Source organism: Cellulosimicrobium funkei (assembly GCF_004519295.1).
Taxonomy (GTDB): Bacteria; Actinomycetota; Actinomycetes; order Actinomycetales; family Cellulomonadaceae; genus Cellulosimicrobium; species Cellulosimicrobium funkei.
Map to the genome: position 1 here is coordinate 54593 of NZ_SOZH01000004.1, position 56420 is coordinate 111012.

General features: G+C 75.2%; 55 protein-coding genes (2 of these 55 running past the window's edge). 27 read left to right on the forward strand and 28 right to left on the reverse strand.

The features are described 5' to 3' along the window. On the reverse strand, positions 1-10 hold the beginning of the coding sequence (locus E1O70_RS06175) for an ArsR/SmtB family transcription factor (RefSeq protein WP_061268390.1). The gene continues 356 nt to the left of window position 1, outside the view; 10 of the gene's 366 nt are visible here — the first part of the coding sequence; the start codon lies at positions 8-10; the stop codon falls past the left edge of the window. 83 nt (positions 11-93) lie between these two features. On the opposite strand from E1O70_RS06175, the gene E1O70_RS06180 reads away from it, so the two are divergent. Continuing rightward, positions 94-1512, forward strand: a complete 1419-nt coding sequence (locus E1O70_RS06180; RefSeq protein ID WP_061268389.1) for an FAD-dependent oxidoreductase — start codon at positions 94-96, stop codon at positions 1510-1512. A gap of 50 nt (positions 1513-1562) precedes the next feature. Here the strand turns inward: E1O70_RS06180 and E1O70_RS06185 are convergent, their stop codons facing one another. Genes E1O70_RS06185 through arsB form a run of 3 tightly spaced genes read right to left on the reverse strand, consistent with a single transcriptional unit; the run spans position 1563 to position 4137 of the window. Further along, the gene (locus E1O70_RS06185) at positions 1563-2000 is read right to left on the reverse strand and encodes an arsenate reductase ArsC (protein ID WP_061268388.1); all 438 of its coding nucleotides are present in this window, start codon (positions 1998-2000) and stop codon (positions 1563-1565) included. A 17-nt stretch (positions 2001-2017) separates the two neighbouring features. Beyond that, the gene (locus tag E1O70_RS06190) at positions 2018-3034 is read right to left on the reverse strand and encodes a metalloregulator ArsR/SmtB family transcription factor (RefSeq protein ID WP_061268387.1); all 1017 of its coding nucleotides are present in this window, start codon (positions 3032-3034) and stop codon (positions 2018-2020) included. Next, the gene (gene arsB / locus E1O70_RS06195; RefSeq protein ID WP_061268386.1) at positions 3031-4137 is read right to left on the reverse strand and encodes an ACR3 family arsenite efflux transporter; all 1107 of its coding nucleotides are present in this window, start codon (positions 4135-4137) and stop codon (positions 3031-3033) included. The genes E1O70_RS06190 and arsB overlap by 4 nt, the downstream gene beginning before the upstream one ends. A gap of 138 nt (positions 4138-4275) precedes the next feature. Between arsB and E1O70_RS06200 the strand changes: the two genes are divergently transcribed. Then, positions 4276-4512, forward strand: coding sequence for a GNAT family protein (locus tag E1O70_RS06200; protein ID WP_240696623.1), 237 nt, complete (start codon positions 4276-4278; stop codon positions 4510-4512). Between the two features lie 68 nt (positions 4513-4580). Beyond that, positions 4581-4958, forward strand: coding sequence for a VOC family protein (locus E1O70_RS06205; protein ID WP_061268384.1), 378 nt, complete (start codon positions 4581-4583; stop codon positions 4956-4958). 4 nt (positions 4959-4962) lie between these two features. Here E1O70_RS06205 and E1O70_RS06210 read toward each other — a convergent pair whose 3' ends face one another. The 3 genes from E1O70_RS06210 to E1O70_RS06220 all read right to left on the reverse strand — a co-directional run bounded on the left by E1O70_RS06210 (position 4963) and on the right by E1O70_RS06220 (position 8500). Beyond that, the gene (locus E1O70_RS06210; RefSeq protein WP_061268383.1) at positions 4963-5631 is read right to left on the reverse strand and encodes a response regulator transcription factor; all 669 of its coding nucleotides are present in this window, start codon (positions 5629-5631) and stop codon (positions 4963-4965) included. Continuing rightward, complete coding sequence (locus E1O70_RS06215; RefSeq protein ID WP_240696624.1) at positions 5628-7634, reverse strand: sensor histidine kinase; 2007 nt, start codon at positions 7632-7634, stop codon at positions 5628-5630. The genes E1O70_RS06210 and E1O70_RS06215 overlap by 4 nt, the downstream gene beginning before the upstream one ends. A 170-nt stretch (positions 7635-7804) precedes the next feature. Continuing rightward, positions 7805-8500, reverse strand: a complete 696-nt coding sequence (locus E1O70_RS06220) for a hypothetical protein (protein ID WP_061268382.1) — start codon at positions 8498-8500, stop codon at positions 7805-7807. A gap of 195 nt (positions 8501-8695) precedes the next feature. Here E1O70_RS06220 and E1O70_RS06225 point away from each other — a divergent pair, with 195 nt between their 5' ends. Then, entirely contained in the window at positions 8696-9115 is a 420-nt protein-coding gene (locus E1O70_RS06225; protein ID WP_061268381.1) for a phage holin family protein, read from the forward strand. 15 nt (positions 9116-9130) lie between these two features. Here E1O70_RS06225 and E1O70_RS06230 read toward each other — a convergent pair whose 3' ends face one another. Further along, a complete protein-coding gene (locus tag E1O70_RS06230; RefSeq protein WP_205688618.1) occupies positions 9131-10462 on the reverse strand; it encodes an ion channel protein in 1332 nt (443 codons plus the stop codon). A 179-nt stretch (positions 10463-10641) separates the two neighbouring features. On the opposite strand from E1O70_RS06230, the gene E1O70_RS06235 reads away from it, so the two are divergent. Further along, positions 10642-11139, forward strand: coding sequence for a DUF1269 domain-containing protein (locus E1O70_RS06235; protein ID WP_061268380.1), 498 nt, complete (start codon positions 10642-10644; stop codon positions 11137-11139). A 128-nt stretch (positions 11140-11267) separates the two neighbouring features. On the opposite strand, the gene E1O70_RS06240 is transcribed toward E1O70_RS06235, so the two are convergent. Then, the gene (locus E1O70_RS06240) at positions 11268-12557 is read right to left on the reverse strand and encodes an AI-2E family transporter (RefSeq protein ID WP_240696625.1); all 1290 of its coding nucleotides are present in this window, start codon (positions 12555-12557) and stop codon (positions 11268-11270) included. A gap of 136 nt (positions 12558-12693) precedes the next feature. On the opposite strand from E1O70_RS06240, the gene E1O70_RS06245 reads away from it, so the two are divergent. The 4 genes from E1O70_RS06245 to E1O70_RS06260 all read left to right on the forward strand — a co-directional run bounded on the left by E1O70_RS06245 (position 12694) and on the right by E1O70_RS06260 (position 14483). Then, on the forward strand, positions 12694-13101 hold the full coding sequence (locus E1O70_RS06245; RefSeq protein ID WP_061268379.1) for a DUF7144 family membrane protein: 408 nt from the start codon (positions 12694-12696) through the stop codon (positions 13099-13101). Between the two features lie 53 nt (positions 13102-13154). Further along, a complete protein-coding gene (locus tag E1O70_RS06250) occupies positions 13155-13586 on the forward strand; it encodes a DUF6325 family protein (protein ID WP_061268378.1) in 432 nt (143 codons plus the stop codon). A 61-nt stretch (positions 13587-13647) separates the two neighbouring features. Continuing rightward, positions 13648-13983: an SHOCT domain-containing protein gene (locus E1O70_RS06255; RefSeq protein WP_061268377.1), complete on the forward strand. Its 336-nt coding sequence runs from the start codon at positions 13648-13650 to the stop codon at positions 13981-13983. Positions 13984-14000: 17 nt separating this feature from the next. Beyond that, entirely contained in the window at positions 14001-14483 is a 483-nt protein-coding gene (locus E1O70_RS06260; RefSeq protein WP_021479816.1) for a DUF1269 domain-containing protein, read from the forward strand. 11 nt (positions 14484-14494) lie between these two features. Here E1O70_RS06260 and E1O70_RS06265 read toward each other — a convergent pair whose 3' ends face one another. From E1O70_RS06265 to E1O70_RS19860, 5 genes are all read right to left on the reverse strand, one after another. Then, complete coding sequence (locus E1O70_RS06265; protein ID WP_082774617.1) at positions 14495-15586, reverse strand: sigma-70 family RNA polymerase sigma factor; 1092 nt, start codon at positions 15584-15586, stop codon at positions 14495-14497. A 142-nt stretch (positions 15587-15728) separates the two neighbouring features. Then, complete coding sequence (locus E1O70_RS06270; protein ID WP_082774616.1) at positions 15729-17978, reverse strand: SpoIIE family protein phosphatase; 2250 nt, start codon at positions 17976-17978, stop codon at positions 15729-15731. A gap of 135 nt (positions 17979-18113) precedes the next feature. Then, the gene (locus tag E1O70_RS06275; RefSeq protein ID WP_061268376.1) at positions 18114-18905 is read right to left on the reverse strand and encodes a 2,3-bisphosphoglycerate-dependent phosphoglycerate mutase; all 792 of its coding nucleotides are present in this window, start codon (positions 18903-18905) and stop codon (positions 18114-18116) included. A gap of 3 nt (positions 18906-18908) precedes the next feature. Continuing rightward, on the reverse strand, positions 18909-21863 hold the full coding sequence (locus E1O70_RS20560; protein WP_061268418.1) for a helix-turn-helix transcriptional regulator: 2955 nt from the start codon (positions 21861-21863) through the stop codon (positions 18909-18911). A 122-nt stretch (positions 21864-21985) separates the two neighbouring features. After that, entirely contained in the window at positions 21986-22129 is a 144-nt protein-coding gene (locus E1O70_RS19860; protein ID WP_157464311.1) for a hypothetical protein, read from the reverse strand. 282 nt (positions 22130-22411) lie between these two features. On the opposite strand from E1O70_RS19860, the gene E1O70_RS06285 reads away from it, so the two are divergent. The 4 genes from E1O70_RS06285 to E1O70_RS06300 all read left to right on the forward strand — a co-directional run bounded on the left by E1O70_RS06285 (position 22412) and on the right by E1O70_RS06300 (position 28628). Then, positions 22412-23359, forward strand: coding sequence for a DUF1214 domain-containing protein (locus E1O70_RS06285; protein ID WP_034656204.1), 948 nt, complete (start codon positions 22412-22414; stop codon positions 23357-23359). Positions 23360-23507: 148 nt separating this feature from the next. Beyond that, positions 23508-24200, forward strand: coding sequence for a hypothetical protein (locus tag E1O70_RS06290; RefSeq protein ID WP_240696626.1), 693 nt, complete (start codon positions 23508-23510; stop codon positions 24198-24200). 47 nt (positions 24201-24247) lie between these two features. Next, positions 24248-24607 carry a UBP-type zinc finger domain-containing protein gene (locus tag E1O70_RS06295; RefSeq protein WP_061268416.1) on the forward strand — a complete coding sequence of 120 codons (360 nt, stop codon included), beginning with the start codon at positions 24248-24250 and terminating at the stop codon, positions 24605-24607. A 421-nt stretch (positions 24608-25028) separates the two neighbouring features. Next, positions 25029-28628 carry a LamG-like jellyroll fold domain-containing protein gene (locus E1O70_RS06300; RefSeq protein ID WP_128957652.1) on the forward strand — a complete coding sequence of 1200 codons (3600 nt, stop codon included), beginning with the start codon at positions 25029-25031 and terminating at the stop codon, positions 28626-28628. Between the two features lie 137 nt (positions 28629-28765). On the opposite strand, the gene E1O70_RS06305 is transcribed toward E1O70_RS06300, so the two are convergent. Next, positions 28766-30538, reverse strand: coding sequence for a SpoIIE family protein phosphatase (locus E1O70_RS06305; RefSeq protein WP_061268375.1), 1773 nt, complete (start codon positions 30536-30538; stop codon positions 28766-28768). A 197-nt stretch (positions 30539-30735) separates the two neighbouring features. Here E1O70_RS06305 and E1O70_RS06310 point away from each other — a divergent pair, with 197 nt between their 5' ends. The 4 genes from E1O70_RS06310 to E1O70_RS06325 all read left to right on the forward strand — a co-directional run bounded on the left by E1O70_RS06310 (position 30736) and on the right by E1O70_RS06325 (position 33764). Next, positions 30736-31083, forward strand: a complete 348-nt coding sequence (locus tag E1O70_RS06310; RefSeq protein ID WP_061268374.1) for an S-adenosylmethionine decarboxylase family protein — start codon at positions 30736-30738, stop codon at positions 31081-31083. Then, positions 31080-31835: a DUF4178 domain-containing protein gene (locus E1O70_RS06315; protein WP_061268373.1), complete on the forward strand. Its 756-nt coding sequence runs from the start codon at positions 31080-31082 to the stop codon at positions 31833-31835. Before E1O70_RS06310 ends, E1O70_RS06315 begins: the two co-directional genes overlap by 4 nt. A 79-nt stretch (positions 31836-31914) precedes the next feature. Beyond that, the gene (locus tag E1O70_RS06320; RefSeq protein WP_034656213.1) at positions 31915-32145 is read left to right on the forward strand and encodes a DUF350 domain-containing protein; all 231 of its coding nucleotides are present in this window, start codon (positions 31915-31917) and stop codon (positions 32143-32145) included. A gap of 2 nt (positions 32146-32147) precedes the next feature. Continuing rightward, entirely contained in the window at positions 32148-33764 is a 1617-nt protein-coding gene (locus E1O70_RS06325; RefSeq protein ID WP_082774615.1) for a polyamine aminopropyltransferase, read from the forward strand. Positions 33765-33792: 28 nt separating this feature from the next. Here the strand turns inward: E1O70_RS06325 and E1O70_RS06330 are convergent, their stop codons facing one another. The 3 genes from E1O70_RS06330 to E1O70_RS06340 are packed head-to-tail and all read right to left on the reverse strand — an operon-like array spanning position 33793 to position 37715. Beyond that, on the reverse strand, positions 33793-36411 hold the full coding sequence (locus E1O70_RS06330) for a helix-turn-helix transcriptional regulator (RefSeq protein WP_061268372.1): 2619 nt from the start codon (positions 36409-36411) through the stop codon (positions 33793-33795). A gap of 7 nt (positions 36412-36418) precedes the next feature. Continuing rightward, positions 36419-36646, reverse strand: coding sequence for a hypothetical protein (locus tag E1O70_RS06335; RefSeq protein WP_043652196.1), 228 nt, complete (start codon positions 36644-36646; stop codon positions 36419-36421). A 49-nt stretch (positions 36647-36695) separates the two neighbouring features. After that, positions 36696-37715 (reverse strand): LLM class flavin-dependent oxidoreductase, encoded by a 1020-nt coding sequence (locus tag E1O70_RS06340; protein WP_061268371.1) that lies wholly within the window; start codon positions 37713-37715, stop codon positions 36696-36698. 101 nt (positions 37716-37816) lie between these two features. On the opposite strand from E1O70_RS06340, the gene E1O70_RS06345 reads away from it, so the two are divergent. From E1O70_RS06345 to E1O70_RS06375, 7 genes are all read left to right on the forward strand, one after another. Continuing rightward, positions 37817-38968, forward strand: coding sequence for a serine hydrolase domain-containing protein (locus tag E1O70_RS06345; RefSeq protein WP_061268370.1), 1152 nt, complete (start codon positions 37817-37819; stop codon positions 38966-38968). A gap of 104 nt (positions 38969-39072) precedes the next feature. Further along, a complete protein-coding gene (locus E1O70_RS06350; protein WP_082774614.1) occupies positions 39073-39807 on the forward strand; it encodes a DedA family protein in 735 nt (244 codons plus the stop codon). 187 nt (positions 39808-39994) lie between these two features. Beyond that, complete coding sequence (locus E1O70_RS06355; protein WP_061268369.1) at positions 39995-40828, forward strand: hypothetical protein; 834 nt, start codon at positions 39995-39997, stop codon at positions 40826-40828. An 80-nt stretch (positions 40829-40908) separates the two neighbouring features. Next, a complete protein-coding gene (locus tag E1O70_RS06360) occupies positions 40909-42111 on the forward strand; it encodes a MalY/PatB family protein (protein ID WP_043652185.1) in 1203 nt (400 codons plus the stop codon). 87 nt (positions 42112-42198) lie between these two features. Beyond that, a complete protein-coding gene (locus E1O70_RS06365) occupies positions 42199-42489 on the forward strand; it encodes a DUF1905 domain-containing protein (RefSeq protein WP_061268368.1) in 291 nt (96 codons plus the stop codon). Between the two features lie 150 nt (positions 42490-42639). Beyond that, complete coding sequence (locus E1O70_RS06370) at positions 42640-44136, forward strand: hypothetical protein (RefSeq protein ID WP_061268367.1); 1497 nt, start codon at positions 42640-42642, stop codon at positions 44134-44136. After that, positions 44133-44849, forward strand: coding sequence for a hypothetical protein (locus E1O70_RS06375; RefSeq protein WP_061268366.1), 717 nt, complete (start codon positions 44133-44135; stop codon positions 44847-44849). The genes E1O70_RS06370 and E1O70_RS06375 overlap by 4 nt, the downstream gene beginning before the upstream one ends. Before the next feature lie 19 nt (positions 44850-44868). Here E1O70_RS06375 and E1O70_RS06380 read toward each other — a convergent pair whose 3' ends face one another. Genes E1O70_RS06380 through E1O70_RS20380 form a run of 3 tightly spaced genes read right to left on the reverse strand, consistent with a single transcriptional unit; the run spans position 44869 to position 46530 of the window. Next, positions 44869-45444: a hypothetical protein gene (locus E1O70_RS06380; RefSeq protein WP_061268365.1), complete on the reverse strand. Its 576-nt coding sequence runs from the start codon at positions 45442-45444 to the stop codon at positions 44869-44871. Further along, positions 45441-45953 carry a signal peptidase I gene (locus E1O70_RS06385; RefSeq protein WP_061268364.1) on the reverse strand — a complete coding sequence of 171 codons (513 nt, stop codon included), beginning with the start codon at positions 45951-45953 and terminating at the stop codon, positions 45441-45443. Before E1O70_RS06385 ends, E1O70_RS06380 begins: the two co-directional genes overlap by 4 nt. 34 nt (positions 45954-45987) lie before the next feature. Then, positions 45988-46530: a hypothetical protein gene (locus tag E1O70_RS20380; protein ID WP_021483509.1), complete on the reverse strand. Its 543-nt coding sequence runs from the start codon at positions 46528-46530 to the stop codon at positions 45988-45990. A gap of 285 nt (positions 46531-46815) precedes the next feature. On the opposite strand from E1O70_RS20380, the gene E1O70_RS06395 reads away from it, so the two are divergent. Both E1O70_RS06395 and E1O70_RS06400 read left to right on the forward strand, forming a co-directional pair. Further along, positions 46816-48795, forward strand: a complete 1980-nt coding sequence (locus E1O70_RS06395) for a penicillin-binding transpeptidase domain-containing protein (protein WP_082774613.1) — start codon at positions 46816-46818, stop codon at positions 48793-48795. Between the two features lie 493 nt (positions 48796-49288). After that, positions 49289-50764, forward strand: coding sequence for a dicarboxylate/amino acid:cation symporter (locus tag E1O70_RS06400; RefSeq protein WP_061268413.1), 1476 nt, complete (start codon positions 49289-49291; stop codon positions 50762-50764). Between the two features lie 83 nt (positions 50765-50847). Here the strand turns inward: E1O70_RS06400 and E1O70_RS06405 are convergent, their stop codons facing one another. From E1O70_RS06405 to E1O70_RS06430, 6 genes are all read right to left on the reverse strand, one after another. After that, on the reverse strand, positions 50848-51156 hold the full coding sequence (locus tag E1O70_RS06405; RefSeq protein WP_061268363.1) for an SHOCT domain-containing protein: 309 nt from the start codon (positions 51154-51156) through the stop codon (positions 50848-50850). Positions 51157-51307: 151 nt separating this feature from the next. Continuing rightward, positions 51308-51973: a response regulator gene (locus tag E1O70_RS06410; RefSeq protein WP_061268362.1), complete on the reverse strand. Its 666-nt coding sequence runs from the start codon at positions 51971-51973 to the stop codon at positions 51308-51310. Next, entirely contained in the window at positions 51970-53214 is a 1245-nt protein-coding gene (locus tag E1O70_RS06415; protein WP_061268361.1) for a sensor histidine kinase, read from the reverse strand. Before E1O70_RS06415 ends, E1O70_RS06410 begins: the two co-directional genes overlap by 4 nt. A 122-nt stretch (positions 53215-53336) precedes the next feature. Then, positions 53337-53816, reverse strand: a complete 480-nt coding sequence (locus E1O70_RS06420; protein ID WP_061268360.1) for an SRPBCC family protein — start codon at positions 53814-53816, stop codon at positions 53337-53339. Positions 53817-53970: 154 nt separating this feature from the next. Beyond that, positions 53971-54435: a hypothetical protein gene (locus E1O70_RS06425; RefSeq protein WP_034655328.1), complete on the reverse strand. Its 465-nt coding sequence runs from the start codon at positions 54433-54435 to the stop codon at positions 53971-53973. Between the two features lie 127 nt (positions 54436-54562). Further along, positions 54563-55492 (reverse strand): quinone oxidoreductase family protein, encoded by a 930-nt coding sequence (locus E1O70_RS06430; RefSeq protein ID WP_061268359.1) that lies wholly within the window; start codon positions 55490-55492, stop codon positions 54563-54565. Positions 55493-55669: 177 nt separating this feature from the next. Here E1O70_RS06430 and E1O70_RS06435 point away from each other — a divergent pair, with 177 nt between their 5' ends. Then, complete coding sequence (locus E1O70_RS06435; RefSeq protein WP_061268358.1) at positions 55670-56053, forward strand: TraR/DksA family transcriptional regulator; 384 nt, start codon at positions 55670-55672, stop codon at positions 56051-56053. 99 nt (positions 56054-56152) lie between these two features. Here E1O70_RS06435 and E1O70_RS06440 read toward each other — a convergent pair whose 3' ends face one another. Beyond that, positions 56153-56420, reverse strand: the 3' end of a protein-coding gene (locus tag E1O70_RS06440; protein WP_061269402.1) for a glucose 1-dehydrogenase. The gene runs 497 nt beyond the window's last position; only the last 268 of its 765 coding nucleotides appear in the window; its start codon lies off the right edge, out of view — the gene reads right to left on this strand; it ends in the stop codon at positions 56153-56155.

The following is a 56420-nucleotide window of genomic DNA, read 5'->3' on the forward strand; positions in this document are numbered from 1 at the left end:
CCGTCGTCATGCGGCCATCCTGTCACACATTGACACTCATCGATGGGTGGTCCACGATGCTCGCATCGATAACCTTCAATACGAGGAGTGCTCATGGTCGAGGTGGGGCGGGACGAGCTCCCGGTCGTGGTGATCGGTGCAGGTCCGGTGGGTCTGGCCGCGGCGGCGCACCTGCTGGAGCGCGGGCTGGAGACGATCGTGCTCGAGGCGGGCGACGGGCCGGGTGCGGCCGTGGCGTCGTGGGGGCACGTGCGGTTGTTCTCGCCGTGGCGCTACGACGTCGACGCCGCCGCGCGGCGCCTGCTGGAGGCGACGGGGTGGGTGGAGCCGGATCCGGACGCGCTGCCCACCGGCGGGGAGCTCGTGGGGCGCTACCTGGCTCCGCTGGCCGCGACGCCGCAGATCGCGCCCCGACTGCGTACCGGCACGCGAGTGGTGTCGGTCGCCCGCGACGGTGCGGACAAGACACGCTCCCTCGGCCGGGAGCGGCGCGGGTACCGGGTGCGGACGGTGGACGCCGGCGGCACGGTGACCGACGTGCTGGCCCGCGCGGTGATCGACGCGTCGGGGACGTTCTCGACGTCGAACCCGCTGGGGGTCTCGGGTCTTCCGGCCGTTGGCGAGCAGGAGTCGGCGGCGTTCGTCACCGGACCTCTCCCGGACGTGCTCGGCACCCGGCGCGACCGGTTCGCGGGCAGGGACACCCTCGTCGTCGGGATGGGCCACTCCGCGGCGAACACGCTCCTGAACCTCGTCGAGCTCTCCGAGTCCGAGCCGGGCACCACGATCACGTGGGCGATCCGCGGTGGTTCCGCGCGTCGCCTCTTCGGCGGTGGAGCCGACGACGCGCTCCCCGCGCGAGGCATGCTCGGCACGCGCCTGCGGGCCGCCGTGGAGGCTGGGCGGCTGACGCTGCTCACGCGCGTCTCGATCGAACGCCTCGTCCCCGGTGCCGGAACCGTCCAGGTGCTGGGGACCGTGCGCGACGGGGCGCTGAGCCTCGAGGTGCACCAGATCGTCGACGCGACCGGCTTCCGGCCGGACCTGGACATGCTGCGCGAGGTGCGCCTCGACCTGGACCCGGTCGTGGAGGCACCTGCGGCGCTCGCTCCGCTCATCGACCCGAACCAGCACTCCTGCGGCACCGTGCCGCCGCACGGCGAGCAGGTGCTGTCCCACCCGGACGACGGGTTCTACCTCGCAGGCATGAAGTCCTACGGGCGTGCGCCGACGTTCCTGCTCGCCACGGGCTACGAGCAGGTGCGCTCGATCGCGGCGGCGCTGGCAGGGGACCGGGCTGCGGCCGACGCGGTCGAGCTGGCCCTTCCCGCGACCGGGGTCTGCTCGACCGACCTCGCTCTGGAGGCGGACGGCGCGGGGGCGAGCGGGTCGTGCTGCGGCACCGCGCCGGCGGCGCCGCAGCCGGTCACCCTCGGGGTCGGGGCACCGGCCGGGGTCGGGTTCGCGACCGGCGTCGTGCACGGCCGCTCGGGCGACGCGGACCACGGCTGAGCGCCCGGCCGCGCGTCGGGTCCGGGTGGGACCGGCGCGCGGCCGGCTCCTCAGCCGCGCGGGAGAGCGACCGGGGCGACGCCGAGCTCGTCGAGGAGCGTCAGTACGCGGGTGCGGATCTCGTCGCGGATCGGGCGCACGGACTCGATGCCCTGTCCGGCTGGGTCTTCCAGGGCCCAGTCCTCGTACCGCTTGCCCGGGAAGATCGGGCAGGCGTCCCCGCAGCCCATGGTGATCACGACATCGGACGCCTGCACCGCCTCGGTGGTCAGGACCTTGGGCTGCTCGGCGCGGAGGTCGATGCCCTCCTCGAGCATGGCCTCGACGGCGACGGGGTTGATCTGGTCGGCCGGGGCGGACCCGGCAGAGCGGACCTCCACGGCCCCGCCGGACAGGGCGCGCAGGTACCCGGCGGCCATCTGGGACCGGCCGGCGTTGTGCACGCAGACGAACAGGGCGGACGGCTTCGCGGTGGCGTTCTCGGTCATGGTGATGTCTCCCGGGGTCAGGCTGGGGGCAGGTCGAGGTCGGGCAGGAGGTCGGCGAGCAGGGCGCGCACGCGAGTGTCGAGCTCGTCGCGGATCGCGGCGACCCCGGCCGGGGAGGCCAGGGCCGGGTCGCCCACGAGCCAGTCCTCGTACCGCGTGCCGGGCAAGACCGGGCACACGTCTCCGCAGCCCATCGTGACGACGACGTCCGCAGCGCGGACGGCGTCGTCGGTCAACGGCTTGGGGAACGCGTCGTCGGCGGTGATGTCGAGCGCGGTCAGGCTCTCGCGCACGCCCTCGTGTATGTCGGACGCGGGCGCCGACCCCGCGGACCGGACGACGACCCGGTCGCCGGCGTAGCGGCGCAGCAGGGCGGCGGCGAGCTGGGAGCGTCCGGCGTTGGCGACGCAGACGAACAGCACCTGCGGTCGCGCGTCCGCGGGGCGGGTCAGGTCGCTCAGCCGCTGCCGGGCGAACCGTTCCGTGAGCGGCACCAGGTGGGCCGAGACCTTCGCCGAGCGGGCCAGGTCGGTGTACGACTCGCGGACCACGCGCTGCACGACGTCGAACCGCACGTCGGCGAAGGTCCCGGCCAGGTCCTCGGCCAGGTGGTCGAGGGCGGCGTCGACGGCGTCGAGCCCGGCGAGGACGGTCGCGCCGTGCCTGGCGCCGAGCGCCGCCGGGGCGAAGGAGTCCAGCAGCGTCGTGACCGCGGTCGTGTACCCCGGCGCGACGCGGTACCAGACCCAGGTGCCGCGTCGCTCGGACGTCAGCACCCCGACGTCGCGCAGCACCTTCAGGTGGTGCGAGACGGTCGGCTGCGAGACGTCCGTGAGGGAGGCGAGGTCGCACACGCACGCCTCACCGGCCGTGGAGGTCGCGATGAAGGAGAGCATGCGCAGCCGCAGCGGCTCGGCGAGGGCCTTGAGCGTCGTGGCGACGGCGCCCGCGACCTCGGTCCCGATCGCGTGCGCCTCGACCTGCGGCGTGCAGTCGGCGTCCGTGACGGTCATCCGCAGGGGAGCGGTGGTCATGACCTCACCTCTTCCAGCTCTCGTGCTCGGGTCGGGTCGGCGTAGGGGTCGATGGCGAACCAGCGGCGTGCGAGCCACAAGGAGACGTAGACGAGACCGACTAGGACGGGGACCTCGATGAGCGGACCGACGACCCCGGCCAGGGCCTGGCCGGAGGTCGCATCGAACGTGGCGATGGCGACGGCGATCGCGAGCTCGAAGTTGTTGCCCGCCGCGGTGAACGCGAGCGTCGTGGAGCGCGCGTAGCCGAGCGCGAGCGTCTTGCCGGCGACGATGCCGATGCCCCACATGGCCGCGAAGTACACCAGGAGCGGCAGGGCGATGCGGGCGACGTCGAGCGGGTGGGAGGTGACGGCCTCGCCCTGGAGGGCGAACAGCAGCACGACCGTGAACAGCAGCCCGTACAACGCCCAGGCTCCGATCGCCGGCAGGAACCGGTCCTCGTACCAGGCGCGGCCCCGGGCGCGTTCCCCGACCAGGCGCGAGGCGAACCCGGCGACCAGCGGGACGCCGAGGAACACGAGCACGTTGAGCGCGATCTGCCCCACCGACACGTCCAGGCCCTGGGTGTCCAGGCCCAGCCACGCGGGCAGCACCGTGAGGTAGAAGTAGCCGAGCAACGAGAAGGCGACGACCTGGAACACGGAGTTGATGGCGACGAGCACCGCCGCGGCCTCCCGGTCCCCGCACGCCAGGTCGTTCCAGATCACGACCATGGCGATGCACCGGGCCAGGCCGACGACGATCAGCCCGGTGCGGTACTCGGGCAGGTCCGGCAGGAAGGACCACGCCAGGGCGAACATCAGCGCAGGCCCGACCAGCCAGTTCAGGACCAGCGAGGATGCCAGGAGCCGCGTGTCGCCGGTGACCGCACCCACCCGGTCGTAGCGGACCTTGGCCAGCACCGGGTACATCATCACGAGCAGGCCGAGGGCGATCGGCACGGAGATCCCGCCGACCTCCAGCGCGGCGAGCACGTCGGACAGGGCAGGGACGAACCGGCCCAGGACGAGCCCGGCGACCATCGCGAGCCCGATCCACAGCGGCAGCCACCGGTCGAGCGCCGACAGTCGTGGACCCGGTGCGGTGCTGGGCGTGCTCACGGGAGGTCCGGCCCGTCGGTGGCGACGACCCAGGGCCGCGTGGATCGTATCGACATGCTTCTATATTGACAGGTCTCGATGCAGTCGCCAAGTGCGGGTGCCCCTCCTGTGCGGGAGCGTGTCGGGCACCGGGTCGAGATGCTGTTCGTGGACCCCGCGCTGCACGGGCGCGGGATCGGCCGCGCGCTGCTCGACGCGGTCGGGCGCGGTCACCCGGTCGTCGAGCTCGACGTCAACGGAGCAGAACCCGGGCGCGCGGGCCTTCTACCGGGCGCTCGGGTTCGAGGTGACCGGTCGGTCGGAGACGGACGACCAGGGCCGCCCGTTCCTGCTGCTGCACCTCCGCCGCGAGGCCTGATGCCCCGCGATCGATGAGCCGGTGGCCTGCGGCCGGTCGACCCTGAGGAGAGCGGGCGCCCGCCCGCGCGACCTCAGGAGGAGACATGCTCGACACGGCGTTCAGCGGGTTCTCGGTCGACGACGTCGACGCGGCGCGGCGGTTCTACGCGGACGACCTCGGCCTCACCGTCAGCGGGGACGACATGCTCTGGCTCGAGATCGGCGGCGGTGCGCGCGTGCTCGTCTACCCGAAGGGCGAGGCACACGCCCCGGCGTCGTTCACGGTGCTGAACTTCCCGGTCGCCGACGTGCCGGGCACGGTCGCCGCGCTCCGCGAGCGCGGCGTGGCGTTCGAGCGCTACGCGGGCACGCCCGTCGAGACGGACGACGACTTCGTCTTCCGCGGGGGCGGCCCGCTCATCGCGTGGTTCACCGACCCGGCGGGGAACGTGCTGTCGGTCATCCAGGACGACGACGCCTGACGCGTCAGCCGCCGCCCAGCCCTTCCTCGCGCGCCCGCACGATCGCGGCGGCGCGGTCGCGGACGGCGAGCTTGGCGAGCACGTTCGCGACGTGGTTGCGCACCGTCTTGGGGCTCAGCACGAGCCGCCGGGAGATCGACGCGTTGTCGAGACCGGCCGCGACGAGGTCGAGCACCTCGCGCTCGCGGTCGGTGAGCTGGGGGAACGGCGCGCGCACGGCGGAGCGCCCGCCCACGACGTACGCCATCGCCCGGTCGGCGACGGACGGGGAGAGGATCATCGCGCCGTCGGCCACCGCGCGGACGGCGCGCTCGACCTCCGCGGGGCTCGCGGACTTCACGAGGAACCCGCGCGCCCCCGCGCGCACGGCCGCGACGACGGCGTCCTCGTCCTCGTGCATCGTCACGACGAGCACGCGCGCGGCCGGGTCCGCACGCACGAGGTCGCGCGTCACGTCCACGCCCGACCCGTCGCCGAGGTCGAGGTCCAGGAGCACGACGTCGGCCCGCGCCCCAGTGCTCGCATCCTCGCCGGGGCCGAGGCCGAGCAATGCGCGCGCCTCCGTGGCCGACGCCGCGCTCCCGACGACGCGCACGCCGTCGAACGAGTCGAGCAGGGCGGCCATGCCGAGCCGGAACACCGGGTGGTCGTCGACGACCGCGACCCGGATCACGACGCCGCCCCGCGCGCGAGCGCCCCGGCCGGGACCAGCGGGAGCGTGGCGCGCACGCGCGTGCCCGGGCGCTCGCCGTCGGGCCGCACCGCGGCGACCTCGAGCCGGCCGCCGAGCTCGTCGGCCCGCTCGCGCAGCGACCGGGAGCCGACGCCGGCCACCGCGTCCGGCGCGACGCCCCGGCCGTCGTCCTCGCACGTGACGACGAGCGCGCCGTCCCCGAGCCGGACCGTCAGGCGGCACTCCGGCGCCCCGGAGTGCCGGGCGGCGTTGACGACGCTCTCGCTCGCGATCGCGTACGCGGCCGCGGCGACGCGCGGGTCGAGGCCCCCGCACGGGTCGCAGCGCACGTCCACGACGAACCCGCCGAGCGCCTGCCGCCCCGCGAGCTCGCCGAGCGCGACCTCGAGACCGTGCTCGTCGAGAGACGGCGGCAGGAGGCTGCGGGACAGCGCGCGCACGTCCTCGACGCGCTGCGCCACCTCCACCCCCAGGGCGTCCAGCACCGCGGCCGCGGCCTCGGGGTCGGTCCGCAGCGTGTTCCGCGCGCCCTGGAGCCCCAGGCGCAGGCCCACGAGCCACGGCCCGACGCCGTCGTGCAGCTCCCGGCGGATCACGCGCCGCTCGGCGAGGCGCGCGCGGGTCGTGGCGTCGCGCGCCTCCTCGAGCTCGCGCGCGCCCCGCGCGAGTGCGAGACCGGCGCCGAGCACGGGCAGGAGCTGCTCGAGCGCGTCGCGCGTCCGGGCGTCGAGCCGCTCGCCGGCCCGCGCGACGACGTGGACCCTGCCGAGCGCCCGCCCGCCGTGCTCCACGGGGAGCGTGACGGCGTCGCCGGACGGGTGGCCGTCGGGGCCCGCCCAGGGCGCCGGGCCCGCGGGGCTGGCGGACGCCGTCGGGCCGGGTGCGGACCGCTCGATCGTCACGCTCTCCAGGCGCAGCGCCTCGCGCACGCCGACGGCGAGGCTCACGACGAGGTCGTCGGCCGTCGACGCGGACGACAGGTGGCGGCCGACGCTCAGGGCCGCCCGGCCCGGATCGTTGCCCTCCCCGTAGACGAGCGTGCGCACGCGGTGCCGCAGCCACGTGTGCAGGGGCTGCACCGCGAGCGCGACCCCGACCGCCGCGACGACCTGCGCGGCGGGACCGTCGACGACGGTCGTCGCGAGGACGACGACCACGGCGTAGACGACGGCGAGGCCCACGGCCAGCATCGCGGCCACGGTCGCGCGCGAGAGGACGAGGTCGATGCCCCACAAACGGTTGCGCAGCACGCACACGAGGATCGCGGCGGGGAACAGCGCCTGGCACGCGAGGTGCGTGAGGGGGAGCGCGAGGAGCACGTCCGGGTCGGCCCACGTGCCGAGCAGCGGGAGGAACGACAGCGCCATGAGCGCCGTCCCGAGCGCGAGGAGGCCCAGCCCGCGCCGCTCCTCGACCGGCCCGCGGAACCGACGCCACGCCGTCGCGCCCGCGGTGACGAGCCCCATGACGACGACGCCGACGATCGCAGGGCGCGGGTCGTCGGAGGGAGCGAGGAAGAAGAAGGTGATGGACGCGACGCCGCCCGCGACCCCGCACCACGCGCCCGCGCCGAGCCGCCCGCCGCGCACGAACCAGGGCACGAGGACGAAGAGCCCGACCGTGCCCGGCACCCACGCCCACCCGTAGGCGTCGGCGAGCGGCGTGAGCGGGGGCAGGCCGGGGTGGGTCGACGCGTAGCTGCGCCACCCGCCGCCCAGGGCCGCGATCCCGCCGCCGATCGCGGCGAGGGCCACGAGCCAACCCACGACGTGCGGCCGCCGCACCAGGATCACCGCCGCAACCGTGCCGTAGACGAGCGCGACCGTCGCGTCCACGACGACGAACAGCAGGTCGCCCAGCAGGAGCGGCACGCCGGACGTGAGCTGGAGCGCGAGCGCGGACACGCCGAGCACCCAGGCGAGGACGCCGATCGTCCAGCCCGTGCGGGGCATCCCGGCGCGGCCGGGCCCGGGCTCGGCCACGGGCCCACGGTAGGGCCGCGGCACGCGCGGCGAGAAGGGCCCGGGCGGGAGATCACCCGGCCGTGGACGACGGCGAGATCGGCGGTCCCGTGTGGGGTCGGCGGTCCAGACCGCCGATCCCGACCGGACCCGCCGATCTCGTCGCGCGTCGCCGATCTCGCGCGTCGCGCTCAGCGCCGGTCCCCGAGGGCGAAGCCGAGCGCGGTGACGAGCAGCCAGATCGGTCCGACGAACCCCGCCATGTACTGCAGCGGCGACACGCCCGTGAGGAGCGCGAGCCCGCCGAGCACGAACCCGACGACGCCGAGCCAGCGCGGCGCGGCCGCGTGCCGCAGCGCCGCGACGCCGAGCGCGACGCCCGCGACGCCCGCTCCGACCCACAGCCACGGGATCGTCGCGACCCAGTCGCTGTAGAACGCGCCCGACTCCGGGACGATGAGCGCCGTGTCGCCGAGGCCGAACAGGAACTGCGTGTCGAGGCCCGAGCCCAGCAGCCCGGCGACGGAGACGAGCACGAGCCCCCAGCCCGCGACCGTCGGGAGGATCGACCCGGCGGGCGCCTGCCCGTCGAGCCGTCGCTTGAGCCCGGCGGCGAAGACGAGCACGAGCAGCGCGCACGCGATCGTCGCGGTGTGGAACACGATCTGCGTGCCCGTGCGGCCGGAGAGGTCGGCGACGATCGCCTCCGCGTCGCCCGCGGTCTCCTCCCAGTTGATGCCGAGCGCCATCGAGGACTGGATCGAGACCAGGCCGAGGACACCGGCGACGACCCCGGTCCAGGCCCACGCGCGGGGCGTCGTGCCGCGGGCGCGGCGGGGCGTGCCGTCGGCGACCGCCGACGGCGTGGTGAGCGAGCTGTCCTGCATGGGACGACCTTCCGTTCGAGGCCGCCTCCCGCGGCCGGGGCCCGTCACGCGGTGCGACGGCCCCCGCAGCGTCGGCCGGGCGGCGTCCCGGGTCCCAGGGGCAGGTGTCCCGACCTCCCGGGCAGGTCGCACGGGGCGGGCTCCCGCGCCGCACCAGCGGTTGCGGAACCTCCCGCGCGGCGGGACGGTTGCGGCATGATCCGGTTCCTGCTGAGCTTCGCGATCAACGTGGTCCTCGCCGCCGTGGGCCTCCTCGTCGCCGCGAACGTCTTCGACGGCGTCACGGTGCACGCCTCCGGGTTCACGGTCGCCGTCCTCGTGTTCGCGGTGGCCCAGGGGGTGCTCGCGCCCTTCGTGTTCAACGTCGCGCGCAAGTACGCGTCCGCGGTGCTCGGCGGCATCGGCCTCGTGTCGACGTTCCTCGCGCTGTGGATCGCGACGCTCGTGGGCGACGGCCTGGAGATCTCCGGGGCCTCCACGTGGATCGGGGTGACGGTCGTCGTCTGGCTGATCAGCGCGCTCGGCGGCTGGCTCCTCGGGTGGCTCGTCCTCACCCGCTGGTGGGACCGCCGCCAGGAGGACAAGCGGATCCGCGAGGCGACGACCCGCGGCTGACGACGCCGACGGCGCTCACCGCGCCCTGCGGTCGCCGTCCCCGGTCGTCGTCAGGTCGGCCACCGGGGCGAGCACGGGGAACTCCGGGGTGCCCGGGGGGACGTCCACGCGCAGGGGGCGCATCGAGCGGGCGACGAGCCACAGCGGCAGGACGGCCACGCAGAGCACCGGGAGCAGGTGGACGTCGCCGACCGTCACGGCCGCCATGAAGAGGGCGAGCCAGCCGTCGCGCGCCACGACGAGGACGGCGCCGAGGACAGCGGCGGAAACGGCGATCGCGGGCGGCACGGCGGGGACGAGGGACGACGCCGAGAGGCCCAGGGCGACGCCGATGAAGACCGCGGGGAAGATGCGGCCGCCGCGGAACCCGGCGGCCGCCGCGACGACGAGCGCCGCGACCTTGACGACCGCCATGAGCAGGATCGTGGACCAGGCGTACGTGTCGGCCTGCTGCGCGAGCTCCTTCATCTCGTCGAGGCCCTTGAACAGCGTGAGCGGCCCGCCGAGGAGCCCGAGCAGACCGAGGACGAGGCCGCCCGCACCGAGCGCCAGCACCGGGCTGCGGAGGCGGTGGAACAGCGTGTGCACGACGGGCAGGGCGGCCACGGCGAGCGCCGTCACGAGGGCCGCGGCGGCGCCGATCAGCACGCTGCTCGCGACGTCGCCGAGGGCCGGTCCGGGATAGTCGGGCAGGTCGACGGAGAACGTCGGGGCCCCGACCGCCGTCATGGTGACGGCACCCGCGCCGGCCGCGGCCAGGGGCGCGAACAGCCGGTCGAACAGGGGACCGCTCTGCCCGCCGCGCTCCGCGAAGCTCTCCGTGAGGACGAGCGCCGCCGCGACGGGGGTGGCGAACATCGCGCCGATGGTCCCGGCCATCGCGAGCGCCACGGCGCCCGGGACGGGGACGCCGAACCGGGGGCGGCAGAGGAACCACGCGGCGAGGGCGACGTTGAGGGCGATGATCGGGTTCTCGGGACCGAGGCTCACGCCGCCGGCGAGGCCGAGGACGAGGGCGAGCGCGAGGCCGGGCAGGGCGCGCAGGGGGAGCGGCTCGGAGACCAGCTCGGTCGTCGCGGGGTCGACGCCCGCGTGCCCCGGTGCCCACCGGACCGTGGCGCCCACGAGCAGCCCGGTGACGGTCAGCACGAGGACGGTCCACCACGTCCGCGTGCTCGCGACCCCCCACGCCTCCGGCAGCCGGTCCCACACGAGGTGCTGGATCCACGTCGCGAGCTCGGAGAGGGCGAGGAGCGTCAGGGCGCTGACGATCCCGACGACGAGGGCCGGCACCACGGAGCGCAGGAGGCGACCCGACGTCGTCCCGGTAGCCGGCGCGTCGGACACACGGGAAGAGAACCACGGGGGCGACCGCACCGCATCCGGAGCCGCGGCACCTCCACCTCGCCGCTGCGCGGGTCCTCGACGCTCGCCGCGCGCGACCCGGGAGGCGGGGATACGTTCGACGCGTCACGGGGCGCGACGGCGCGTCCCCGCCGAACGAACGATCCGGAACGAGGTCTGACGTGGCAACGCTCACCGTGTGGAAGTTCGACACCCCCGAGGGTGCCCAGCGCGCCGAGGACGCGCTCCTCGCCCTCCAGAAGCAGGAGCTCATCCAGGTCCAGGACGCGGCCACCGTGTCCTGGGAGGAGGGCAAGAAGAAGCCGAAGACCCGCCAGGGGAACAACACGACGGCGATCGGGGCGCTCGGCGGCACGTTCTGGGGCCTGCTGTTCGGGCTCCTGTTCTTCGTCCCGCTCCTGGGCGCGGCGATCGGCGCGGCGTCCGGCGCGATCGCCGGCGCGCTGACGGACGTCGGCATCGACGACGACTTCATCGACTCCGTGCGCAGCAAGGTCACGCCGGGCACGTCCGCGCTGTTCGTCCTCACATCGGGCGCCGTCGTCGACCGCGTGCACGAGGCGCTCCAGGCCGAGGGCATCCACGGCGAGCTCATCCAGACGAACCTCTCCGCCGACGAGGAGGCCAAGCTCCGCGCGGCCTTCGACGAGAACGCCTGAGCGGTCCAGGACCCGCGGCGAGGCCGCACGGGTGAGGTGCCCGACGGCGGTGCGTGACGCCGTCGGGCACCTCGCCCGCCGTCCGGTTCGCCGCTCGGACCGCCATCGGTCCGGTGCGACGCCGGCCGCTAGTCGATGCCCTCGGCGCGCCGCTCGTCGACCGTGCGCTCGGCCTCGAGGTTCGCCTCGCGGTTGCGGCGTCGGCGGCGGGCGGTGCGCCCGTCGTCGTCCTTGGTCTTCCCGTCGCCCTTGCCGTCCCCCTTGCCCCGGCCCGGGCCGTGGCCCTCGGCGTCCGGGTCGTGGAGCATGTGCGACTCGATGAGCTCGTGCCGCTGGAGGTAGGTGTTCCCGACGGCCTGGATCGTCGCGGCGATGGGCAGGGCGAGGAACGCGCCCAGCGCGCCGAACACCGCACCGAACGCGAGCACGACGACGAAGCTCACCGCCGGGTTCATCTCCAGCGCCCGGGCGGAGACCTTGGGCGAGAAGTACAGGTTCTCGAGCTGCTGGTACCCGATGATGAACGCGAGCACGCCCAGGGCCTGCGGCAGCCCCTGCGACGTGAGCGCGACGGCGACGGGCAGCGCGCCGCCGATGTACGTGCCGATCGTGGGGACGAACTGCGAGACGACGCCCGTGAACACCGCGAGCGGCAGGGCGTACGGCGTCTGGAGGATCAGCAGGAAGACGAACGTGAAGACGCTCGACAGCGCGGCGAGCACGATGCGCGAGTTGATGAAGTCCGACACCTTGACCTGGGTGATCTCCCAGAGGCGCAGCACCTCCTCCTGCCGGTTCGGCGTGAGCCAGCGGCACACGGCCGCCCGGAACCGCGGTCCCGCCGCGAGGAGGTAGTAGGTGACGAGGAGGATCGTCAGGCTCGCGAAGACCCCGCCGACGATCGTGGTCGTCACGACGATCGCGCCGGACGCGACGTCGTCGCCGAAGTCGTTGATGACCTGCTTGAGGAGGTCGTCGGAGTCCGGGATGACGACGTCGAAGCGGTCCGCGACGAAGTCCTGGATGCTCGCGTACAGCGCGGGGATCGACTGGACGAGCTGCACGAGCTGCTGGACGAACAGGTTCCCGAACAGCGCGAGCACGACGAGGATCCCGACGAGCGACCCCAGGAGCGCCACGGCGGCGGCCGCGCCCCGCCGCCAGCCGTGTCGCACGAGCCAGACGACGATCGGCTCGAGCGCGAGCGCGACGAAGAACGCGATGAGGATGTTGACGCCCAGTGCCTTGAGCTGACCGAGGGCGTACCAGGCGAAGATGCCGACGAACACCGCGACGACGGCCATCGCGAGCGCGCGGGGCACCCAGCGCGGCGGGCGCCGCGAGTCGTGCTGGACCGGGCGCGTGCCGGCGTCCGGGACGCCCGACCACGGGTCGTCGGTGGGGGGCGGGGTCGTCATGGCCACGAACCTAGCGGGGCCGCCGGGCAGCGGCCCCGGGACGCGCCGACCCTCCGGATGCCGAACCGGACGGCCGGTGCCACGATCGATCCGCACGCTCGTCCGGTCGGGGCTCCACGGTTCTCAGGAGGATGGCATGGCACGCTCGTCACAGGTGACGGCATGGGTCGGCTGGGTCTGGTTCGCCGGCATCGTGCTCGTCACGATCGGCTTCTTCAACGCCATCAGCGGCCTGGTCGCGGTGTTCTCCCCGAACAGCCTCGTCGGCGTCTCCGACGCGGGCATCGTCGTGCTCGACGTGTCGACCTGGGGGTGGATCCACCTCGTCATCGGGGTGCTGCTGGTCCTCACCGGCTTCGCCCTGCTCTCGGGCAAGGGATGGGCCCGCATGGTCGCCATCGTCCTGGTGGTGATCAACGCGATCGCCCAGTTCACGACGTTGCAGGTGACGCCCTGGTGGTCGCTGATCACCATCGTGCTCGACGTCTTCGTCCTGTGGGCGCTCGTCGTGCACGGCGACGAGGCCGAGCGCGCCGCACGCTGACCGCCGGCCCGGCACCGTCCTCGCCCCACGACCTGCTGACAGGAGCACCGTCCATGGCCACGTCCACCTTCGGCCCGGTCGAGATCGTCGCGGTCGCGTTCCCCACCGAGCGCATCCCCGACGGCATCCGTGCGGCCGTCCTCGAGGTGCTCGCGCAGGGCACCGTCACGCTCCTCGACCTCGCCGTGGTCCGGCGCTCGCGCGACGGCGACGTCGAGGTGCTCGAGGTGACCGACCTCGGCGACGAGCTCGCGATCACCGACGTCGAGCTCACCGCGGCCGGTCTCGCCGCCGAGGAGGACCTCGACCACGTCGCGGCCGGTCTCGCGCCGGGCACGTCCGCGGTCGTGCTCGTCGTCGAGCACACGTGGGCGCGCGCCCTGGTGGCCGCGACCCGCAGCGCCGACGGCGTCGTGCTCCTCAGCGAGCGCGTCCCCGCCGAGGTGGTCAACGAGGTCGCCGACCTCGCGCTCGCCGACGGCTGACCCGCTCGGCCCGGGCGTCCCGGCCCGGGCGCAGACCCGTCCGACAGACAGGAGTGACCACATGCTCGTCCGACGATTCGGGCGCCCCGGGCTCATCGGGACCGCCGCCCGCACCGCCGTCATCGCGGGCACGGCCTCCGCGACCGCGGGAGCCGTGCGGCGCCACCAGGCGAACCGCGCCCAGGAGTCGTGGGAGGCCCAGCGGGCCGCGGCCGCGCAGGACCAGGCGAGGGTCGAGGCGGCCGCGCAGCAGGCCGCGGCGCAGTACGCGCAGCCCGCTCCCGCGTCGGTGCAGGACGACCTCCTCGACCAGCTCGAGCGGCTCGGTCAGCTCCACTCCTCGGGCGTCCTGAACGACGCCGAGTTCGCCGCCGCCAAGGCCAAGCTGCTCGGCTGAGAGAAACGGAGAGAACGATGGCCACCTTCACCGTCTGGAAGTTCGACTCCCCCGAGGGCGCCGACGCGGCGTCCCGGATCCTCCACGACTCGGCGTCCGAGCACGCCGTCAAGATCGTCGACACCGCCGTCGTGTCGTGGCCCGAGGGCGCGGCCAAGCCGACGACGCGCCACGGCCACCAGGACGAGTGGCGCGGCACGGGCTGGGGCGCCTTCTGGGGCCTGCTGCTCGGGTCGCTGTTCTTCGCGCCCGTGCTGGGCGCCGCGGCCGGGGCGGCGATCGGCGCGTCGACGAAGGCGATGGAGGCCGTCGGGATCGACAAGGACCAGCTCGACCGCATCCGCGAGGGCGTGACGCCCGGGACGTCGGCGCTGTTCGTCGTCACCGAGGACGGCGACCTCGACCGCGTCGGCGAGCGGTTCCACGGGGTCCACGGCACGCTCGTCGCGACGAACCTCACCGACGCCGAGCGGAGCACGCTCCTCGAGACGTTCGGCTGACCCGCGACGCGTCAGTCGTCGAGGCGCTCCGGGAGCCCGAACAGCGGAAACCACGAGGCCGTGTCGAGGAACGCGTTGATGGCCGTGACGCGGCCGCCCTCCGTCTCGACGACCTGGAGCGCCCACGGCTCGTGACCGCCGCCGGCCGCGCGGCGGTACTGGCCGAACCCGAACGTGCCGTTCACCACGACCGGGACCATGCGCGAGCCCTCGCACTCGTGACCCGGACCCGTCATCCACGTGACGATGTCCGCCGGGCCGCGCATCCACAGCGGGTACGGCGGCATCGACAGCGTCGCGTCCTCGTGGAGGATCGCGACGAGCGCGTCCATGTCGTAGCGCTCGAACGCGTCGAGGTAGCGCTCGAGCAGGAGCTTCTCCTCGTCGCCGAGACCCGTGTTCGCCGCGACCGGCGCGGCGGACCCCGACTCGTCGCCCAGCCCCGAGCTGTCCCAGTGCGCGCGCGCCGCCAGGGTGGCGCGGGCGCGCTGGAGCGCGCTGTTCACCGACGCGACCGTCGTGTCGAGGAGCTCCGCGACCTCGCTCGCCTGCCAGCGCAGCACCTCGCGCAGCAGCAGCACCGCGCGCTGCCGCGGCGGCAGGAACTGGAGGGCCGCGACGAACGCGAGGCGGATGGTCTCGCGCCCCACCGCGACCTGAGCCGGGTCGCCGTCGTGCGGCAGCACCCGGTCGTCGGGGACGGGCTCGACCCACGTCTCCTCGGGCAGCACCTGGCCCAGGTTCTCCAGCTCCGGGGCCTGCGGTCCGCCCAGGCCCATCGGGCGCTCGCGCCGCTTGCGCGCGCCGAGCGCGTCGAAGCACACGTTCGTCGCGATGCGGTACAGCCACGAGCGCAGGGCCGAGCGGCCCTCGAAGCGGTCGTAGGACCGCCACGCGCGCAGGAACGTCTCCTGCACCGCGTCGTCGGCCTCGAACGACGACCCGAGCATGCGGTAGCAGTAGCCGGTGAGCTCGCGCCGGTGGCCGTCGAGGACGGCGTCGAGGTGCTCGCGGTCGGGCAGCGGGGCAGGGGCGTCAACGGGGGCGGCGGCGGTCGCGGTGGCGTCGCCGCGCAGGGTCGCGGGGGTGGCGAGGTCGGTCATGGTGCTGCCTCTCAGGACTCGGTCGTCTCGACGTGCACGAGGGGTCACGGGATCGCGCGCGGTGCCCGGGGGGAGTGGCCCACCTCACACACGCTACCGCCGCCCTCCGACACCGCACAGGGGCACCGGACGAGCGCCCGGGTCAGCCGTCGAGGTCCAGCTCGAACCACACAGTCTTGGCCGCCCTGCCGTCGGCCGCACCGCCGTCGGCCGCACCGCCGTCGGCCGGGTCGCCGTGGGCTGCACCGCCGTCCGCGGGGCGGCCGTCGGCAGCGCTGTCGTCGGCCGGGTCGTCGTGGAGGTCGACGCCCCAGCGCGACGCGCACCGTTCCAGGAACTGCACTCCCCGGCCGCCCGTCTCCTCCGGCCGCGGCGAGCGCAGCCTCGGCAGCGCGGTCGACCCGTCCTCGACGCCGACCCGCACCACCCGGTGCCCGACCTCGAGCACGGCCCGGACCGGAGGCGTGCCGTGCTGCACCGCGTTCGTGAGGATCTCGCTCGTCAGGAGCATCGCGACGCGGCGCACCGCAGGCGACACGTCGCAGCTCTCGAGCGCGTCGTCGACCCACCGCCGCGCGGGGCCGATCGCCGCCGACGTGTGCTCGACCGGCCGCGTCAGCACCGACGGGCGCCCGGGCGCCGGCGCCCGCGGGACCGTGTGCCGCACGCGCAGGGCGAGGACCGCGACGTCGTCCCGCTGGTCGGCGACAAGGCGGCGGACGAGCGCGTCCGGGAGGGCCGACGTCGCGGTGCCCGCGTGCTCGCCGAGGACGGCCCGCAGGCCGGCGAGGCGCTCGGCGAACGACGTGCCGCGGCGCTCGACGAGGCCGTCGGTGTAGAGGAGCAGCGTGTCGCCCGGCGCGAGGCGCGTGCGGTGGTCGTGCCGCTGCGTGCTCGGCAGCACCCCCAGCATGAGGTCGGGCGCGGACTCGAGCGTGTCGACCGTCCCGTCGGCGCGCAGGACGAGGGGTGCGGGGTGCCCGGCGTTCGACCACGTGAGGTCGAACCCCTGCGGGGTGCGGTCGAGCCGCACGACGACGGCCGTCGCGCTGGAGTGCAGCGCGAGGCCGCGGTTCGCGCGGTCGAGCAGCCGCAGCAGCACGGCGGGCGGCTCGTCCTGGCACCAGGCGAACGTCCGCAGCATCGACCGGAGCTGGCCCATCTGCGCCGCGGCACGCATGTCGTGCCCGGTGACGTCGCCGATCATGAGCACGCACGCGTCGTCGTCGAGCACCACCGCGTCGTACCAGTCGCCGCCGACCTGGTCGGTGCGGGTCGCGGACGCGTAGGTCGCCGCGAGCTCTGCGCCGCGCACCGGCGGCAGCTCGGTGAGCATCGCGGCCTGGAGGGTCGCCGCGACGCGGTGGCGCTCCTCGAGCAGCCGGACGCGCTCGACCGCGTGCGCGACGTACGAGGCGATCGTCGTCTCCGTCTTCACGGCGTCGTCGTCGAACTCGCGGACCGTGTCCCACGCGAGGGCCACGACCCCCAGGAGGCGGTCGTCCGCGAGGACGGGCACGAACGAGCGCGCCTCGACCGTGTCGGGCGCGATGAGCGACGCGGCCTCGGGGAACCGCTCGCCGTACTGCACGTGGTCACGGAAGAACAAGGGCTCGCGCGTCCGTGCCGCGGTCGACGCGGCGCGGTCCGCGTCCACGCGCATGCGGCGGAACGACGCCGGCACCCCCGGCTCCAGGTGGTCCAGCGTCGTGAACTCGAGGCGGGTGCCGCCGCCGTCGAGCAGCGCGAGCCCGGCGTAGCGCGCGCCGATGGCCGCCCCGACGGCGGCCAGCCGCTCGGCGACGTCGCGGACGGACGTCGCGGCGGCGAACGACTCGGACAGCTCCAGGAGCAGGCGCGACCGCTTGTTCGCCGCGAGGGCGATACGCTGCATGCGCCTCGCGCGGGCTCGCGCCAGGCGCAGCCGGAGCTCGGACGTGCACGCGGACGCCAGGTCCGCGAGCGTCGCCAGCTCGTCGTCCGACCAGGTGCGGGGGCGCGGGTCGAACGCGCACAGCGACCCGACCGCACGGCCCTGCGGGTCGAAGATCGGGAAGCCCGCGTAGGCGACGACGCCGATGTCGTCGACGGCCCGCAGCGTGGCCAGGTGCGGGACGGTGCGCGCGTCCTCGACCACGAGCGGGCGCGCCTCGTTCGCCACGAACTGGCAGAACGTGTGGCTGCGCGGGGTCCGGCGCGCCGACTGGTACGGCTCGGGCACGCCGTGCGCGCCGGGCAGCACCGCCTCGTCGTCGAGGACCAGCGTGACGAGCGCCGACGACACCCCGAGCTGCCGGTGCACGAGCCGCGCGAAGCGGTCGAACGACTCGTCCGACGCCGGCTCGGCGAGCCCCGCCTGGACGAGCTCGTGGATCGCCTGGGCGTCGGTCATGGTCCAGTATCACCGGGACGAGCCTGGTCAAACAGCGCAACCCGCCCCACCCGGCGCGGCGTCGGGGGTGAAATCGGACAGAAGGGAACGTCGTCGGACCGTCCCGACGGGCGGTGGGCGAGCCTCGGTCGCCCGTCAGGTGCCCCCGCGGGCCCGGAGGTCCGTGACCGCGTGCTCGGCGCCCTGCGCGTCGAGGTAGGTGCCGCCGCGGACCTCCGGGACGAGCGCGCCGTCGGGCCCGGCCGTGAAGCGGTGCACGAGCGGGTGCCCGGTGGGCACGTCGAGGTCCTGGACCTCCTCGGGCGTGAGGTCGTCGACGAGCACGGACAGGGCGCGCAGCGAGTTGCCGTGCCCGACGACGAGCACCGCCTCCCCGTGCACGAGCCGCGTGCGGGTGGCGGCCCAGAAGGGGCGCAGGCGCTCGACGACGTCCGCGAGGGACTCGGCGTCCGGCCGCAGGGTGGCGCGCGCGGCGTCGGGCAGGCGCAGGAGCGTGTCGTCGACGAGGGCGCGCGCCGGGTCGTCGTCGGCGAGCGGCGGCGGCCGGTGCAGGTACGACCGGCGGTAGCGCCAGTAGGCGGCCTCGCCGTAGTCGCGGCGGACGACGTCGCGCAGCTTGTCGGTGAACGCGCCGTAGTGCCGCTCGACGAGCCGCCACTCGACCGCGAGCGACGGCGGCCCGGGCAGGGCCTCGGCCACGACGGCGGCCGTCGCGGACGCGCGCACGAGCGGCGAGGTCACGACACGCCGCGGGGCGAGCGCGGGCTCGCGCGCGACGGCGTCCGCGAGGAGCCGCGCCGCGCGGCGCGCCTCGGCGACCCCGACGTCGGAGAGCGGCACGTCGAGCAGCCCGGTGAAGCGGTCGCCCGCGTTGAACGTGCTCTGCCCGTGCCGCACGAGCACGAGCGCCCCGGGCGACGGGTCCACGCGTCAGACCTCGAGCAGCCCGCGCTGGTGCGCGAGCGAGACGGCCTCGGCGCGCCCCGACGCCCCGAGCTTGGCGAGGACGTTCGACACGTGCACGCTCACCGTCTTCCCCGAGATGAACAGGCGCTCGCCGATCTGCCGGTTGGTCAGGCCCTGCGCGACGAGCAGCAGGACCTCCTCCTCGCGCTCGGTGAGGACGGCCGTCGTGGACCGGCGGACGCCGGGCAGGTCGAGGCGACCGCGCCGGCCGAGCGCACGGACCGCCTCGGCGAGCGGCGCCGCGCCCATGGCCTCGGCCTCCTCGAGCGCCTGCGCGGCCTCGATCTCGGCGGCGTTGCGGTCGCCCGCACCGAGCAGGGCCTGCGCCCACCGGAACCGGGACCGCGCCACCTCGTACCGGTAGCCGTAGTCGAAGAGGCGCGTCGTCTCCTCCCACAGCGCGGGGTCGTCCGTGCCGGTGAGGCGCGAGTGCTCCGCCGCGGCGCGCGCGAGCCACGCGCGGCCCTCCGGCCCGAGCCGGCCCCCCCGAGGGCGGCCGCGCTCGGCGGTCGTGCGGGCGGCGTCGAGCAGCTCGGCCCCGCGGGCGACGAGCTCGCGGACCGTGGCGGCCCCGGCCGCGCCCTGGAGGCGAGCGGCGTCCGCGGCGTCGGCGAGGGCGGCGAGCGCGAGCGCGGAGATCCAGATGCGACCCAGGAAGTAGTCGCTCCACGTGCGGCCCAGGTGGTCGACGAGCTCGACGGCGAGCGCCACCGCCTCGTCGCGGCGCCCGGCCCACGTGAGGGCGTCGATCGAGCAGCCGCCCGAGATGAGCGCGATCTGCCCGTCCCGGAACCAGTCGCGCCGCAGCGCGGTGCCCCGCGCGATCGCGTCCGCGTCGCCGCGCGCGACGGCGGCGTAGAGCTGGACGCACGACAGCTGCGGCGCGGAGCCCTCGGGCATGGTCTCGCCCGCGGTGTCCGTGGGGGTGAGGTCGCCCAGCACGTACCGGACGAGGTCGCGGAACAGGCGCAGCTCGACGCCGTACGCGCTCCACCCGAGGCCGGTCGCCCGCGCGCGGTCGAGGCCGTCCTCCGTGACCTGGAGGGCCTCGTCGATGCGGCCCGCGTAGTAGCGGTTCGCGGCGATGTTGTACCAGCAGCGCAGCTCGGTGAGGATGTCGCCCGCCTCGACCGCGCGCTCGCGGGCCTGGGCCAGCAGCACCGCGGCGCGGTCGTCGTCCGCGACCTCGAGGATCGCCATCGTGGTCAGCACGTCGGCCTCCACGTCGGGCGCGTCGAGGCGGTGCGCGACGTCGATCGCCTCCGCCGCGACCTCGGCGGCGAGCTCGTCGAGGTCGGCGTTCATCGCGGCGCGCGCCCGCATGGCCAGCGTCCAGGCGCGGTCGAGCGACGGCGGCTCGACGGGCAGGACGGCGAGCGCCGCCTCGGTGTGCGCGAGGGTCTCCTCGACCTCCTCCGTGCCGAGCAGGTACCGAGACAGCACGTGCCGCAGCGAGGCCTGGCGCATCGGGTCGTCGGCGGTGCCCTCGACGACGCGTCGTGCGAGCGCGACGGCGCGGTCCGGCTCGCCCGCGCGGCTCGCCGCCCCGGCCGCGGCGAGCGCGACGGTGACGCGGTCCTCGCCGAGGAGGGTCGCGGCGTCGGGCACGGCCTGCCACAGCGCGAGCACCTGCTCGAGGTGCCGGAGCTCCTCCGCGGGCGCGAGCACGCGCGCCGCCTTGCGCGCCGCGGCGCGCGACGCGGTGAGCGCGGCCGGGAGGTCGTGCGCGGCGAGCGCGTGGTGGGCCCGCAGGGCGGGGGAGCCGAGCTGCGGGTCGTCGTCGAGTGCGGCGAGGTAGGCGCGGTGCACGCCGACGCGCTCGCCCGGGAGCAGGTCGGACGCGACCGCCTCGGCGAGCAGCGCGTGCCGGAACACGACCGTGTCGCGCGCCCCGTCGCCCTCGACCGCGAGCACGTGGTGCGCGATGGCCTCGCGCAGCGCGGCGTCGAACGGACGCCCGGACGACCGGTCCGCGGGCTCGCCCTCGTCGGTGTCCCGCGCCAGCGCGGCCCGCAGGAGCGGCTCGCTCACCTGGCGTCCCGAGACCGACGCGACGCGCACGAGGTGCTGGACGGCCGGGTCGAGCCCTTCCAAACGGGCGCGCAGCACGTCCGCGAGCGACCACGGCAGCTCGTCTCCCAGGCCGGACTCGACGAGCTCCTCGGCGAAGTAGGCGTTCCCCTCGGAGCGCGTGCGCACGGACTCGAACGCCGCGGGCGGCAGCGGGCTGCCGGCGAGCGCCGTGGTGAACTCCCGCAGCTCGCGCTCGGTGAAGGGCGAGAGCTGCACGTGCTCGACGCGCGGGTGGCGCAGCAGCTCCGCGAGCACCGGGCGCAGGGGGTGGCGGCGGTGCAGGTCGTCCGCGCGGTAGCTCGCGACGACCAGGACGTGCTCCGCGCGCAGGCGTGCGACGACGAAGCGCAGGACGTCGCGGCTCGACGGGTCCGCCCAGTGCAGGTCCTCGACGACGAGCACGAGCGGCGCCTCGGGCGTCCCGGACGCCGCGATCGCGGCGGCGACGCTCTCGAAGAGCTGGAGGCGCTCGCCCTGGCTCTGCTCGTCGTCGGCCGGGGTGCCGGCGTCGAGCAGACGTGCGAGCGCGGGACGGGCCGCGACCGTCTCGTCGACGGCGGGGTGCTGGGCGCGCAGGGTCGTGAGCGCCTCGGAGAAGGGGAGGTAGGGGAGGCCGACCTCGCCGAGGTCGACGCAGTGGCTCCACACCACCGTCGCGCCCGTCCCCGCCGCGAGCTCCGCCGCGCGGGTGAGCAGGCGCGTCTTGCCCACGCCCGCGTCCGCGCCGACGAGCACGACGCCCGGCTCGCCGCGGCGCGCGCGCTCGACCGCCGCGGCGAGCACGTCGAGCTCGGCCGCGCGGGCCACGAAGGGCGCGCGCGTGGAGGGTCGGGGCACGGTTCCCATCCTCGCAGCGGGCACCGACACGTGACCAGCCGATTGACCGCCCTGCGCCGACCGGGTCACCCCGACGGACACGACGACGCCGCCGGCGAGAGGTACCTCGTCGGCGGCGTTGGGCGGCGCGGTCATCGCGCGGGCTGGTCGTGGCGACGACGACGGCCGCGCCACCAGTGCAGCAGCGCGGGCTCGTCGTGCCGCAGGTCCGCCCGCAGACGCTCCGCGCGGTACTCCAGGTCCGCGTCGAACGTCGGATCGATGTGCGTGCTCATGGTCGTCCCCGTCTCCCAGGCTCCCTGCCTGTCCGACACTCACAGTCGTCCTGAGCACCGGGCCGTCGCATCGGTCGACCGCGCACCGTTCGTCGGGGGGTGCCTTAGGCGCACGAGGATCCGGGTGTCGAGAGGTCTGAGGTGGTCCCCGGCGCCTAAGGCACCGGTCCCGAGGCGGCCGACGCCGGGGGCCCCACGCTGCGCTCGCTCGTCGGGGGGACAGGTGCTTGGGTGGGCGAACCAGCGTGGTCCGCCGGGGCGGACAGACCAGGGAGGACAGCGATGACCGAGCACGTCGACGCCGACAACTTCGTGCGCGCCGAGACCGACAGGATGTTCGCCGCGCTGCAGCGGGACGCGGGCGGGGTCAACCAGTTCTTCCACAACCGGGAGCCTGCGCCCGTGGACCGGCAGACGGTCGTGCGTCTGAACCGGGACACGCTCTACAGCTTCGCCGTCGTGGACCTGTCCGCCGGTGCCGCACTGACTCTGCCCGACGCCGGGGACCGTTACCTGTCAGCGATGGTCGTCGACAACGACCACTTCGTGGCGGACGTCCTGCACGCCCCGGGCGAGCATCGTCTCGACGCGACGGGCGTGGGCACGCGCTACGCCGTCGTGGCGGTCCGCACGCTCGTGGACCCCGCCGACCCGGCCGACCTCGAGGCCGTCGCCGCGGTGCAGGACGGCGTCGTGCTGCGTGCCGGCTCGGCGGATCCGTTCGTGTCTCCCGACTACGACGCGGTGAGCATGGACGCGACCCGGGACGCGCTGCTCGCGCTCGCCGCGGGCCTGCGCAGGTTCGACGGCATGTTCGGCACCCGGGAGCAGGTCGACCCGGTGCGGCACCTGGTGGGGACCGCGGCGGGCTGGGGCGGGCTGCCCACGACGGAGGCGTCGTACGTCGGTGTCGACCCGGGCGTGCCGCCCGGCCGGTACGCGCTCACGCTGCGCGACGTCCCGGTCGACGCGTTCTGGTCGGTCTCGGTCTACGACGAGAAGGGCTTCTTCGAGCCGAACCCCGAGGGCGTCTACAGCGTCAACAGCGTCACGGCCGTGCCCGACCCGGACGGCGGGGTCACCGTGCGATTCGCCCCGCGCACCGAGGTGGGAGACGCGCCGAACACGATCCCGGTCCCGGAGCGGTGGAACTTCCTCGTCCGCCTCTACCGCCCTCGCGCGGAAGTCCTCGACGGCACGTGGCGTGTCCCGGAGCTGCACGCGCTCTGACTGCCCTGACGGAGGTCCGGCAGGCGCACGCGGGAGGAGGACGGCCGGACCGAGCGACGAACGTGACCCGCGTCACTCCTCCCGTTGCCAACAGGAGGACCCCGGCGCAGACTGGACGCAGGACCGGACCCGCTGTGGGGGTGACCTCGTGACCGACACCTACGACATGCTGCCGATGCTGGGCCGTGGCAAGCACCGCAACCCGAAGAAGGGTGCGTGCTTCATGGAGCTCGCGTCGTATCTCGCGGGAGAGCGCTGGAGCGACCATCCACGGTGCACGCACCCGCTGCTCGCGATGCTCGCGCGCGCCGTGAACGACCTCACGGTCGACCCGGAGCGCCCGAAGCTCGCGCCGCTCATCCCGTCCGTCATCGGGTTGACGAGCGACGACCCGCACTGGGACGTGCGCATCGCGCTGCGCGCCGCCGTGACGGCGCTGCCGATCGCCCCGGCGGACCGGCAGCAGACCCTCGCGGTGGCGATCATCGGCGCCGAGAAGATGCTCGACGTCCTCGACGACCGCCCCGCGGGCACGCTGAGCGCCGAGTCGGCCGACGCGCTCGCGAGCTGCCCGCGCACCGCGCGGTGGGCGCAGCGGTTCTGCGAGGGCGCGCGACTGCGGCCCACGCGGTTCGTGCGCGACGCCGCACCGAGCATCATCTCCGCGGCGGTGCAGGGCATCGCCGAGGCGTGCGTGAGCGACCCGGACGAGCGCCTGCGCGCGCTCCTCTCCGCGACGATCGACGACTGCCGTGCCTGGGCTGCGGCAGAACCCGCGCCTGCTCTCGACCCCGAGGCGTGGGCGCCGGTCGTCCGGGCCGCCGGGGCGGGGGCGCGGTGACGACGGACCGCGCGCCCAACGTCAACGGCGAGGGTCTCGACGACCCTGTGCTCGCGGCCGCCCTCGCCACCGCGGTACGTGTCGAGGTGCCCCCGAGCGGCACCGGGTGCGCCGAGTGCGACCAGGACGGCGGCTGGTGGGTGCACCTGCGCCGGTGCGCGACGTGCGGGCACGTGGGCTGCTGCGACACGTCGCCCGCGCAGCACGCGACCGCGCACTACGACGAGACCGGCCACCGGCTCATGCGCTCGTTCGAGCCGGGCGAGGAGTGGTACTGGGACTTCGAGACCGAGCAGGTGCTCGAGGGCCCGCACCTCGCCGCGCCGCTGTCCCGGCCGCCCGAGCAGGGGTCGCCGGGCCCCGCCGACCGCGTGCCGCCCGATTGGACGTCGCTCATCCACCGCTGACGGAGCGCCCGTTGCCGCCGCGCATCGGGGCGCGTAGCCTGGGGGTGCAGGACCCCATTAGGCCGAGTGCCGAACACGGGGCCCTGCCTCCGCAGCCCTCGGCCTCTGGCCGAGGGTTTTTGCGTGCGGGGGTGTTCTTACCGCTCCGCACTTCCCGCTGACGCGGTGGGACGACACGCGCACCGCCCCCCGCGTCGCTCCGCGTGCCACCTGTCCACGGCCCGTCGCCGACACCTCGTGACGCCGATCAGTTGTTCTGTGCTGTGCCGTGTTGTCTTTTTCTGGTGGAAGTTGTTTGATTCTGGGGAGACGTTGTGCGGTGCGCCAAGGACGGCGACCGCCGGAGCATCGGTGCCCGGTTCGCCGCCGCGTCGTGCAGTCCCTGGATTCACTCGACGAGGAGGAAGCACGGATGCAGTCCATGACAGCGGTAGCACCCCCACGGGGCAGACCGGCGAGGATCCTGGCGGCGGCACTGGCCGCCGCGCTCACGGTGCCCCTGGCCGTGGCGACGGCGGCGGGGGCGACCGCGACGCCGTCGGCCCCGACCGACGAGGCCACGCAGGACGTCGCGGCCCAGGACCTCGCCCTCGACAACGGGCTCAAGGGCGAGTACTTCCTGTCCGGCGGACCCGGCTGGCCGCTCACCGACCTCAAGGCCACGATCCCCGACCAGCGGATCGAGTTCCCCAACCTGGTCCCGACGTTCGCCGAGCTCACCGGCCGCGGCGAGCGCACGTCCGCGCGCTGGACGGGGCAGATCACGCCCGACTACAGCGAGGCGTACACGTTCTCCGCGATCGGCGACAACGGGTTCCGGCTGTGGATCGACGACCGGCTCGTCATCGACCACTGGGTCGACGACTGGGACGTCGAGCAGACGTCCGCGCCGGTGCAGCTGCAGGCGGGCCAGGAGTACGCGTTCCGCATGGAGATGTTCCAGAACACCGGCGGGTCGCACCTCCGGTTGCGGTGGCAGAGCCCTTCGCAGCAACGTGAGATCGTGCCGACCGACGCCTTCACGTACCCCGACGACTTCGTCGTCTTCCCCGCGCAGGCCGCGCTCGAGAGCGACGGCACGAGCCTCAACGTGGCGTTCGAGGGCGCCGCGGGCGGCGTCGACGAGAGCCTCGTCGACCACCTCAAGGTCCAGGTCGACCAGCTCGCGTGGCCCGTCGCGCAGGTCGCGGCGCAGGGCGACGTCCTCGGCATCACGCTGGCCGAGCCCGTCGACCGCGCGTCGACCGCGCGCCTCGTCTACGACGGCGAGGGCGACCTGACGGTCGGCGGCGAGAAGGTCGGGCCGCTCAACCTGCCGGTCACCAACGGTTCCGAGTTCCGGATCCAGACCCCGTGGGCCGACGACTTCGACCCGACGAACCCGCTGCCGGAGTACCCGCGCCCCCAGCTCACGCGCGACGCGTGGCAGAACCTCAACGGCGTGTGGCAGTTCGAGGCGGCGGAGTCCGACGACGCCGTGCCGAGCGGCCGCGACCTCGACGAGGAGATCGTCGTCCCGTACGCGGTCGAGTCCGCGCTGTCGGGCATCGAGCGGCGCGAGGACGACATGTTCTACCGCCGCACGTTCGAGGTGCCGCAGGACTGGGCGGTCGGGAGCGACAACCGCCTGCGCCTGAACTTCGGCGCGGTCGACTACGTCGCGACGGCGTACGTGAACGGCCAGGAGGTCGGCACGCACCGCGGCGGCTACGACGCGTTCTCGTTCGACGTCACCGACGCGCTCGTCGCGGGCGCGGAGCAGGAGCTCGTCGTGCGGGTCGTCGACACGACGGACGGCAGCAACCAGGCCGTCGGCAAGCAGACGCTCAACCCGGGCGGCATCTTCTACACCCCGACGTCGGGCATCTGGCAGACGGTGTGGATGGAGCCCGTCCCGGCGGCGGCGATCGACGCCGTCGTCACGACGCCCGACGTCGAGGCCGGCGTCCTCGCGGTGACCGCGCAGTCGGCCGCCGCGTCCGACGCCGCCGAGGTCACCGCCGTCGTGCGGGACGCGGACGGCACCGAGGTCGGGACCGCGACCGGCGCCGCGAACGAGCTGCTCGCGGTCGAGATCCCGGACGCGCACCTGTGGTCGCCCGACGACCCGTACCTCTACGACGTCGACGTCACGCTCACCGACGGGGACTCGACCGACACCGTGGCGTCGTACGCGGGCATGCGCTCGATCGAGGTCTCCAAGGTGGACGGCGTCCAGCGCATCCTGCTGAACGGCGAGAGGACCTTCCTCATGTCGACGCTCGACCAGGGCTACTGGCCGGACGGCATCTACACGCCCGCGTCCGACGAGGCGTACGTGTTCGACCTCCAGGCGCACAAGGACCTGGGCTTCAACACGGTGCGCAAGCACATCAAGGTCGAGCCGGCCCGCTGGTACCACCACGCCGACACGCTGGGCCTCATGGTCTGGCAGGACATCCCGAGCGGGTGGTTCGACAACGGCGACACGGACCCGGCGTCGCGCGTCTTCTGGGAGCAGGAGATGAAGACGATCATCGACCAGCACCGCTCGGTGCCGTCGATCGTCGGCTGGGTGACGTTCAACGAGGGCTGGGGCGAGTGGAACCTCGCCGACACGGCGCGGATCGGCAACGTGATCGACGAGTACGACCCGAGCCGCATCCTCAACACGCACTCCGGCTACAACTGCTGCGCGTCCAAGGGTGACTCCAAGACGGGCGACATCATCGACTGGCACCAGTACACCGGCCCGGCCCTGCCGAAGCCGGACGCCACGCGCGCCGCGATCGACGGCGAGCACGGCGGCTTCTCGATGAGCGTCCCGGGCCACATGTGGCCGGGCGTGTCCGCCAACCCGTACGGGGGCGTCGCAAACAGCGAGGCGCTGACCGACGCGTACGTGCAGAACACCGAGAAGCTCGTGCGGCCGGCGCAGTGCTACCTGTCCGGCTCGGTGTACACGGAGATCTCCGACGTGGAGAACGAGCTGAACGGCTTCTGGACGTACGACCGGCGCGTCCTCAAGATGGACGCCGCGCGCGTCAAGGACGTCAACGAGCGGGTCGTCGCGGCGGCGGTGCAGGGCTCGGCGCCCGTCGACCCGGGCACCCCGGGACTGACCGGCACGGGCCGCTGGTCGTTCGACGAGGGCCAGGGCACGACGGCGGCCGACGGCGTCGGCGACCACGCGGCGTCGGGCACGGGCACGTGGGTCGCCGGTCACGGCGACAGCGGGTCCGCGATCAGGCTCGACGGCACGAACCAGTCGTTCGCGACCGAGGGTCCCGTGGTCGACACGACCGGCTCGTACACGGTGTCCGCGTGGGTCCAGCTCGACAAGACGCCCGGTGGCGCGTGGTCGACGATCGTCGGCCAGGACTCGGTCACGGGCTCGAGCGCGTTCTACCTCCAGTACGGCGGGGGCGGCCGGTGGGCCTTCTCGTACGACGGCGAGCCGCGCGCGGAGTACGTCGTGCAGCCCGTGCTGGGCGACTGGTACCACGTCGTGGGCGTCCGCGACGCGGCCGACCAGAAGCTCAAGCTCTACGTCAACGGCGACCTCGTCGGCCAGTCCGACGTGTGCGGCGGCACCACGCCGTCCGGTCCGCTGACGATCGGGCGCGGGCAGTGGAGCGGCAACCCCGTCGACTACTGGCCGGGCACGATCGACGACGTGCGCGTCTTCGACCGCGCGCTGTCCGACGCCGAGGTCGCCCAGGTCTACGCCGGTGACGACGGCGAGGAGCCGACGCTCGACGTGACGGTCACGGCCGAGACCCGCTGCCTCGCGGGCAAGGCCTACGTGGCCGTGCGCGCGACGAACGGCGAGGACGTCCCCGTGGACGTCACGCTCGCCACGCCGTTCGGGACCAGGGCGGTCACCGCCGTGGCCCCGGGGGCGAACGCGTACCAGTCGTTCGCGGTGCGCGCCCCGTCCGCGGAGGCGGGCGAGGCGACCGTCACCGCCACGGCGACGGTCGACGGCGAGCAGGTCAGCACGGAGGTCGTCGCGCCGTACGCCGCGACCACCTGCGGCTGACGGCCGACCGGCGCCGCAGCGCGGCACCGGCCCGGGGTCGTCCCCCGCCCGTCACGGGCGGGGGACGACCCCTCGTCGTACCACCGTGCGACCGCAGCACCCCGTCGTGAGACCCCGGGAGCCCGTCGTCGCACCGGTCAGGCCACGGGCGCTCCGCGCTCGGACGGCATCTCGGCGGACGTGTCACCCGGCATCTCGGCGGTCCCGTGGACCGGGGCGTCCTCCGGGCCGGTCCGGAGCACGACGAGCGCGACGTCGTCCTCGCCCGGCCCCGGCAGCATCCGCGTGAGCGCCGCCTCGACGACCTCCTCGATGGGCCCGCGGTGCGTGCTCTCCAGCGCGCGGGCGAGGTCGGCCAGGTCGTCGCGCAGGTTGTGGCCGCGACGCTCCACGAGCCCGTCGGTGTACAGCACGAGCGTGTCGTCCGGGTAGAGCTCGACCGTGTGCTCGGTCCGCACGGTGCCCGGGGAGAGCCCGAGCGGCAGGTCGTTGCGCCGCGTGAGCGTGTCGACGCGGCCGTCCGCGCGCACGAGCATCGGCGGCAGGTGCCCCGCGCTCGACCACCGCACCGTCCGGGCCCCGTGGCGACGCTGCTCCGGGCTCTGCTCGATGCGCGCGAGGACCAGCGTCGCGATCGCGCCGCTCCCGAGCGCGAGCCCCTGCACCGCCATGTCCACGCGCTCGAGGACGCGCGCCGGCGACTCACCGCTGTCGTAGCCGATCGCCCGCACCAGCCCGCGCAGCTGCCCCATCATCACCGCCGCCGCGAGGTCGTGGCCGACGACGTCGCCCACCACGAGGGTCGTCGCGCCGTCGGGCGTCACGAACCCGTCGTACCAGTCACCGCCGATGTCGCGGTCGAGCGCGGCGGGCTGGTAGTGCACCGCGACCTGGAGGTGGTCGGGGTCGGGCGGCTCCGTGAGCACCGCCTGCTGGAGCGCGAGCGCGACCTCGCGCATCTGCGCCGTCTGCTCCTCCGAGCGCTCGACCCGCAGCCGCAGCGCGTCCATCGTCGTGCGCAGGCGGACCGCGTCGCGCAGCGCGGCCCCGACCGTCGCGGCCAGGCCGGCGAGGTACCGCGCGTAGTCGCGGTCCCAGGGGCGCAGCGGGCTCGCTCGGAGCACGAGGATCCCGGCCACGCCGCCGCGCACCGCGTCGCGCAGCGGCTTGACGACGAGACCCTGCGAGACGATGCGCTGGCGGGTCCGGAACACGCGCTCGACGAGGCGGGTCTCCGCCGGCTCCGCCTCCGGGCCGACCGACCCGACCACGCGGGGGCGCGCGCCGCGCACGTCGTAGAACGCGGCGCGCGCGACGTCGGGGCTCCCGGCGAGGACGTCGAGCACCGGGCGGCCGAACGTCGCCAGGTCGGTGAACGTCGTCGGGAGCGCGCCCTGGAGCTCCCCGAGCATCGCGAGGCGGCGTTGGTTGACGACCGCCAGGGTCGTCTCCGTCGAGATGTCGAGCACGCCCGCGATACGGCCGTCGTCGTCCCGCAGCGGGCTGTAGGAGAAGGTGAAGAACGTCTCCTCGTCGTAGCCGGAGCGGTTCATCACGAGGTGCAGGTCCCGGTCGGACGACGCGCGCCCGGTGCGCAGGACCTCGTCGAACAGCGGCCCGACCTCGTCCCAGATCTCCGCCCACACCACTGCCGCCGGGGCGCCCAGCGCGCCCGCGTGCTTGGCGGTGCCGAGCATCTCCTCGTAGCCGTCGTTGTAGATCAGCGTGAGGTCCGGCCCCCAGACCAGCATGACGGGGAACTGCGTCGAGAAGCACAGGCGGACGGCGTGGCGCAGCGCCTCGGGCCACTCGTCGGGCAGGCCCAGGGGCGTCCGCTCCCACGCGACCTCGCGCGCCTGCCGACCCACGGCGCACTGCGCCGTGGCGTCGACGAACCACTCGGCATCCATCCGCGCATCGTAGGCGAACGGCCGTCGCCCGCTCCCTGGACGGGGTCCGCCCGTGCGGACGGGCGGCCGGTCTCGCGCGGCGGGTCCGCCCGTCTGCCGACGCCGCAGGTCGGCTAGGGTGTGCCCGGCCCGACGGCGGCCACCGGACCGCGGGCCGCTCGCCCGCGCCGGCCGGCAGGACCGAGACCGACAGGGGCGTGGACGTGCAGCGCAACCTCGTCCACGTGTTCGACGTGACGGGCGCGGACCCGGCGCTGCTCGACGACGACCCGACCGTCCGCCGCTGCCTCGACGCGATCGTCCGCGAGGCCGGGATGACGCCGCTCGGGGAGGTGTCCCACCGCTTCGAGCCGCAGGGCACCAGCGTCGTGCTGCTGCTCGCGGAGTCGCACCTCGCCGTGCACACCTGGCCCGAGGACGGCACGGCCTACGTGACCCTCACGACGTGCCGCGCCCCGGCGTCGGCCACGTTCACGGACGACGTGCGCGCGCTCCTCGCCGCGGAGCTCGGGGCCGCCGACGTCGCCGTGCGGAGCCTCGTGTGAGCAGGACGCTCCGCCCGCGGCTCGCGATGCGCGTCGGCGAGGACCTCGTCGGCGCCCCGCCGCAGCGCGCGACGCCGCGCGCCGTCGCCGTGCTCTCGACCGTGCACGGCGGCTCCACGTTCACGTGGGAGGAGTGGCAGCTCCTCGCCCACGACGGCTCCGACGTGTGGGTCGAGTACGACCACGACACGCGCGACGTGACGCTCCTGCACCCGACCGAGCCGTGGCCGCCCGTCGTCGACCTCTCGGGCCTGCAGACCGGCCGGACCCTCGGGCTGACCCTCGAGGGGCGCCAGCACACGCTCACGGTGCGCGAGCACGGGACGGGGCGCGTCGAGCACGTCGAGGGGCAGTTCGCCGAGCCGTTCGCCGTCGGGCAGGAGGTCGAGTACGTCGACCTCTCGGCCCACGGGACGATCGTGTCGATCGAGCGCACGACCGGACCGCTCGGCCCCGTCACCTCCGTCTACCACGGGCGCCGTCTCGACAGCGCCGAGCAGAAGCGCCTGTTCGGGCGTCGCGTCGCGCCGCGCACGGTCCCCGGCGGGCGGTTCGTCGCCTTCGCGGTCGCGGCGGTCGTGCTGCTCGGTCTCGGGTCGTGCGCCGCCCGCGCCGCCTCGGGCAGCGCGTCGTGCACGCCCCGGTCCGTCGTCACGACGTCGCCCACCACCGGCCAGGTCGGCACGACCGACGACGGCACGTGCGTGCGGCGCACCGTCTACGGCGGGGGCGGCGGAGGGCTCGGCAAGTGACCCGACCCGCGCCCGCCCGTCCCGGCCCCGAACCCCTGCACCCGTCCGCCCGTCCCACGACCCGAACCCGGGAGACCCCGTGATCTCAGCCGCCGCCCCGCTGGCGTTCCTCTGGTCCTTCTTCTCGACCGTCCTCTACTCGGTGCTCGGCATCGTGCTGCTGCTCGTCACGCTCGTGGTCGCGAACAAGGTGTTCCGGCTCAACCTGCACCGCGAGCTCGTCGACGAGCACAACGTCGCGTTCGGCGTGATGATCGCGGGCCTCGCCGTGGCGATCGGCCTCATCATCGCGGGGACGATCAGCTCCTGACCGTGCTCGACCAGCAGGAGGTCCCGCCCGGCTGCCCGCCCGGGGCGGACGCGGCCGCGGACCGCGACGCGCCCGCCGGGCGCTCGGGGGCGCGCCACCTCGACCGACCGACCGTGTTCGCCGCCGCGCTGCTCGTCGCCGTCGGCGGGCTCGTCTACGAGCTCATCCTCGGGACGGCGGCGTCGTACCTGTTCGGCGACTCGGTCGTCGCGTTCTCCGTCGCGACGGGGCTCACGCTGTTCGGCATGGGCCTCGGCTCGCTCCTCGCGCCGCGTCTGCAGCGCACCGCGGGGCTGAGCTTCGTGCGCAACGAGCTCGTGCTCTCGCTCCTCGGCGGGACGTCGGTGCTCGCGCTGTTCTGGGCGTACGCGGCGACGGAGCTCGCGTGGGTCGTGTTCGTCGTGCTGTCGCTCGCGATCGGGACGGCGATCGGCGTCGAGATCCCGCTCCTCGTGGCGGTGCTCAAGGAGCGGGGGAGCGAAGGCTCCGTCTCGCTGCTGTCGAAGGTGCTCGCGCTCGACTACTTCGGCGCGCTCGCCGCCTCGCTGCTGTTCCCCTTCCTGCTGCTCCCCTACCTCGGCCTCGTGCGCACCGCGTTCGCGGTCGCGGTGCTCAACGTCGCCGTCGCGGGGTTCATGCTCGCGCGCATGGGCCACCCGCCGCGGTGGTCGGTGCTCGCGGGCGTCACGCTCGTCGTGCTCCTCGCCGGGTTCGCGGCGTCGTCGTGGCTCGAGGCGCGCATCAGCGCGGGGATGTACCAGGACCCGGTCGTCGCGCAGGAGCGCAGCGCCTACCAGCAGGTCGTCGTCACCGAGTACCAGGGGGATACGCGCCTCTACCTCGACAACCAGCTCCAGTTCTCCTCCGTCGACGAGGCGCGGTACCACGAGACGCTCGCGCACGCGGCGATGACGTCGGTCGCGGCGCCCGCGTCCGTCGCGATCCTCGGCGGCGGCGACGGCCTCCTCGCGCGCGAGGTCCTGCGCTACGGCTCGGTCCAGGAGGTCACGCTCGTCGACCTCGACCCCGCCGTCACCGACCTCGCGCGCGAGAACCGGCTCCTCACCGCCGTGAACGAGCACGCGCTCGACGACCCCCGCGTCACGGTCGTCAACGCCGACGCGTTCCGCTGGGTCGAGGACACGCCGCAGACGTTCGACGTCGTGCTCGTCGACCTCGTCGACCCCTCGTCCGAGCGTGTCGCCAAGCTCTACTCGCAGGAGTTCTACGGCATGGTCGCCGCGCACCTGCGGCCCGGCGGCGCGTTCGCGACGCAGGCGACGTCGTCGTACTTCACGCCCGACGCGTTCTGGCAGGTGGTCTCGACCGTCCGCGCCGCGGCGCCCGGGCGCACCGTCGTGCCGCTCACCGTCAACGTGCCCTCCTTCGGGGAGTGGGGCTTCGCGCTCTCGCTCCCGGGCGGACCGGCCGACGTCGTGCCCGGCCCCTTCGCGCGCACGCCCCTCCCGGACGGGCTGCGCTTCCACGACGCCGCGTCCCTCGCGGCGGCCACGCGCCTCCCGGCCGACAACCCGCCGCGGGACCTGCCGCCGTCGACCCTGCTGTCCCCGACGGTCCAGCGCACGTACCAGGAGGACATGCGCGCCTGGCGCTACTGACGCGGCGCCGGCGGGACGACGTCGGTCGTCAGAGCACGGACGGGAGCTGGTCGCGCGACGTGATGCCCAGCTTCCGGAAGATCCGGTAGACGTGGTTGTCGACGGTGCGGTCGCTGAGCACGAGCTCGCGCGCGACGTCCTTGTTGCTCAGCCCGCGCGCGACGAGCCGGGCGACCTCGCGCTCGCGCGGGCTCAGGGTGTCCGCAGGCGCGACGGGCGGCACGAGCAGGTCCAGCTCCTCGCCCCCGGTCGCCACGAGGGTGCGGAGCCGGTGCGCCTCGTCGGTGGCGAGGGCCGTGCGACCGTCGTCGCGCAGCAGCCGGACGGCGGTCGCGTGGGCCTGGGTGCCGTGCAGCACGAGGCCGCGGGCGCGCAGGTCGTCGGCTGCCGCGAGGAGCGCCTCGGGCGAGCGGTCGGCGGCGGCGACGACGTAGTGGCCGAGGGCCGGCAGGAGGGTGCCCTGCGCGGCGGCCGCGTGCTCCGCGACCTGCCGGGCGCGACGCGCGTCGGGCCAGAGGGTCACGAGCCAGGCCGCGTCGAAGAGCGCGGCGACGAGGTACCCGCGGCGGTCCATCGCCTCGACGAGCTCCCACGCCGCGCGCGTCGCGACCTCGGGCCCGGCCTGGCCGGTCGCGAGCGCGAGCTCCGCGGCGAGCGGGTGCGGCCGGGCGAGCGGCGTGGACGCCGCGAGGAGCTGCAGCGCGTCGAGCTGGCGCGCGAGCGAGCGCGCGCTCGTGACGTTCCCCTCGCGGAGCGAGAGCTCGGCGCCGAGGCAGCGCAGTCCCGCGCGGGTGCTCGGGCGCAGGGGCGCGTGCGCGCCGGCGGCGAAGACGCTCGTCAGGTGCTCGCGCAGCGACGTGAACCGGCCCTGGAGGTACAGGCCGAGCGCGACGACGTGGCCGTGCGGCTCGATCTGGGACGCCGCGAACCGGTCGCGCGCCTGGTCCAGCAGCCGACGCGACCGCTCGACGGCCGCCTCCACTTCGCCCGAGCAGAGGAGCGCGAGGGACCGCCACGAGGGCGCGTCCTGACGGTCCGCCGACTGCGGCACGACGACACGGTCGAGCTCGACGCCCGCGTCGTCGACCCGCCCCCGGGCGAGCAGGACCTCGCCGCGGACCAGCCGCACCACGTTGTCGGGCCCGACGAGCAGCGCCTCTCCGGGCGGGACCGTCACGTCCGCACGCGCCGGAGGGCGGTCGAGGGGCGGCGGGAGCTCCGCGGACGGTCCCGTGCCCTCGACGTCGCCCACGGCGAGCAGGACGTGCTGGGCGACGGCCTCCCGGACGGCGTCCTCGACGTCGTCGTGCGCGGTCGTCGTCGGCTCGAGCAGGGCGAGGGCCGCGTCGCGCTCGTGGAGCACGACCGCGCGGTAGACGGCCTCCCACGCGGCGAGAAAGCTCCCGCGACCGGTCTCCGCGGGCGCGAGGTCGTGCGCCCGCGCGAGGACCTGCTCGATCGCGTCCGGCGGAGCCTCGTCGTTGGCGAGGTCGTCGAGGTAGCGCACGGTGTTCCGCGTCGTCGGGGTGCGCTCCCAGGCGTCGCGGCGCGCGAGGAGCTGGGCGGCGGTGTGCCGGCGCAGGGCGCGGCCGAGGATCGCCGCGGACTCGCGCGACGCGGCCCAGCCGGTCGGGACGGCGGTGTCGACGGTGCGCGCGAGGGGGTCCCACTCGTCCGCCCGGCCGCTGCCGAGCGCGTCGGCGACCTGCTCCGCCGCGCGCAGCGCCCGCGCGCCCCCGGTCTGGCGCAGGAGCTCCCCGACGAGCGGCGGGTAGAGCGTCACCGTCGTGCGACCTTCGGCCTCGACGAAGCGGACCAGGCCGTGGTCGTCGAGCGCGACGAGCACGGGCCAGGGCAGGAACCGGTGCACCGTCCCGAGCTCCGCGGCGCCGGTCGCCGCGAGCGCCCAGACGCCGTCCACCTCCTCGGGCGACAGCCCGCTGACCAGGCGGCCGACGTCGCCGGCGAGCGCCGAGGTCACGAGGTCCCGGCGCGCGACCCAGGTCCCGGACTCCTCGACGAGGCGGCCGGCGCGCCGGGCCTCGGTGGCGACGGACCGGACCAGGCCGGGCAGGCCGCCGGACAGGCCGTACAGGCGACCGGCGACACCGGCGTCGAGGTCGCCGCCGAGCAGCGCGCTCGCGGTGGCGTGCATCTCCTCGAAGGCGAGGGGCGGCATCGGCAGCGCGGTCGCGGGTCGGCCGCCGAGCACGGTCTCGACCGGGGCCGCGGGGTAGGGCGGGCGCTGGCTCAGCACGACGGTGACGTCCTGGCGGGCGGAGACCGCCCCGAGGACCGCGGCGGAGGTGTCGTCGAGCGCGTCGGCGTCGTCCGCGAGGAGGACCGCCGGCCCGGTGCCGAGCGCCCGCTCGACGGCGTCGACCGCGCGCCCGAGCGACACGGGCTGGCCGGGGGCGGCGTCGAGCACCCCGGCGAGGACGAGCGACTCGAGCGGACGCGGGGCGCCGGGGCCGACGCCCACGAGGGACAGGACGTGCCGGTCGTCGTCGAGGACGGCGGCCCGGACGCGCGCGAGGAGCGTGGACCGGCCGGAGCCCGGGAGCCCGGAGACCACGACCGACGTGCCCTCGCGCACCGCGCCGAGCACGGTGTCGACGAGGGACGCGCGTGGCCCCGGGGCGCTCATGGGGCGGTCAGGCGCGTGTCCGCTGCCGTTGTGCGCGGGCCTGCGCGTCGCGGTAGACCCGCAGCCGCTCGACCTGGACCTCGCCGAGCGTGGGGGCGTCCACCTCGTCGGCGAACGCCTCGGAGAGCTGGCGGAGGATGTCGGTCTCGAGGTCGTCGAGCTCCTCGAGCCGACGGCGGTCTCCCGGGCTCAGCAGGGGCCAGGTCTCGGTGTAGGTCGGTGCGTGCTCGCTCACCTGCCCATGGTCGGCTCTCCGGCGCGGTCTCGCAGGTCGACGGCCGCCGTCAGACGGCGGGGCGGGTCACCGCGGCGAGCGCGTCGAGCGCGCTGAACGGGTCGTCCGGCCGGGCAGGGTCGGCTGTCGTGGCGACGAGGACGACGCTGGACACCCCGCCGGCGCCGAGCTCGGCGAGCCGCGCGCGGAAGGCCTCGGGCGACCCGACGACGGCGAGCGCGTCGACCCACGCGTCGGGCATCGCGGCGGCGAAGTCGTCGGGGGTGGCGCCCGCGTCGCGCAGGGCGCGGAACGCGTCGGCGAAGGGCAGCGGGTCGATCTGGGCGGACCAGTCGGCCTCGCCGAGGACCGCGAGGTAGGGGCGGACGATCTCGCGGGCCGTCGCGACGTCGTCGTGCACGGCGCCGACGGAGAACGCGACGACGCGGTGCGCGGGCGGGGCCGCGTCCCCGGCGCTCGCGCGCCCGGCGGCGATCGCGGCGCGCGCGACGGCGAGGTACTCGGGGGTCACGGGCATGTCGAGGATGGTCCCGTCCGCGACGCGGCCCGAGACCTCGAGCGACCGCGGGCCGCGCACCCCGGCGAGCACGGGCGGCGGCGAGGCGGGCGGGGCGTGGAGGGCGACGTCGTCGACGGACACGTAGCGGCCCGCGACGCTGACGCGCTCGCCGTGCAGCAGGGCGCGCACGGTCGCGGTGGTCTCCTCGAGCATCGCGAGAGGGCTCGCGGGCCACACGCCGATCTGCCGCATCCACGCCGGCATGCCGTGCCCGAGCCCGAGGTGCAGGCGGCCGGGGTGCAGGGCGGCGAGCGTGCCGGCCTCCATCGCGGCGGTCGACGGCGCACGCGTGGCGGCGGGCAGGATCCCGATGCCGACGGTGAGGCGCTGGGTCGCGGCGAGGACCGTCGCGGCCTGCGCGATCCCGCCGTGGAAGGTGAGGTCCTCGACGACCCACAGCTCGTCGAGGCCGACCTCCTCCGCGCGGCGCGCGAACGGCACGATGAGGTCGGCGGGGAGCTCGCGCGGGAGGATCACGCCGAGCGCGGGGGTCGTCGTCGAGGTCGCCATGCGGCGACCGTACCGTGATAGCGCTCCCACCCGTGACGACGTGCGGCTCTCCGGGACAAAAGTCCTGGCCGGGAGCGCCCCGGCCCGCCTACGGTCGGGCCATGACCGCGCTCGACGACGCCGCTCTCGCCGCCCTCGACACGCACCTGCGCTCCGCCGCGGACGCCGACGACTTCTCCGGCGTCGTGCGGGTCGAACGCCACGGCGAGGTGCTCCTCGAACGCGCCTACGGCGTCGCGTCGCGCCGCTGGGGCGTCCCGGTCCGCACGAGCACGCGGTTCGACGTCGCGTCCGTCACCAAGCTCTTCACCGCCGTCGCGGTGCTCCAGCTCGTGGGCGACGGCCGGCTCGGGCTCGACGACCGCGTCCACGACCACGTGGACCTTGCGGGCACGACCATCCCGCGCGAGGTGACGATCCGGCACCTGCTGACCCACACGTCGGGCATCGCGGACGACGCCGACGAGGAGGCGGGGGAGTCGTACGAGGAGCTGTGGGTCGACCGACCGAGCTACTCCGTGACGCGCACGGCAGACTTCCTGCCCGGGTTCGTCCACAAGGAGCCGAACTTCGCGCCCGGCGAGGGGTGTCGCTACTGCAACGTCGGCTATGTCCTCGCCGGCCTCGCGCTGGAGTCCGTCACCGGGACGACGTACCGCGACCACGTCCGCGAGCACGTGTTCGCGCGCGCGGGCATGGACCGCTCCGGGTTCTTCCGCATGGACGAGGCCGAGCCGGACGTCGCGGAGGGCTGGGAGCCCGTGCACGAGGGCCCGGACGACGACGGCCCCGTCACCGGGTGGCGGCAGAACGTCTACTCCTACCCGCCCGTCGGCTCGCCCGACGGCGGCGCGCACGTCACGGCGCGCGACCTCGCCCGGTTCTGGGCGGCGGTGCGCGGCGGCGAGCTCCTCCCGCCCGACCTCACGCGCGCGTTCCTCACCCCGCAGGTGCTGCACGACGACGGCGCGGACGACACGGACGGGGCCGAGCCCGCCCCGAGCGTGCACTACGGCTTCGGGCTCGAGTTCGAGCTGCTCGCCGACGGGTCGGTGCGCTCGGCGTACAAGGACGGCATCAACACCGGGGCGAGCGCCATCCTGCGCCACTACCCGGACCCGGTGGCCGCCGCGGACGGCCCGGACGCGTCGCCGCAGGCCGGGGCGCCGGGCGTGACGGTCGTCGTGCTGTCGAACAGCGAGGCGGGCGCCTGGGACCCGATCCGCCGCCTCGACGAGCTCGTCCGCGGCTGAGCGGGCCGGTCCTCCGCGCGTCCCGCGCCTCCGCACGAGACCTCCACACCCTCCCGGCCGCATCGGCGCTCGCGCCACGGACCGCTCGCCTAGGCTCGTGACCCATGCCCTCCGGACTCTCCGCCGCCCTGACGGCCGCCGTGCCCGCCGCCACGACGGCGGAGCCCGCTCTCGACGGCGTCGCCGGCTGGGCGGTCAACCTCATGGAGACCCTGGGCCCGGTCGGGGCCGCGATCGCCATCGCCCTCGAGAACCTGTTCCCGCCGCTGCCGAGCGAGATCATCCTGCCGCTCGCGGGCTTCACGGCGAGCCAGGGGAGCTTCGGGCTCGTCGAGGCGATCCTGTGGACGACGGCGGGGTCCGTCGTCGGCGCCCTCGCGCTCTACACGGTCGGGGCGATCATCGGGCGCGAGCGCACGCGGTGGATCGCGGAGCGCCTGCCGCTCGTCAAGGTCGAGGACGTCGACCGCACCGAGCAGTTCTTCCTCCGGCACGGCAGCGCGACGGTCTTCTTCGGCCGCTTCATCCCCATCTTCCGCAGCCTCATCTCGATCCCCGCTGGCGTCGAGCGCATGCCCCTGTGGAAGTTCACCGCGCTCACCACCGCCGGCAGCGCCGTGTGGAACACGATCTTCGTCTACGCCGGGTACGCGCTCGGCGAGCAGTGGCACGTCGTCGAGGAGTACGCGGGCGTCCTGCAGAAGGTCGTCATCGCCGTCGTCGCGGCGGCGGTCGTGTGGTTCGTCGTGACGCGCGTCTGGCGCTGGGTGCACGACGACGAGCGGCCCGCCCACGCGCGCGGCCGTCGGGACGCGGCGCCCGCGCGCGACGAGGCCTGACCACCGCGACCACGCGCGACGGCGCCTGACCGCCTCGCCCGGACGTCCGGAGCCGTAGGCCCGCCCGCGCGGTGCGCGCCGCGGTGGCGGATGATCGGAACGTGCCCGCCCCGACCGAACGGCCCAGCGTGCCCGTGCGCGCGGCCCGCGTCGCGCCCGCCGCGGGCGACGGCCTCGGGGTCGCGTCGTGATCCTCTCGCTGCTCGCCGCCGTGGCCGCGAGCCTCCTGTACGCGGTGAGCACGATCATGCAGGCCGTCGCGACGCGCCGGGCCCACGGCCTCGCGGCCGTGGCCCAGCCGCTCGTCGTCGGCGGGCTCGTGGTCGACGGCGTCGGCTGGCTCCTCTCCCTCCTCGCCCTGGACCACCTGCCGCTCTTCGTGGTGCAGGCGGTCGTCGCGGCGTCGCTCGTCGCCGTCGTGCTGCTCGCCCGCCTCGTGCTCGGCGCGACGCTGCGTCGCACGGACGTCGTGTCGATCGGCGTCGTCGTCGCGGGGCTCGTGGTGCTGGCGCTCGCGGCGGGGGAGCAGCCCGCGACGCACCCGCCGGCCGGGTTCACGACCTGGGTCAACGTCGCCGGGGTGGCCGTGGCGGTCGGCACCGCCGCCGCGTACCGACGCGGGCACCCCGTGCTGCTCGCCGTCCTGGGCGGCCTCGGCTACTCGGTCGCCGCCGTGGCGGCGCGCGGCGCGCACGCGTCCGGCGACCTGCTCGACACCGTGCTCCAGCCGCTCGCCCTCGCGATCGTGCTCGGCGGCGTCGCGGGCGCGCTCGCCTACCTGCGCGCCCTGGAGCGGGGCGCGGTGGGGACGGTCGCCGCGACGGTCTCCGTGATCGAGGTGCTCGCCCCGGGGATCGTCGGCCTCGCCGTGCTCGGCGACGTCGTGCGGTCGGGCTGGGCGGCGCCCGCCGTCGTGGCGACGCTGGCCGCCGTCGGGGGGTGCGTCGTGCTCGCGACGAGCCCGGCGAACGCCGCGGCCGAGGAGGGCGCGCCCGCGGCGACGGAGCCCGAGCCCGCCTAGGGTGGGCCGGGTCGGCCGACCGGGGCAGGCCCGCCGACCGGTGCCGGGCAGACGCTCGGCCCGCACCGAGGAGGGGCACGATGCGCACACCGTTGGACGTCCTCACGCTCGACGAGCTGCGCCGTCGGACGTCGGTGAAGTGGCGCACCTTCGCCCCCGACGTGCTGCCGCTGTTCGTCGCCGAGATGGACGTCGCGCCGTGCGACGCGGTCGTGGACGCCGTGACGGCCGCCCTGCGCTCGGGCGACACCGGGTACGACGTCGGCACCGCGTACGGCGAGGCGTACGCGCGCTTCGCCCGGCGCCGCTGGGGCTGGACGCCCGACGCGGCGACGTCGCGCACGCTGCCCGACGTCATGGTCGCGATCGTCGAGGTGCTGCGCGTCCTCACGTCCCCGGGCGACGCGGTCGTCGTCAACCCGCCCGTGTACCCGCCGTTCTACGGCTTCACCGCGAACGAGGGGCGCCGCGTCGTCGACGCGCCGCTGGGCACCGACGGGCGTCTCGACCTCGACACCCTGGAGCGGGCGTTCGCCGACGCGACCGGTGCCGCCGCGAACGGTGACGGCCCGGGGAGCGGGCGCCGCGCCGTCTGGCTCGTGTGCAACCCGCAGAACCCGACGGGGACCGCGCACACGCGCGCGGAGCTGGCGGACGGCCTGGCGCTCGCCGCGCGGTACGGGGTGCGCGTCGTGGCGGACGAGATCCACGCGCCCCTCACGCGGCCCGGGCTCGACGGGCGCCCCGCGACGACCCACACGCCGCTCCTCACCGTCCCCGGGGCGGGATCGGCCGTCGCGATCGTCTCCGCGTCGAAGGCGTGGAACCTGCCGGGCCTCAAGGCGGCGGCGGCCGTCGCCGGCCCGGACGCCGCCGACGACCTGCGGCGCATCCCCGAGGAGGCGAGCCACGGCGTCCAGCACGTGGCCGTGCTCGCGCACGTCGCGGCGCTCGACCACGGCGAGGCGTGGCTCGACGACGTCCTCGCGGGCGTCGAGCGCAACGCGTGGCTCCTCGCCGACCTGCTCGCGGAGCATCTGCCCGCGGTGCGCTACCGGCCCGGCGAGGCGACGTACCTCGCGTGGCTCGACGCGCGCGGTCTGCCCGGCCCGGCGGGTGCGGACCCCCGGTCGTGGTTCCTCGACCGCGCGCGCGTCGCGCTGGAGGACGGGCGCCGGTTCGGCCCCGGCGGGCAGGGGCACGTCCGCCTCAACCTCGCGACGGGCGTCGACGTGCTCACCGAGGCGGTCGAGCGCATGGGCACGTCGGTGCGGGACGCCTGAACGTCGCTCGACCACGACCGACGAGTTCTCGGCCCTCGGCCGGTCAGACCCCCCGACCACGACCGCACGACCCACCGGAGCACTCCCATGTCGTTCGAGCCCGTCCTCCTCGACCACACGTTCACCGCGCCCGTCGGCGTCGACGTCAAGGGCGACACGTGGCCCTGCGTGGAGGTGCCCGGGGCGCGCGAGCTCTTCGGGTCGCTGCGCGCGGTCCGCGTGGACGCGACCGTCGACGACGTCGCGCTGCGCAACGCGGGGCTCATGCCGACCGGGTCGGGCGGGCTGATGCTGTCGCTCAACGCCGGCGTGCGCAAGCGCCTCGGCAAGGACGTCGGTGACACGGTGGTGGTGCGGCTGGAGCGCCGCCTGAGCTGAGGCGCGCCGCCGCGCCCGCCCTGTCCGGGCATGGGCAGTTGTCCCCATCGCGGCGGTCGACCCGGCCGCGTACCGTCGGCGTGCGACCGTCGAGGACGAAGGCGTCGACGCGTGCGCGTGAGGGGACGCGCAGGGGCGGGAGGGGACGGCATGAGCGGGATGTGGGGCGCCGACGTCCGTGCGCTGCGCGCGCTCGCGTCCGGCCTGCGCTCCGGCGCCGACGCGCTGCGGACCCATCGCGCGCAGGTGGCGGCCGTCGTCGAGGCCGCGACCCGGTGGGACGGGCCCGACGCCGCGCAGTTCCGCAGCGCGTGGGCCAGCACGCTCGGGCCCTCGCTCACCGGCACCGCGAGCCTCCTCGACGCCGCCGCCGACCGCCTCGCTACGGACGCCGACCAGCAGGAGTCCGCGAGCGCCGACGGCGGCGCCCTCGCGGGCCCGGGCGGCGCGCCCACGTCCGGCCCGAGCGGGCCGCAGCAGACCGTCCCCACGCCGACGCCTGGCGAGTACGCCGCGATGGACGCGGGCGAGCGCGCCGCGTGGCTCGAGAACGCGACGGACGCGCAGGTCGCGGCGCTCTACGACCAGATGGTGCGCCTCGGTGTCGACCCCGACTCCCCGGGGTTCGCGGAGCTCGCCGTCACGCACTGGACGCGCGTCGCCGCGGGCGAGGCGGGGTTCGACTTCGCCGACTGGGACCCGTCCGCGGGGGCGTCGGCCAACCGCGAGATCATCGAGAGCGTCTACACGTACTACGGCGAGCTCTACCTGGACAACCCGTGGATGCAGTGGGCCGGCATGGCCGCGATGATCGGGCCGTCGTTCGCCGCCGGGTTCTTCGACCTCGACATGATGCGGCAGCTCGCGCAGGGCGTCGCGAGCGGCGCCCGGGCGCTGCCGCCCGGCGTCGACCGGGCGGCGCTCGAGGCGATCGCGACGATGTCGGACGCCGAGCTCGGCTTCTACGAGAACCAGTTCCTGTCGATGCAGCGCGAGATCTTCGTGGACCAGGCCGTCATGCACGAGGCGTACCTGAACGGCGGCATGCAGGAGATGGAGCGGCTGCTCGAGGCCGGCGTCATCGACGGCGCCGCGTACCAGGCGTGGGCGGACGTCGAGGCCGGCCGGGCGGGCGACGCGCAGGCGCTCGCGGACGGCAACACCGCCCTGCTGTGGCGCGAGCAGAACCAGATCATCGCCGACGACTGGCAGACCATGCGCGACCACCCGGTCACCGGCGAGGCGTTCACGTACCTCATGACGCTCGTCGGCGAGCCGTCGATCCCCGGCGCGGGCACGTACGCGCAGCACGACCCCTTCACGGTCAGCGTCGAGACGCCCGGCCCGGAGAACCTCGGGATCCCGTTCACGGGCATCACGTTCGACAACCCGGTGCAGGGCACCGTGACCGTGGAGACGCCGCTGCCGGGCGGGAACATCGCCGACCAGGCGACCCGCTGGGAGTACATCTCGAACGACACGCTGCCCGCCTACCAGCAGCTCGTCACGCAGCACCCGGACCAGGCGGCGCAGATCATCGGCACCGACGTCTCGGACCGGATCGCCGACTACCGGCTCACCAACCCCGCCCGCATCGGGCGCATCCTTGACAGACTGACCGAGTGGGACGTGGACGTGGACCAGTGAGCCGGGGGTTCCGTCGCGCGCACGGGACGGCGCCGAGGGCCGGCGTCGCCGCGGTCCTGCTCGCGGGGGCGCTCGCCGGGTCTCTCGTGCTGACGGGGTGCACGGTGACGTTTGGCGACCCGGACGACGCGGCCACCGGACCGGGCGGGACGACCGCCCCGGGCGGCCCGACGTCGTCGGGCGGTTCGGGCGGCGAGGGCGGCGGGGGCGAGGCGGGCACGACGACGATCGACGACATCGAGAGGGGCGAGACCGTGCGCTGGGACGTGAGCAGGCCGATCACCGCGGAGTCCGTCGGGCTGGGCGAGTCGATGGCCGTCGTGCAGGTGCCGGACGGCGCGGCCGAGGTCGAGGTGACGCTCCCCGACGGCACGTGGACCACGACGGCCGAGGAGCTGACGATCCAGCCCCGGCGCGGGTACGTGAGCGCGATCAACGTCTTCCGCACGCTCTCCGGCGGGCAGGCCGTGCACGACCAGCTCGTGGCCGACGCGCAGGTGCTGGGCTTCCCCCGGTCGCAGGTCGACCGGTGGCTCGACGAGCTGCCCGCGTCGCTCGACGCGTCGCGCGCGGGCGGGACGCGGGCCCGCACGGGCATCAACGGGTCGAACGGCGACGTCGAGACGTCCGTGCAGATCAGCCACGAGCCCGGGCCGGGGGGCGACGCGTCGGTGCGCCTCTGGTACGTCATCAGCCCGGTCACGCCGGACTGACGTCCACGGCGGACGCGCGTCACGGGCAGGCCGACGTGCCCCCGCCGCCCTGCTCGGCGACCTGGAAGTAGATCGGGTTCTGCCAGTCGGCGCCCTCCCCGCGCACGCGCGGCAGGTCGGCGCAGGTCCAGCCCTGCTGCGGGGTGAACTGGCCCCCGGCGACGACGTGGGCGCCGCTCCACCGCCACGAGGTCTCCTGGCCGGTCGCGGCCCGGAGGTCGACGTCGAAGGACACCGACCGCGTGCCCGCGGGCACGGTGAAGGCCACGTAGTAGTTGCGGACCTGGCTCCCCGGCTCGCCCCACGTCTCGAACGAGATCGAGCGGACCGTGCAGCCGGAGAGGACGGTGCGACCCTCGCCGCGCGCGACGCACGTGCCGGCCGTCGTCGTCTGCCACCGGCCGGCGGAGACGGGCGCGGCGGCCTGGGCCTGGTCCGTCCACGCGGCCGTCGTGGGCTCGACGGCCGCGTGGGCGACCCCCCACCACGACACCGTCACGAGGGTCAGGACCGCGAGGAACAGGCTCAGCGTGCGGCGCCCGGCCGTGGGACCGGCGGTCCCGCCGGCCCTCCGGCCGGTCCGGGTGCCGGTCACCGGTGGACCGGCACGCGCCGCGGTGCGGGCGGGACGAGCAGGGTGAGGCCGAGCAGGCCGAGCAGGCCGACGAGGAGGGGGACTGCCACGGCGGGGGTCGTCAGACGCACGATCGCGGTGCCCCAGCCGGCGAGCTGGACCGCGGGCTTCCAGACGTCGCCCGAGGCGGTGTAGTCCAGGGCGTCCGCGTAGGCGTTGTTGTCGCCCTTCATGCTGACCGTGTACTGGTCGTCGCCCGTCTGCTCGACGGCCTCGACGCGGTGGGTCACCAGGTCGCCGGTCAGCTCGCTGGGCAGGCTCACCACGTCGCCGACGGCCAGGTCGGCCGCCGGGACCGGCCGGGCGACCAGGAGGTCGCCCGTCATGATCCCCGGCTCCATCGATCCGGAGATCACGACGAGGGGCTTGATAAGGCCGGCCGCGGTCGCGCCCCACACCGCCCCGCACACCAGCCCGAAGGCGGCGAGGACCCACAGGACGAGGACGGCCCCGCGCCGCAGTACCTGCATCGGTGGTTCTCCTCCTCCTGCGTGCGGCGTCGGGTCAGGCCGTCGCGGTGGCGGAGACCGTGACGACGAGCGTCCCGGTGGCCCCCTGGTTCGACGGCGCCCAGTCGCTCGGTGCCGTGACGGTGAGCCGGAACTGGTCGCTGGACGTCCCGCCGGCGGCGTCGAGCGTCGTGGCGAGGCCGGAGACGGAGGCGGAGGGGTTCGTGGTGAACGTCGAGCCCGAGGCGAAGCGGACGCTGGACGTGAGCGCGGCCTTCACCGAGCTCTCGTTGCGCACCCACAGGTCGATCGTGCGCGTCTGGCCGGGCAGGAGGTTCGCGAGCGCGTCCGACGGCACGACGAGCTCGATGGCGTCCGGGTCGGCCGAGTCCTTCCAGGTCGTCCCGTCCAGCGACCCCTGGAGGTCGAAGGTCGCGGCCGTCGCGGGCGCCGCGAAGAACGCGTTGTCGGTCCAGGCGGCGCTGGTGAGCGCCGCCCCGATGCCGCCGACGGCAAGTGCCGCCAGCCCGAAGGCGGCGAAGGCGCGGCGCTTGTCGCGGCGCGGGGCGGGGGTCGTCTCGGGGGTGTGGAGAGTCATGACTCGAAAAGTACGGAGTCCTCCTCAACTCTGGCGCACCTGTTCCTCAGGAAAAGCGCAGGATCAGCCCGGGATCGCGGCGCGCGCCCGCACACCTGCGCAAAGACCGGGCGAGCGTGCGGGGAAGGGGAGCGCGTCGCGGCTCCGCGGGACGTGGGAGAAGTTGTGGGAGGTGAAGAAGCGGCGGACGAACCGGGCCGGTCCGTCCGTCGGTGCCGGCGGCGTCGGTGCCGTCGGGTAGCGTCCGTCTCGTCCCGAACGGCACGGAGCAGGGGAGCACAACGAGTGAGCAGCGTCGCGCACGGCCACGGTCGGTCCGGCACGCACGGCCGGTGGCGCGGGAGGGCCGCCCGCTGGACGACGGCCGCGGCGCTCGTCCTCGCCCTGCCCCTCGCGGCGTGCACGCCCGACCGCCCGGAGGCGTCCGACGCCGCAGCCGCGCTCGCCGACGCCCTCCAGGCCGGCGACGTGAGCGCGCTGGAGTTCCGCAACGGCGCCGCGAAGGACGTCCAGGGCCACCTGGAGGCGGTGCTCGAGCCGCTCGCGCCGTACGAGCGCACGGTCGAGGTGGAGTCGGTGGACGTCGACGAGGAGGGCGACGACGCGGGCGACCGCGCGACGGCGACGCTCGCCTACCGCTGGGAGGTCGCGGGCGACCAGGCCTGGGAGTACACCACCACGGCGGAGCTCACGTTCGCGGAGCCGGGCGAGGGCGAGGACGGCCCGGGCGCCTGGGACGTCGTGTGGGAGCCCGACGTGCTCGTCCCCGAGCTCGGCCAGGGCGGCCGGCTCGCGGTGAGCCGCGTGCCGGCGGTCCGTGCGGGCATCCTCGGCGCCGACGGCGTCCCCATCGTCGAGGACCGTCCCGTCTACCGGATCGGCGTCGACAAGACGCGCGTGGGCTCCGCCCAGTGGGACGGCGCGGCGCGGGCGCTCGCGGGCGTCGTCGGGCTGGACCCGGAGGAGTACGCGCAGCGCGTCGCGGGCGCCGGGGAGAGGGCGTTCGTCGAGGCCATCACCGTCCGCGCGGAGGACACCGCGGGCGTCGACGTCGACGCGGCGCGCGGCATCGAGGGCGTCGCGGTCATCGACGACGCGATCCCCCTCGCCCCGACGCGCGAGTTCGCGCGTCCCCTGCTCGGGCGCGTGGGCGAGGCGACGGCGGAGATCGTCGAGGAGTCCGAGGGCGCGGTCGCTGCGGGCGACCAGGTCGGTATCTCCGGCCTCCAGCGTCAGTACGACGAGCAGCTCCGCGGGGTGCCGGGCCTGTCGATCGAGGTCGTGCCGGGCGAGGCGGACGCGGACGCGGAGCCGACGGAGGTGTTCTCGGTCGATCCGGTGGACGGCGTGCCGCTGAGCACGACGCTGCGCCCGGACATGCAGGTCGCCGCCGAGGCGGTGCTCGCCGGGCAGGGACCGAGCGCGATCGTCGCGATCCAGCCCTCGACGGGCTCCGTGCTCGCGGCGGCGAGCTCGACCGCGGGCGAGGGTCTCTCGACCGCCACGACGGGCCAGTACGCGCCGGGATCGACGTTCAAGGTCGCGACGACGCTCGCGATGCTGCGCGCGGGCCTCACCCCGGACACGACCGTCTCCTGCCCGCCCACGCTGACCGTCGAGGGCCGCGAGTTCCAGAACGTGCCCGGCTACCCGACGGCGGCGCTCGGCGACGTGCCGCTGCGCACGGCGTTCGCGAACTCGTGCAACACGGCGATGATCGGGCAGCGGGAGGCCGTGTCGCAGCAGGCGCTGCACGACGCCGCCGCCTCGCTCGGGCTGGGCGTCGAGTCCGAGCTCGGCGCGCCCGCGTTCTTCGGCGACGTCCCGACCGACTCGCAGGGCACCGAGCACGCCGCGTCGATGATCGGGCAGGGCAAGGTCCAGGCCTCGCCTCTCGCGATGGCGACGGTCGCCGCGAGCGTCGCCGCCGGGCGCACGGTGGCGCCGGTCCTCGTCCACCCGGACGTGCAGACCGTCGCCGAGGAGCAGCCCGCCTCGACCCTCACCGAGCAGGAGGCGGCGACGCTGCGCGAGCTCATGCGCGGCGTCGTCACGGACGGCTCGGCGTCGATCCTCCAGGACCTCCCGGGCGAGCCCGGGGCGAAGACGGGCACGGCGCAGTACGGCGACGGCAGCCAGTCCCACGCGTGGATGATCGCGACGCAGGGCGACCTCGCGGTCGCCGTGTTCGTCGAGACGGGCGAGGGCGGCGCCGTCACGGCGGGGCCGCTCATGCACGCGTTCCTCGACGCGCCGAACGCCTGACGCCCGCCGCTCCGCGGCGGCCGGAATAGGTCCGGCCGCCGGACGGTTGTCCACGAGCGGGTATGATCGGTTGCCGCGGGCGTCCGTATGCCCGCGTCCAGCGAGAACCCACCGTTCCGGGAGAACCTCCGTGTTCGTCAGCGTGCCTGCCTGGCAGCTCACCCAGCGCCGCGACGTCGACCTCCGTCGAGTCGCCAGCGCGCTGTGTCGCTGACCCCCCGTCGCCGCTGACGCCTCCCCGCCTCCGCACACCCGTCAGGACCCTGGGTCGCCTCGCGACCTGAGCCGCTCTGACGCGCGTGGCGCGCACCCCGTCAGGCCGCAGGCCACCTCCGTGCCTGCGTCCCTGCCCGGGCCGCGCTGCTGCCGGCGCCCCGCGACGACGTCCCGAGCCCCTCTCCCGAGAGCGGGCGCTCGTGCGCCCGCGACACCCGAAAGGTCCCCCGTGTCCTCGACCCCCTCACCGGCCTCCTCCAAGGCCGGCTCGCAGCAGGTGAGCCAGGCCCCGGCCGCCGCACCCGCCACGAAGAAACGCCGGTTCCCCTCGTTCAGCGTCCAGATCCTGCTGGGCCTCGCGGTCGGCGTCGGCCTCGGTGCCCTCGCCCTCGCCATGGGCCCGCAGGACGCGGCCGGCGAGGTTCCCAACGGCCTGACCACGACGCTCGACACCGTCGGCTCCTCGTTCGTCACGCTGCTCAAGGCCGTCGTCCCGCCGCTCATCTTCACCGCGATCGTCGCGTCGATCGCGAACCTGCGCACCGTCACCAACGCCGCGCGCCTCGCCGGCCAGACGCTCCTGTGGTTCGCCATCACCGCGGCGATCTCCGTGGCCGTCGGCATCGGCCTGGGCCTGCTGTTCAACCCGGGCCAGAACGCCTCGGTGTCCGTCGACGACGCCTACGAGGCCGGCCGCACCGGCACGTGGCTCGACTTCCTCACCGGCCTCATCCCGGGCAACGTCCTGGGCCTCGGGGCGTCGACCCGCCTGACGACCGGGGACGACGGCGCGCTGACGGGTGCCGCCGAGACCTCGGTGAACTTCAACGTCCTGCAGATCCTCGTCGTCGCGCTGGTGATCGGCATCGCCGCGCTCAAGTCGGGCAAGAAGGCGGACCCGTTCCTCGCGTTCAACCGCTCCGCGCTCGCGATCGTGCAGAAGGTGCTGTGGTGGATCATCCGCCTCGCGCCGATCGGCACCGCCGGCCTGATCGGCTACGCCATCGCGGCGTACGGCTGGACGTCGCTCGCGTCGCTCGCGTGGTTCGCCGTCGCGATCTACGTCGGCCTCGCGGTCGTGCTGTTCGTCGTCTACCCGATCCTGCTGCGCACCAACGGCCTGAAGATCTCGAGCTACTTCCGCGGCGCGTGGCCCGCGATCCAGCTCGCGTTCGTCTCGCGCTCCTCGATCGGCACGCTGCCCGTGACGCAGCGCGTCACCGAGCGCAACCTCGGCGTGCCGAGCGAGTACGCGTCGTTCGCCGTGCCGCTGGCCGCGACCACCAAGATGGACGGTTGCGCCTCGATCTACCCGGCCATCTCGGCGATCTTCGTCGCGCAGATCTTCGGCATCGACCTGTCGATCACCGACTACCTGCTCATCGCGTTCGTGTCCGTCGTCGGCTCCGCCGCGACCGCGGGCCTCACCGGCGCGATCGTCATGCTGACCCTCACGCTCTCGACCGTGGGCCTGCCGCTCGCGGGCGTGGGCCTGCTGCTCGCGATCGACCCGATCCTCGACATGGGCCGCACCGCGGTCAACGTCGCGGGCCAGGCGCTCGTGCCCACGATCGTGGCGAAGCGCGAGGGCATCCTCGACCTCGAGCAGTACGAGGCCGCCACCGCCGAGGATCTCTTCGTGGACGAGGACGACGACGCGTCGTCCGAGGCGACCGCGGAGTCCCCGGCACCGGCCGAGACCGGGGAGGCCACGCCGTCGGGCACCAAGGAGCGCGTGGGCGCCTCCGCCTGACGCCGACCAGGCGATCCCTCGCCGTCGAGCACGACGTTGCTGCCGTTGTCCGCGGGATGACGGCAGCAACGTCGTTCTCGGCGTCAGGGGTGGGGGTGGCCCTCGCGCAGGACGGCGAGGCGCGAGCGGTACTCCTGCTCGTCGATCTCGCCGCGCGCGTACCGCTCGCCGAGGATCGCGACCGGGTCAGGGCCGGGGGCGCGCCAGCCGCCGGGACCGCCCGGGCCCCAGCCGCGCCGCGCGCGGCGGGCGAGCAGGAAGACCACGGACGCGAAGAGCAGGAACCACAGCAGGGGGAACACGAACCACCACGGCCCGGGCCCCCAGCCGGGGTGGGCCGCGGACGCGACGGCCTCCGTGGGGACCACGGCCCCGGTGAGTGCGGTGAGCATGACGACCTCCGGTGTCGGTGCGCCTCGCCGGTCCCGGCGAGGGCGGCCGTCCGCCGGCCGCACCCCCAGGCTCGCGCCCGCCCGACGCCGCGTCGTCACCCGGGCGTGCCGACCTCGCTCGTCCCCGGGTACCGCCGCGACGGTCGGAGGCTCAGCCCGCCCAGCCCGGACGGACGACGCCCGACTCGTACGCCGCGACGACGAGCTGCGCCCGGTCCCGCGCACCCAGCTTCGCCATGACCCGCGAGACGTGGGTCTTCACGGTCGACTCCGACAGGAAGAGCGACCCGGCGATCTCCTCGTTGGACAGCCCGCCCGCGACCTCGACGAGCACCTCGCGCTCGCGCGGCGTGAGCTCCTCGACACCACGCACCGGCCCGACGGCGCGCGTCGCGTCCGCGACCCGCGACAGCAGTCGCCGGGTCACGGTGGGCGAGAGCAGCGCGTCGCCCCGCGCCGCGACCCGCACCGCCCGGACGAGGTCGACGGGCTCGGTGTCCTTGACGAGGAAGCCGCTCGCGCCGCCGCGGATCGCGTCGGTCACGTACTCGTCGAGCTCGAACGTCGTGACGACCACGACGTGCACGTGCGACGCCGCGCGGTCCGCGACGATCCGGCGCGTCGCCTCCAGGCCGTCGAGACCGGGCATGCGGATGTCCATGAGCACGACGTCGGGCAGGTGCTCGAGCGCGAGGCGGACGGCGTCGTCGCCGGTCGCGGCCTCGGCGACGACGCGCATGTCGTCCTCGGAGTCGATGAGCGCGCGGAAGCCACCGCGCACGAGCGCCTGGTCGTCGGCCAGCACGACGTCGATCACGGTGCCTCCTCGCGCTGCGGCGGTGCGTCGTCGGCCGCGTCGGACCGTCCGGCGGTGCCCGGTCCGGGCGGGGAGCCCGGCCAGGGAAAGACTGCCCGCACGCGGAAGCCACGTCCAGAGGGGGACGGCGCCGGGCCGGCGGAGAGCGAGCCGCCGACGCTCTCGACGCGCTCGCGCATGCCCCGCAGGCCGTAGCCCGGCTCCGGCTCCGCGCCCGGGGCCGCGCCGTCGTCGGTCACGGTCACGGTCACCGTGCCGTGCGGCGCGGGACGCACCGCGACCCGCACGTCCGCCCGCGTGGCACCGTGCGCGTGCCGGCGCACGTTGGTCAGCGACTCCTGCACCACGCGGTAGACGACGCCCGCGAGCCGGTCGGGCAGTCCCGCGGCGGCCGGGTCGACGTCGAGCGCGACCGCGAGGCCGCCGCCCTCCGCCTGCCGCACGAGCCGGGGGAGCGCCGCGAGGTCCCACGTCGGGGCGAGAGGCGCGCCGTCGTCGCCCGCGTCGCCGCGCACGACGCCCAGCACCGCGCGCACCTCGTCGAGCGCCTCGGTGCTCGCGGCGCGGATCGCGGTGAGCGCACCGCGGGCCTGCTCGGGGTCGCGGTCGAGCAGGTGCAGGCCGACGCCCGCCTGGACGGTGATCGCGGACAGCGAGTGCGCGAGCACGTCGTGGACCTCGCGCGCGATCCGCAGGCGCTCGTCGGCGACGGCGGTCCGCTCCCGCTCGGCGCGCGCGGCGCGCTCCGCCTCGCGCGCCGCGGCGAGGCGCGCGGACCGGTCGCGGACCGTCCCGGCGACGAGCAGCACGACGACGGTCCACGCGGTCCCGCCGAGCAGCGTCGCCGGGGGCGGCGCGTCCGGGCGCAGCGCCGCCGCCGTGACCACCGCGCCCGCCAGGAGCACCGCCCCGCCCCACGCGACCCGGCGCGCGCGCACCGCGTGCCCGCTGAGCAGCACCCCCACGAGCACGCCCACGGGACCGGCGAGCACCGGGCCCCACGCGTACCCGGCGACGAGGAACGCGCCCGCGGCACCCACGGACACGACGACGGCGACGACCGGCCACCGCACGAGGAGCACGAGGGCGAGCGGGGGCACGAGGAGGAGCGCGAGCGCCGCCGCGTCGAGCGGCCGGGCACCGGGCTGGCCGTGCGTCGCGCCCGCCGTGCCGACGACCGCGACCACCGCGAGCACCACGGCGAGGAACGCCCGGGGGCGGCGGCGGTCGAGCGGGCCCATGCGTCGCACGCTACGCCGCGCGCGGCCGGGCCGCGTCCGACCGGGGTGCCGGGCGACGTCGTCCCGGGGTGCCGGGCCGCGTGGCCCCGGGTGCCGCGCGGCGGCGGACGGGGGCGCGGGCGTCAGGCGCCGTCGTGCACCGCGTCGAGCACGACCGGGTCGGCGCACCCGCGCGCGAAGCCGGCGATGCGCCGGTCGACGTCGCGCTGGAGCACCCACGACCCGACGCGCTCGGCGACCGGGGCGAGCCAGCGTGGCCGGCACCGGAAGCTGTACCGCCACGTCGCGCGCGTGCCGCCGGCCGGGTCGGGCGCGAAGCGCCAGCCGCCCGCGAGGTTCTCGAAGAACCACGACCCGCGGACCATGCGCATGCCGACGTTGGTCGGCGGGTTGTACGAGACGTACTCGCTCACCATGGACAGCCCGCTGCGGTGGCGGGTGAAGGTCCGCACGCCCTTCGCGGGCGCGGTCGCGCCGTCGAGGAAGTGCTGGTGGCGGATGAAGGGGTCCCAGCGCAGGCGGACGGCGCCCGTCGTCTGCGAGACGGCGAACGCCGTCGCGGGGTCGACGGGGACCACGAGCGAGGACTCGACGACGGGCATGGTCGGATGCTCCCACGCCGGGCGGCGCCTCGCCGCCCGCCTCAGGACGCGGCGAGCCCGGCACCGGCGCGCCCCCCGACGCGAGCAGGCCCTGGACGCGAGGACGGCCCGCCCCTCGACGAGGGACGGGCCGTCCGGACCGCGGCGCGTGGCGTCAGGACGCGAAGGCGTACCCGGCCTCGACACACTGGGCGCGGAACGCGTCGAGCGACTCCTGGAGCTTCGACGTGCTGACCGTCTCGCCCTGGACGGCGGCCTCGAAGGGCGCCTTGATCCCGTTGAGGTTCTCCTGGAGCTCCGGGTCGGCGAAGTTCTGCACCGCGGCGATGCGCTCGCGCGTCGTGTAGATCGCGGCGGCGGCGTCCTCGTCGTCCGGCGTGGCGAGCAGCGGCGTCGTCTCGGTGACGAGGCGCTCGGCGGAGTACTCGCCGCCGTAGAAGGTGCTGCACGTCGTGGTGACGGCGACGACGGTCGGCGTGACCTCGGGGGCCGCCTCGGTCGTGGTCTCGGTCGCGGGGGTGGTCGCCGCGTCGTCGCTCGCCGGGTCGGTCGGCGAGGCGCAGGACGCCAGCAGGAGGGCACAGGAGAGCGCCGCGGTGGCGGCAAGAAGCTTACGCATGCTAACGATTCCACACTCTGGCGCACGCGGGGCGCAAGAAGATTGAGCGGGCGCCGGGGCGGGAGCCGCGGAATCCCGCGGCTCCTGCGGTGAGCTTGTGCTCAGCGTCACAAAGGAGCGCGCCGCGTCACACGACGTCGAGGACGACCTTCCCCCGCACGTGCCCCTCGGCGACGAGGCGGAGCGCCTCCGCGGCCTCGGCGAGCGGGAACCGGGCCGAGATCTCCGCCCGGAGCCGCCCGTCCTCCGCGAGCGCGAGCACCTCGTCGAGGGCGCCCTTCGCGTCGACCTTGTCGGCGATCCCGGCGGCGCGCGAGGCGTCCGTCCCGACGACGGTCACGGCGCTCGGCGGGTCGTCGGCGTCGGCGGAGGAGAGGTGCTCGCCCAGCAGCGCGACGGTCGCGGCCACGGTCTCCTCCGTGCCGACGAGGTCGACGACGACGCTCACCTCGTCGAGCCCGTCGGGCAGCGCGCGGACCGCGTCGACGAGCCCCGGGCCGTACGCGACGGGCGTCGCACCGAGGCCGCGCACGTAGTCGTGGTTCGCGGGCGAGGCCGTCCCGACGACGCGGGCACCGAGCGCGGTGGCGATCTGCACCGCGGCGGACCCGACGCCACCGCTCGCGCCGTGCACGAGCACGACGTCCCCCTCGCCCGTGTCGGCCTGGACGAGCGCGGAGAACGCGGTCGCCGCCGCGACGGGCAGGACCGCGGCCTGGTCGAACGGGACGGACGACGGCTTGCGCCGCACGTGGTCGGCGCGGACGAGCGAGAGCTCCCGCTGCGCGCCCGTGCCGTGCCACACGACCTCGTCGCCGGGGGCGAGGTCCGGGACGTCGGGCCCGACGGCGTCGACCACCCCGGCCGCCTCGAACCCCAGCACGCCGGGGACGCGGCCACCGAACGCGCCGGCGAGCCGCTTGAGGTCCGCGGGGTTGACGCCGACGACGCGGTTCGCGACGCGCACCTGGCCGGGGCCGGGAGCGCCGACCTCCTCGTCGTCGACCCGCAGGCCCTCGGGCCCGCCGAACTCCTCGAAGACGACGACCGTGCTCATGCCGACCCCCGTGGTCTCGCCGTCGGTCGCCCACCGCGAGGGCGAGTCCGCGCGGTGGCCCCGGGGTGGCCGGGCGGTTCCACTCTTCCATCGCGGACCGCCGCTGTCATGCGGCGGACGTGGGCAGGAGTACCCGTCCGGGACGGTTTCACCCCGTCCCGAGCGTTGGGGAGGGTGATGACGACACCACCCGAGGACCCCGGCCACCCGCTCGACCCGCGGCCCGCGCGCGAGCGGCTGCTCGCCGTGCGCACGGAGGCGTCGGAGCGCCTGCGGGCGCTGCGTGCCGACGTCGCGGGCATCGTCGAGGCGTCGCGCGACTCCAACGCGGACGACGAGCACGACCCCGACGGCGCGACGATCGCGTTCGAGCGCGCCCAGGTGGACGCGCTCGCGCGCGACGCGGCCGCGCGGGTCGAGGAGGTCGACGCCGCCCTCGCGCGCCTGGACGCGGGGACCTACGGCGTCTGCGCGGGGTGCGGACAGCAGATCGCCGCCGGGCGCCTGGAGGCGCGCCCGACGGCGCGGACCTGCGTCGCGTGCGCGGCCGCGGTGCACTGAGCGACCGGGCCCGCCGCGACCGGGCCCGCCGCGACCGGGGCCGCCGCGACCGGGGCCGCCGCGACCGGGCCTGCCGCGACCGGGCCCGCCGCGGCGGGGTCAGAGCTGGCCGTGGCCCTTCTTCGACGGGACGCCGGCGATGAGGCCGCCGTCCACGACGAACTCCGAGCCCGTCGAGTACGACGCCTCGTCGCTCGCGAGGAAGACGATCATGCGCGAGACCTCCTCGGGCGCCGCGGGGCGGCCGAGCGGGATGAGGAGGTCGTCCGGGTTGAGCGACGCGGTCATGGGCGTCGAGATGAACCCGGGGTGCACCGAGTTGACGCGCACGCCGTACGGGCCGAGGTCGAGCGCGACGGACTTCGTC

Excerpts from the sequence above, each read along its gene's own strand:
- E1O70_RS06180 (WP_061268389.1), top strand. The coding sequence starts at position 94 with ATGGTCGAGGTGGGGCGGGACGAGCTCCCGGTCGTGGTGATCGGTGCA.
- E1O70_RS06185 (WP_061268388.1), bottom strand. The coding sequence starts at position 2,000 with ATGACCGAGAACGCCACCGCGAAGCCGTCCGCCCTGTTCGTCTGCGTG.
- E1O70_RS06190 (WP_061268387.1), bottom strand. The coding sequence starts at position 3,034 with ATGACCACCGCTCCCCTGCGGATGACCGTCACGGACGCCGACTGCACG.
- E1O70_RS06200 (WP_240696623.1), top strand. The coding sequence starts at position 4,276 with ATGCTGTTCGTGGACCCCGCGCTGCACGGGCGCGGGATCGGCCGCGCG.
- E1O70_RS06205 (WP_061268384.1), top strand. The coding sequence starts at position 4,581 with ATGCTCGACACGGCGTTCAGCGGGTTCTCGGTCGACGACGTCGACGCG.
- E1O70_RS06220 (WP_061268382.1), bottom strand. The coding sequence starts at position 8,500 with ATGCAGGACAGCTCGCTCACCACGCCGTCGGCGGTCGCCGACGGCACG.
- E1O70_RS06225 (WP_061268381.1), top strand. The coding sequence starts at position 8,696 with ATGATCCGGTTCCTGCTGAGCTTCGCGATCAACGTGGTCCTCGCCGCC.
- E1O70_RS06240 (WP_240696625.1), bottom strand. The coding sequence starts at position 12,557 with ATGACGACCCCGCCCCCCACCGACGACCCGTGGTCGGGCGTCCCGGAC.
- E1O70_RS06245 (WP_061268379.1), top strand. The coding sequence starts at position 12,694 with ATGGCACGCTCGTCACAGGTGACGGCATGGGTCGGCTGGGTCTGGTTC.
- E1O70_RS06250 (WP_061268378.1), top strand. The coding sequence starts at position 13,155 with ATGGCCACGTCCACCTTCGGCCCGGTCGAGATCGTCGCGGTCGCGTTC.
- E1O70_RS06255 (WP_061268377.1), top strand. The coding sequence starts at position 13,648 with ATGCTCGTCCGACGATTCGGGCGCCCCGGGCTCATCGGGACCGCCGCC.
- E1O70_RS06260 (WP_021479816.1), top strand. The coding sequence starts at position 14,001 with ATGGCCACCTTCACCGTCTGGAAGTTCGACTCCCCCGAGGGCGCCGAC.
- E1O70_RS06265 (WP_082774617.1), bottom strand. The coding sequence starts at position 15,586 with ATGACCGACCTCGCCACCCCCGCGACCCTGCGCGGCGACGCCACCGCG.
- E1O70_RS06270 (WP_082774616.1), bottom strand. The coding sequence starts at position 17,978 with ATGACCGACGCCCAGGCGATCCACGAGCTCGTCCAGGCGGGGCTCGCC.
- E1O70_RS20560 (WP_061268418.1), bottom strand. The coding sequence starts at position 21,863 with ATGGGAACCGTGCCCCGACCCTCCACGCGCGCGCCCTTCGTGGCCCGC.
- E1O70_RS19860 (WP_157464311.1), bottom strand. The coding sequence starts at position 22,129 with ATGAGCACGCACATCGATCCGACGTTCGACGCGGACCTGGAGTACCGC.
- E1O70_RS06285 (WP_034656204.1), top strand. The coding sequence starts at position 22,412 with ATGACCGAGCACGTCGACGCCGACAACTTCGTGCGCGCCGAGACCGAC.
- E1O70_RS06300 (WP_128957652.1), top strand. The coding sequence starts at position 25,029 with ATGACAGCGGTAGCACCCCCACGGGGCAGACCGGCGAGGATCCTGGCG.
- E1O70_RS06305 (WP_061268375.1), bottom strand. The coding sequence starts at position 30,538 with ATGGATGCCGAGTGGTTCGTCGACGCCACGGCGCAGTGCGCCGTGGGT.
- E1O70_RS06330 (WP_061268372.1), bottom strand. The coding sequence starts at position 36,411 with ATGAGCGCCCCGGGGCCACGCGCGTCCCTCGTCGACACCGTGCTCGGC.
- E1O70_RS06340 (WP_061268371.1), bottom strand. The coding sequence starts at position 37,715 with ATGGCGACCTCGACGACGACCCCCGCGCTCGGCGTGATCCTCCCGCGC.
- E1O70_RS06345 (WP_061268370.1), top strand. The coding sequence starts at position 37,817 with ATGACCGCGCTCGACGACGCCGCTCTCGCCGCCCTCGACACGCACCTG.
- E1O70_RS06350 (WP_082774614.1), top strand. The coding sequence starts at position 39,073 with ATGCCCTCCGGACTCTCCGCCGCCCTGACGGCCGCCGTGCCCGCCGCC.
- E1O70_RS06360 (WP_043652185.1), top strand. The coding sequence starts at position 40,909 with ATGCGCACACCGTTGGACGTCCTCACGCTCGACGAGCTGCGCCGTCGG.
- E1O70_RS06365 (WP_061268368.1), top strand. The coding sequence starts at position 42,199 with ATGTCGTTCGAGCCCGTCCTCCTCGACCACACGTTCACCGCGCCCGTC.
- E1O70_RS06370 (WP_061268367.1), top strand. The coding sequence starts at position 42,640 with ATGAGCGGGATGTGGGGCGCCGACGTCCGTGCGCTGCGCGCGCTCGCG.
- E1O70_RS06385 (WP_061268364.1), bottom strand. The coding sequence starts at position 45,953 with ATGCAGGTACTGCGGCGCGGGGCCGTCCTCGTCCTGTGGGTCCTCGCC.
- E1O70_RS20380 (WP_021483509.1), bottom strand. The coding sequence starts at position 46,530 with ATGACTCTCCACACCCCCGAGACGACCCCCGCCCCGCGCCGCGACAAG.
- E1O70_RS06405 (WP_061268363.1), bottom strand. The coding sequence starts at position 51,156 with ATGCTCACCGCACTCACCGGGGCCGTGGTCCCCACGGAGGCCGTCGCG.
- E1O70_RS06415 (WP_061268361.1), bottom strand. The coding sequence starts at position 53,214 with ATGGGCCCGCTCGACCGCCGCCGCCCCCGGGCGTTCCTCGCCGTGGTG.
- E1O70_RS06420 (WP_061268360.1), bottom strand. The coding sequence starts at position 53,816 with ATGCCCGTCGTCGAGTCCTCGCTCGTGGTCCCCGTCGACCCCGCGACG.
- E1O70_RS06425 (WP_034655328.1), bottom strand. The coding sequence starts at position 54,435 with ATGCGTAAGCTTCTTGCCGCCACCGCGGCGCTCTCCTGTGCCCTCCTG.
- E1O70_RS06430 (WP_061268359.1), bottom strand. The coding sequence starts at position 55,492 with ATGAGCACGGTCGTCGTCTTCGAGGAGTTCGGCGGGCCCGAGGGCCTG.
- E1O70_RS06435 (WP_061268358.1), top strand. The coding sequence starts at position 55,670 with ATGACGACACCACCCGAGGACCCCGGCCACCCGCTCGACCCGCGGCCC.